The following is a 57,671-nucleotide window of genomic DNA, read 5'->3' as shown; positions in this document are numbered from 1 at the left end:
CAGCACATGCCCCACATCCAAGATCAATTGTCCGAGTATCGAGACAAGCGCCCTTAAATGTTCGGTTCCAACGGAAAAGAAGCTTCGAACGCGCTCACCGACCGGTTTCGCATGCCGGACTATCGGCCCGAAGGAGGTTGCAGACCAGTTCTGCAACCGGATGAACGTAGACTCCTGCTCGGGGCGCAAATAGACCTTGCCTGGCAACTGCCCACCCCAGGCTCTCCAAAGCAAAAATGCCCCCGCACTGTCCAAGGCGGCAACTTCGCGGATGTCCCACTCGCTTGCTTCATCGCGGGCATAGACCTGAAGCTGTTCGCGAAGACGCGCCCCCTCCGCCGACAGGCCGCGCAAATTCCAGCCCCCCTTCAGCACGAGAATATAACGGCCGGATACTGTCCTTTTTTCGATAGACGGCGTGAATGACTCACCGGGCGACTGCTTTACCATGCCGGGTATTCAATCGCCTTTAGTGCCTACGCACAAGGCCGCAGCCTAATCGACATCGCTGCGGGTTTGGTCTCGGAGACGCTCGTCAGTGTCCGGCCGGCCGTGCCGGTCTGTCGCCGAATACCCGCATCAAACTTGCGATAGTGGCGAGCGTCGCGAGATAAAACAGGATCTGCACGCCGTCCGGACGGGACACGTAACCCAACAGAGTATGCAAGACTTGACCGATCAAACTGTCTTCGGACAACCAATTGGAGGTATTCCACACCTCGTGACCCAAAGGCGGAAGCAGATCGGCCTGCACCAGATAGGCCGCTCCCTGAGAAGCCAGGCCGGCGGCCAAAAATAAAATAAGCCAACTGGTAACCTTGAATAGATAACGCGTAGGAATACGAAGCAAACCATAATACATCGCCAAGCCCACGGCTGTGCCGAGCGAAATGCCGACGACTCCGCCCGTCAGCATCGATCCCGTATGGCTTCCGTCTGCTGACGCGATCCCATATAAAAAGAGAACGACCTCCGAGCCTTCCCGTAGCACCGCGAGCCCCACCACGACTGCCAGAGCATAGAGCGGCCGGTCGCCCGACAGCACGGCTTTTCCGACCTGGCTCATCGCCTGGGCGAGCTCTCGCCCGTGACGCTGCATCCAGATATTGTGCCAACCGAGCATCGCGACCGCGGTAAACAACACGGCCGCGTTGAAAAGATCCTGCCCGACACCCGATGCCGCTTCCGCGAGGGTATCGGCAAAACCCGCAACCACGCAGGCGCCTATAAGCCCGCCTCCGACGCCGCTCCATATCCACCAACTGCGAGCGGCAACGCCGCGGCTGGCCGCCATGACGATACTGATCACCAGTGCGGCCTCGATGACCTCTCGGAATACGATGATTGCAGTGGCTAACATGTTCTGACCAATACCGCTTTATTTTGCAACGATGTGCCCTTTGGCGGATTCCTCATGAAATTCGCCAAAAAAATCATACGTACCCGGATCAAGTGGACCGATCGATACGGTGACCTGACTCTTGCCTGGAATGATCTTTTCCCTCTTCAAGGATCGACTCTCGAATTCCTCCGGCGTGGGGTCTTCGTTTTTCACGACCAGTTTGATCTTCTGGCCTGCAGGCACCTCGAGCTCTGCCGGTTCGAAACGATGTTCCTTAATGATCAGCGTATAGGTCTCAGCCGCCGAAACCGAGCCGCAAACCATCAAAAGTGCGCTTAAAACGACAAACCGGCCCGAGTATGTCCTGTTCTGCATGATGTTCGGTCCTCTCAAGTTCGAAGAAGTAAGTCAACCGCGCGATTGCTACGGTTTTTCAGAAAGCTAAATGATAATCCTTATCAATTGATTAGGCAAACCGGGTAGGCTGACTTTATGGGCCGGTTTGGATTGGAAAAATGACCGAAGCGTCGATAGCGTTTCTTTCGATCGGCCTCTTTTACTCGCGGATTTCCGTTCGGCATCCTTCAAATTTTACTTGCCCGCATGATGAGGCCGTGATAGGTAGGCAATCACGGGATGTGGCATCAGGCACGCATCCCGGAAGCCAACGATTTTTTGAAGTCACACCATGCCCCGTTATATCGCCGTCATCGATCAAGGCACCAGCAGTACTCGGTGCATTCTCTTCGATCACACCGGACGTGCGGGAGCGATGGCTCAAGCCGAGCACCGGCAGTTCTACCCTAGGCCCGGCTGGGTTGAACACGATCCGCTGGAAATCTGGCGAAACGCCCAAGCGGTGGTCGTAGAGGCCTTGCGAAAAGCGGAAGTCGAAGCCGATGAAATCGTAGCTCTCGGAGTGACTAATCAGCGCGAAACGCTTGTCGTCTGGGATAAAATCACCGGGAAACCGGTATATCCCGCCATCGTTTGGCAAGATACGCGCAGCGCCGAAATTTGCGAGCGGCTTGCCATCGAAGGCGGACAGGATAGATTTCGCGCAAGAACCGGACTGCCGATCGCCACCTATTTTTCGGGGCCCAAACTTCAATGGCTGTTGGATAACGTAGAAGAGGCCAGGATTCAGGCCGAACGCGGCGAGTTGCTGTGCGGCACGATCGACAGCTGGCTGGTTTGGAGCCTAACCGGCGGTAAGGAGGGCGGCGCACATGTCACCGACGTAAGCAACGCCTCGCGCACGCTGTTGATGAATCTTGAAACCCTGGCATGGGACGAAGAACTGCTCGCCGCCATGAATATACCCGCTTCCATCCTGCCGACGATCCGTTCTTCATCCGAAATTTACGGCGTCGCCCAAGGGGCACTCGCCGGCGTTCCGGTCGCAGGTATTTTAGGCGATCAACAAGCCGCCTTATTCGGGCAAACCTGTTTCGCCGAGGGGGAAGCAAAAAACACCTATGGAACCGGATGCTTCATGCTTCTGAACACCGGCCTTAAGCCGGTGCAATCCCGCCATGGGCTCATCACGACAGTAGCGTACCAACTCGGCGGCGCAGCTCCAATCTTCGCGCTTGAAGGCTCGATAGCGGTCACAGGAGCTCTCGTGCAGTGGCTCAGGGATAATCTGGAACTCATTCGGACCTCCGCGGAAGTCGAGTCGCTGGCCAATACCGTCGAGGACAACGGCGGCATCTATATCGTCCCGGCTTTCTCCGGCCTATTCGCGCCCTACTGGCGCAGCGACGCACGGGGAATCGTAATCGGGCTGACCCGCTACGTGAACAAGGGCCACTTTGCCCGAGCCGCACTGGAGGCCACGGCCTATCAGACCCGTGACATCGTTGACGCGATGCGGCAGGAGACGGGCCTGAATCTGGATGCTCTCAAAGCGGACGGCGGCATGGTCGTCAACGAGACCCTCATGCAATTCCAATCCGACATACTCGGCACTCCGGTTATTCGCCCCATCGTGACCGAAACGACGGCACTCGGAGCAGCGTACGCAGCCGGTCTCGCTGTTGGCTTTTGGACCGACATCAAGGAACTGCGCGACTTATGGCGAAAAGACAAGGAATGGCAACCGCGAATGACGGCCGAGACTCGGGAGCGGCTCTATGCCGGCTGGAGCAAGGCGGTCGAACGAACCTTCGGTTGGCTCGACTGAACGAAAACATCTTCATTGCGGGCTTCCGCCTCCGCAGTCCTGGTCTTTCTCGACGGAGCTGCGGTGTTCAGCCTCCGTTCAGGAAACCGGAACAATACTAATCGCGCCTTCTCAGAAAAGGAGCGAATGCCGTGAACAAGCTAAGAAATAGGTTAATGGTGCTGGCCTTTACGATTGCGCTAACGGGCTGTGCGTCTACCGGATATCACAACCATGGCGATTATGCGTATCGCAATACGGTCACCGGTGCCGCAATCGGTGCTGCCGGCGGCACATTGCTAGGACATGCCGCCGACGATGGCGGACGAGGTGCGCTCGTGGGCGGCGCGGTCGGGGCCGTCGTCGGCGGAGCAGCTGGCTATTACATGGACCAGAAGAAAAAACGCGAGTCTTACTACAACCGTCAGCCCGGTTACAGCAGTTACAACGATGGGCACCACCCCTCTCCGTATGGCGAACAGCAGCCCCGCACTTATCCGTACCCGTACTGAGCCGCAGCGATAATCACTGCCGAAGCGGCAAAAAACTACGCCCACGAAAAATTTATGATCGCTCCGCCTTCTCGGCTTGCGTGGATAGCGCCCGGTCAACCGAGACCGGGGCATCCTAAAGTGGCGACCGGCTTGGCCGACGACTGGCGCGGCCGCTCGCCGCTTAAACGGCAATCGCCGAGTCTCGGTCTTTTATCGGTCGCCTATTTCTCCTGATAAATGACTTTCGGCTCAAAGTGATAGGCTGGATATCGAGGATCCGGTTGCGGGCTCTCCTCCGGAACTTTTTTTTCCGCCTCTTCGGACGCCGGTATGATCACTTTCGGTTCGAAGTAAGCCGCTGGGTATCTCGGATCCGGCTCCGGAATTTCTGCTTTCGATGAATCACCCGTTGCCCCTTCGGGCGCCGAAATGATCACTTTGGGCTCGAAATCATAGGCCGGATACCGTGGGTCGTCGCCAGCCCAACCTACAGAAGAAACCACCAACGAAAATCCGCCGAAGATAATTGCATTTCTCACGATGCTCACCCCTGTGCCGTCAAGCTGACCCCTTATCACAACAAACTGATCTAGCATGACTCATTAAAGTATCCCAAATTCTTTAATCCTGCTGTTGCCATGTCAACGCGCTTCCCTAAACGGCGGGACCGCAACATTAGAATCGCCTCAAACCGCTGAAAAAGCCACATCTTGGTGCAATATCTTTTCGATTTGCACCTCTCGGGAAAGAAATCGAAATTTCGACCATCATTTTGATGAATTTTCGAGCGAATTAACGCCCTCGATCAATGGCATGAATTCTGCTTAAAGATGAATAAGCGTGATTTTCTACTGGCAAAGGCATTTCCAAAACGCGGAGTGACCGTGACCACTCAGAAGTTGGCTTCACCATCATCGCAGTGAGGGACACTCATGAAAACATCGCTAAGAGTTTTTCTGGAACGCTTTCTAACCGTCTTCATGCTCTGGGGATGCGGCTGGAAACGGCGAAGGCAATCCGGCAGCGAAAGTTATCGAATCGAATGGCAAGACCCGATGACCGGGCAATGGTACGGCGAACAAAACGCGATGAAGCTTCTTAAAGTGTACGCGATGGCGGAATATGGCAAGACGAGCATCAAAACTGACCACTATCGCGCCTATTTTTGACATCGAATCCCATTACCTACCTCCTCTCTAAGCTGCTTGAAAAGGCAGCTTTATTTTTTGCTCCATTCACCAAGCAATGAACAGTATGAAAAGCGCCCCCAGCTCGATAAGCGGAGCTGTACCGCATTGTCTCGGCCGATCAACCTGCGTCCGTTCTGTTTAAACAGCCCCGCAGGAATAATTTCACCACTTGTTCTGTCCAATGCTCGACCTCATCTTCGGTAGGAGCGCTCTCCAAGCCTAGTTGTTGTCGCTGGAAGCGCTCGCCGCGGAGTGCGTTGACAAACTGTCCGGCTAAAAATGCCGGATCCATGGCGATCACATGACCTACTTGCTGATGCATGCCGAAAAACTTCTCGAGCCGATCCAGCGTCCGCTGCGGTCCCTGCTCATAAAACTCCGCTGCAAGCTCCGGAAATTGATGTGCCTCGGCGATCAATTGCGCACGCAAGCGAATGATTTCCGGACGGGAAAGCCGAAAAAGAAAATGCTTTCCGAACACGATCAGTGTTTCCTCCAACGGTTTGGCCAAGGCTTGGTCTAACGGCAACGTCGCCACCAACAGATCGCTATAGTGGCGAATGACCGCTCCGAATAAATCTGCCTTACCGCCAAAGTATCGATAAATGGTACGGAGAGACACGCGAGCCTCGCGGGCGATAGTTTCCAGGCTTACATTGCCGTAGCCTCGCTCTACAAATAGCCGAAGTGCATGATCCAGAAGTTGATCACGGCGGATGGCAGATTCACCCTTCCTAGGTCGGCCTATTCGATTCATTATCGTTACTTTTCACTTTAATAGATGGACACAGTCGTCCAGTTTAGCGAGAATAATGAAACGATATCTTACCCTTTCTTTTCGTGCCGTGTCGCTACTCCCGATCGCTCCCGCTTAATACGCCAAACTTATGCTAGTTTCGTTTGCTGCCGCTAGAGCATGCCGTTCGTCATACCGAACTTCTCCCCGCACTACTTTTCGCCGCATCGCGCTGTGGCTCCTCCTTTGCGCAGCGCTGATCGTACAGCTCTTCGGCTGTAGCAACCGCTCGGAAAACCAAGCGGCCGAGAGTCAAATGCCGCCGGTGAAAGTCAAAGTCGCCCAACCGCTACAAAAGGAAGTCTTGGAATGGGACGAGTACACCGGACGCATAGAAGCGATGGAAACCGTGGAAGTCCGTGCGAGAGTCGACGGCTATCTGGACAGAGTGAACTTCAAGGCTGGCGACAAGGTAAAAAAGGGCGATTTATTGTTTGTCATCGATCCGAGACCTTATCGGGCCGAGCTGAACCGGGCGGAGGGAGAACTCGAACGGGCCAAGGCTCGGCTCGAACTTGCCAAAAACGACTTGCAGCGGGCGGAGCATCTAAGACGGGCCAAGGCCATTTCCGAAGAAGAATACGACGCCCGCAGCAAGGGTCAGCGTGAAGCCATCGCCGCCGTTCGTGCGGCCGAGGCGGCTGCTCAGACAGCCAGGTTGAACCTGGAATTCACCGAGGTGCGAGCGCCTATCGGCGGGCGAATCGCACGCGAGCTTGTCACCCCGGGCAACTTGGTCAGCGGCGGCGGCGGCGGCGGGACTTTGCTGACGATCATTGTATCCATCGATCCGGTTTACGTTTATGTCGACGCAGACGAACGGGCGGTCCTTAAATACAGGCGCTTGGCCGAAGCCGGGAAACGGACGAGCGCTCGCGAAACTCGAATTCCAGCGAAATTGGCCCTGCTCGACGAGTCCGAATTTCCTCATCAGGGTTACATCGATTACATCGAACCGCGCATGGATCCGAGCACCGGCACCTTGCGCGCCCGAGGCGTTTTCAGCAATCCCAACGAACTCCTGAGCCCCGGATTCTTCGCTCGGCTTCGCGTGCCCGGAAGCCCACCTTATCAAGGCCTTCTGGTTCCCGACAGAGCCATCGGCACCGATCAAGGCCAGAAGTTCGTCTGGATCGCGAAAGACGATGGCTCGGCCGAATACCGTCGGATCGTACCGGGCACTGCCGCCGGCCAGATGCGGGTGATATCGGAAGGTTTGCAGCCTGGCGAGTGGGTAATCATCGAAGGCATTCAAAAAATACGTCCCGGCACCAAAATTGAGGCGGAGCGAGTCACGCTTTCAGAGACCGACGGTACTTAATCGGAGACACGACGTCCGGCCATGACGAGATTTACTCACTTTTTCATCGACCGCCCTATCTTCGCGTCGGTTCTTTCGATTCTCATCGTTCTCGTCGGAGGGCTGGCGTCGCTTGCGCTGCCCATCGCCCAATACCCCGAGATCGCACCGCCCAACGTCGTCGTGCGCGCGACCTATCCGGGCGCCAATGCGAAAGTGCTGGCCGAAACGGTGGCGACTCCCATCGAACAGGAGGTCAACGGCGTCGAGGACATGCTGTACATGTCGTCCCAGTCCACCAACGACGGCGTGATGCAGTTGACCATCACGTTCAAACCGGGCACCGATCTCGACAAATCGCAGGTGCTGGTCCAGAACCGTGTGGCTTTGGCCGAGCCGAGGCTGCCTGAAGAAGTGCGCCGGCAAGGCATCACCGTGCGCAAACGCAGTCCGGACTTGAGCCTGGTGGTGAACCTGATTTCCCCCGACGGGCGCTACGACAGCGTGTATCTCAGCAATTACGCGCTGCTGCAAATCCGGGATGTGCTGGCTCGCCTGCCCGGCGTAGGCGACATCGTGCTGTTCGGCGGCCGCGAATACAGCATGCGGATCTGGCTGGACCCGGAAAAGGTAGCCGCCCGCAATCTGACATCCACCGACGTGGTACACGCTATACGCGAGCAGAACATCCAAGTGGCAGCCGGTGTCGTCGGGCAACCGCCTACGCCGGGAGGAATCGAATTTCAGCTTACCGTTACCACCATGGGCCGGCTGACGGATGAAAGCCAGTTCGGCGACATCATCATCAAGACCGGAAAAGACGGCCAGGTGACACGACTCAAGGACGTAGCACGGATCGAACTGGGAGCCAAAGATTACAGTTCGTCGCTCAACCTCGACGGGAAAGCAACGGTAGGCGTGGCTATTTTCCAACTGCCGGGATCCAACGCGATCGAGACCAAGAAAGCGGTAGTGGAAGCCATGGAGAAGCTCAAGCAGCGCTTTCCGGAGGGGCTCGATTACCTGCTCGTCTATGACACCGTGGTGTTCGTCACCCAATCCATCGCTGCCGTCGTAGAGACCCTCTTCGAAGCCATTCTGCTGGTCGTCGTCGTCGTACTGATATTCCTACAGAATTGGCGGGCCACCATCATCCCGCTCCTGGCGGTACCGGTGTCGCTCATCGGCACCTTCGCGGTCATGGCGGCCATGGGACTCTCGCTGAACACGCTTTCCTTGTTCGGACTGGTTCTCGCCATCGGTATCGTGGTAGACGACGCCATCGTCGTGGTCGAGAACGTCGAACGGAACATCGCACTCGGCCTCAGGGCACGGGAAGCGACCCGGCGCGCCATGGAAGAAGTCGTCGGCCCCATCATCGCAACCTCATTGGTGTTGGTTGCGGTGTTCGTACCGACGGCCTTCATTACCGGCGTGTCCGGGGCTTTCTACAAGCAGTTCGCCCTGACCATTTCGGTGTCCACGGTCATTTCCACATTCAACTCGCTCACCTTGAGTCCGGCTCTCTGCGCCCTGCTTCTGGACCGGGCCCACGGTGACAAAGATTGGTTCACGCGCCTGTTCGACCGGCTCTTCGGCTGGTTTTTCCGCGGCTTCAACCGGATTTTCGGCGCCTTCAGCGAGGGCTATTCACGACTGGTCGGCCGACTGATCCGCATCACAAGTGTGGTTCTGGTGCTCTATGTCGTGCTCAACGGACTCAATTTTCTGGCTTTCTCCAAGGTGCCGACCGGGTTCATCCCTCAACAGGATCAAGGCTATCTCATTCTGTACGCACAGCTCCCCGATGCCGCCTCGCTGGAACGTACCGACGCGGTGATCAAGCGCGCCACGGACATCATCCTGAAAACCGAGGGCATCTCGCATGTCAACGCATACGCTGGATATTCGGTGCTGGCCGGAGCCAGCCAGTCCAACGCCGGCACCATGTTCGCCCGTCTCGCCCCGTTCGACGACCGCGCCGGCCATCCGGAACTTTCCGCGGAAGCGATCATAAACAAGCTGCGCCAGAATCTCTCGGGGATAGAGGACGCTCATATCGCGGTGTTCTCGCCTCCGCCGGTTCGCGGCCTCAGTTCGGTGGGCGGCTTCAAGCTGCAAATCCAGGACCGCGCCAACGTCGGCCCGGACGAATTGCAACGTATCGCGAGCGAAGTCGTTGCCAAGGGCAACCAGCAACCCGGATTGGTCGGCTTATTTACGACATTCCGGTCCAGCGTGCCGCAAGTCTACGTGGACGTAAACCGGACTCAGGCCAAGTCGTATGATGTTCCTTTGGGCAGCGTCTTCGACACGCTCCAGATTTATCTCGGCTCGCTGTACGTCAACGATTTCAACCGGTTCGGCAGAACTTACCAGGTCACGGCGCAGGCCGATTCGCAGTTCAGACTGAGGCCTTCGGATATCGCCAATCTCAAGACCCGCAACCGGAACGGCGATATGGTTCCGCTGGGTACCCTGGTCGATATTCGCGAAACGGTGGGTCCGGACAAGGTGGCGCACTACAACATGTATCCGTCGGCGGAAATCAACGGCAGCACCTTGCCCGGCGTCAGTTCCGGCCAAGCCATCGCCTTGATGGAAAAGGTGGTGAATCAAGAGCTCCCGCTCACCATGGGCTACGAATGGACCGAACTCAGCCTTCAGCAGATTCTCGCGGGCAATACCGCCATGATCATATTTCCGCTGAGCGTGATCTTCGTGTTTCTTGCCCTGGCTGCGCAGTACGAGAGCTGGTCGTTGCCCTTCGCCGTCATTCTCATCGTGCCCATGTGCCTCTTGAGCTCTATGGCCGGCGTATCGCTCCGCGGCATGGACAACAATATCTTCACTCAGGTTGGCTTTATCGTTCTGGTCGGATTGGCCAGCAAGAATGCGATCCTGATCGTCGAGTTCGCCCGTAATCTTCAAGATAAGGGCAGGGACCGCTATCAAGCCGCCATCGAAGCCGCGCGCCTCCGCCTTCGGCCCATTTTGATGACCTCCTTCGCCTTCATTCTCGGCGTATTCCCGCTGGTCATTTCCAGCGGCGCCGGTGCCGAATCACGGCGGATACTCGGCACCGCCGTCTTCAGCGGCATGCTGGGAGTCACGTTCTTCGGTCTGTTGCTGACTCCAGTGTTCTATGTCGTCATGCGGAGACTGGTCGAGCGCCGTCAGCGGCCATCGCCCGAACCTACCGATACCAAGACTCACTCCACGCCGAATAACAGTCCCTAATTTCGCAAAAATATGTCTATACCTTGCTCTTCCGTCCAGTCCGAGCGATTTGAAAGGCGCGATCGCTTTTTGGGCGCGTCCGCGCGCAATGTCGTCCCGATCATGATCGCTGCGCTTCTTTCCGCCTGCGCAGTCGGTCCCGACTACACGAAACCGGACGCGGCGCCCGGAGCGCAGTTCGCCAACGCCGTGCTTCCCGAGTTCAAACGCGACGGCATCGAAGTGGCTTGGTGGAAGCAGTTCGACGATCCGGTTCTGTCGGACCTCATCGACCGAGCAGTGAGCAACAACCGTGATCTGAAGGCGGCAGAGGCGAATCTCCGCGTTGCGCGCGCCCTTTACCTGGAAGCCGGGCTGGATCTCTTGCCGACCATTACGAGCCACGCCAATTACACGACGCAAAAGCGAAGTTTCGACGCCATGAACCGCCGGACCTTCGCGCCGCGCGAGCTCGAGCTCTTCAATGTCGGTTTCGACGCTTTTTGGGAAGTGGACTTCTTCGGCAGGATACGGCGTAGCGTCGAGGCGCGTGATGCCGAGGTGGATGCCGCGGAGGCCGATCTGCGCGACCTGCTGGTCAGCGTCATTTCGGAGGTAGCGCTTAACTACTTCGAGTTGCGCGGTCTGCAGAATCAACTGGACGTCGCTCAAAAAAACGCCGACAACCAGGCCGCGACCTTGGAATTGACTCAAGCCAGACTGGAAGCCGGACGCGGCACGGAGCTGGACACCTCGCGCGCCAAGGCCCAATTGGACTCCACGCTGGCAACGATTCCGCCGATTCAAACCCGGATTCGCGAAAACATCCATCGCCTCGGCGTGCTGATCGGCCAGCTTCCTGACACGCTCTCCGCGCGCCTGTCAGAACCGGCCCCGATGCCCAAGATTCCGGAAACGATCCATATCGGGGCGCCGGCCGATCTGATGCGCCGCCGCCCCGATATTCGCGTTGCCGAACGCAATTTGGCCGCGGCTACCGCCCGGATCGGCGTCGCTACGGCCGATCTTTTTCCACGAGTGACCTTCAACGGCACGATCGCCTTGGAATCCCGAACTCTGTCGGGTCTCGGCGCGTCCGGTACGGAGGCTTTCTCGGCGGGGCCACGGATTTCGTGGGCGTTCCTGGATCTCGGGCGCGTCCGTGCCCGCATCAGGGCGGCGGACGCCAGCGCGGATGCCACCCTCGCAAATTATGAGCAAACCGTACTCACGGCGCTCGAGGAAACCGAAAATGCATTGGTGAGTTACAATCGGCAACGCGCCCGCCGCGGGCTGCTGGCTTCGGCCGCGACCTCCAGCGAGCGCGCTCATCAGCTCGCGCATCTTCGTTTCGAGGACGGCATTACGGATTTCCTCACCGTGCTGGACGCCGAACGCCGCTTGCTCTTGGATCAGGAACTGCTGGCCCAAAGCCAGACCGCCACTGCAACCAGTCTGATCGCAGTCTATAAGGCGCTCGGCGGCGGATGGGAAGTTTACGAGTCCGGCCGGAATGCCGTCGCGGCGGTTCCAGCCTCGGCGCGATAGCGTTCCATGGTCCATCTCATATCGCTGCCGCCGTGAATCCGTCGCGGCATTCACGGCAAAACCGACATGTGACTTTCTATGAACGACGAACTACTTTATGAAGTCGACGAGCACGATCGCGTTGTCGGCCCGCGTGTGCGCGGCGAAGTCCATGAGCTCGGACTGCAGCATCGGGCCGTGCACATCCTGGTTTTCAACGATCTCGAGGAAATACTTCTGCAAAAGCGTTCGCGGACCAAGGACATCAATCCCGGACTCTGGGACACGTCCGCCGCCGGGCACGTCGACTGGGGCGAAAGCTACGATGACTGCGCGATGCGGGAATTGGGCGAAGAGCTCGGAATCGCGAGCCGCTCGCCTCTTCGATTCTTGTTCAAGCTGCCCGCCTCAGCGCAAACCGGATGGGAATTCATTCAGGTTTATCGGGTCGTTCATTCCGGCGCTCTGCAACCCGATCCCAGCGAAATAGACGAGTGCCGATGGTTCGGCATGAACGAGCTGGATGCGTGGGGCAGCAGTTCCGGAATCGAATTGACTTCGTCGTTCCGGCTGATCTGGCAAACCTACCGCAATCCGGAGACCGCAGGTTAACGGTTTTCAGTGGTAGGTCGGCAATCCTTTGCCGACGAAGGTGTCGGCAAAGGATTGCCGACCTACTAGCGCTACACCAAACCGGAAAATGCTCTAATAGTTTTCAGTTCTGATCCAGCCACGCCCGAAGCTTTACGAGCGCCAGTCTGGTCGAGTTGAATGCCAATTCTTCGGGCTCGATTTCGTCAGGCGATACCAGCCGATAATCCGCTACATCGTCCGCTGCCCTGAGCGTGTCGATCTGCGGCGCATCGCAAAGGAAAAACATATCCGTTACTTTGTAAAGTACGCCGCCGTATAGGTAATCATTCGGCGCGCTGGCGAGATAGCGGTAATTGGTCGTTTGGATGTTCAACTCTTCTCCGATTTCTCGCTGTAACGCATCTTCCACGGTTTCGTTGAATTCGATGAACCCGCCGGGAAGGTCCAGCTTGCCTTTCGCCGGGTCCTTGGCACGCACACATAGAATGAGCTGATCCTGGTGAAAAACGAACGCGCCCGCAGCCGTGCACGTGTTGAAGAAGTACAAGAACCCGCAGCGGCCGCATCTTATCGCGCGCTGCTCCTGAACGCTCAAATGCTCACCGCCGCACCGGGGACAAAACCGAAAGGCGTCGTACGGTCCGGGGCCTGGGTCGAAGTCACCGAATGACAAATCCTCAGAACTCTGTAGTTTCATAATCTTATCGAAATTGAACGATACTCAGTTTGCCTTTCCGCGACAAATAGCGGACTAAATTAGAGATTTGGCACCAAGCGGGCGATTTTGCCGTCGTCGGTCGAAAAATAAAGAAACCCTTCCGGTCCCGTTCTTACATGGCGAAAGTTAACGCCAAGGTCATTCAGCAGTTCCTCCTGCTTCACGACCTTATTGTTGTCGTCTATCACCAGTCGGCGAAGGTGCTGACCGCTCAAATTGGCCACGAACAGATTGCCCTTCCATCTCGGGAAGGCGTCGCCGAAATAGAAAGCGATTCCGGACGGGGAAATGGACGGCACATAATACGCCACAGGCTGTTCCATACCGGCTTTTTCGGTGCCTTCGCCGATTTTCGGTCCCCAATACTCGCGTCCATACGTGATTACGGGCCAGCCGTAGTTCGCTCCCGGACGGATCACATTGATTTCGTCGCCGCCGCGCGGACCGAATTCGCTCTCCCATAACTCGCCGGTAATCGGATGCTTCGCCAGGCCTTGCGGATTGCGGTGACCGTAGCTCCAAATCTCCGGTTTGGCGTCGGGATTATTCGCGAACGGATTGTCCACGGGCGCGCTGCCGTCCTCGTTCAGACGCAGAATCTTGCCGTTGTGGTAGCGCAAATCTTGCGCATTGTGCCGCTCGTTGCGATCGCCAACCGAGATGAAGAGCTTGCCGGCCCCATCGAATTCGATGCGGGAGCCGAAGTGAATGTTATTTCCATTCGGCTCGAAGGCACTGAAAAGCTTCCGATAATCCTTCAGCTCCGTTCCTTCCAGCCGGCCGCGGCCTAGGGCCGTGGTCATTCCGTGGGTCGCTTTTTCCGAATAGGTCAGATAAATCCAGCCGTTCTTGTCGAACTCGGGATGAACCCTCACGTCCAGCAGTCCGCCTTGTCCGGCCTGAACCACGGCCGGCGCCCCCTGAACGGTTTGCACCGATCTGGTACTCGGATCGAGGATGCGCAGCTGTCCGTCTCGTTCCGTGAATACGATCCGTCCGTCGGGCAAAAAATCGAAACCCCAGACCACGTCTTCCTGTTGGGCGATGACTTCCACTGAAAACGGTTGCCCTTCGGACTCATACGCGCCTCCGGAAGACCGAAAAGCAACGATTCCCATGGCAATAATCGCCAAAAGGAATCCTGCGCGAATTCCGATAGTCCTAATCTTGTCGGCTTCAAGTTTCACAACTCCTCCCTTGGAATTTCCGATCCAAACCGCCTTTCCGTCTCTTTCAACGGATTATGCTTTTCCCCGCCTTATATCCGGACCGACGAAACACCCTCCTTCGGATATAGCCTCAAGCAGCCGGTCGATTCAAGTCAAATTCGCCGCCAGGTGGTACCGCCAGCCGTATCTTCCAGCACAATGCCCTGCTCCTTGAGTTCATTCCGAATGCGGTCGGCGGTGGCCCAGTCTTTGTTCTTGCGGGCGTCTAAGCGCTCTTGAATTTTTTGCTCGATGCGTTCGTCACTCCAAATAAGCATCGCATCGAGCTGAGCGCCAACGGTAACACCGAGCCTCACTGCTCCAACTCCCGATTTGAAAAACTCTTCTGGATCTGTCTGCAACAGGCCAAGAAGTCCACCGAGTTGCTTTAAGGTTCGCGCTAAAGTTTCCGCTTCCTCTACATTCGAATTCCGCCCCCGATTGATCTCACGCGCCAGATCAAACAGCACAGCAATCGCTTCCGGGGTATTGAAATCGTCGCTCATCGCCTCTTCGAAACGGGCGATGAAGTCCTTGCTCCTGCCCTCTCCCTCGGAAACCGGCAGATCGCAGCGGAGTCCGCGCAAGGCGGTATAAAGCCTCGTCAGCGCGGCATTGGCATCGTCGAGATTTTCATCGGAGTAATTGAGCGGACTGCGGTAGTGGCTATTGAGAATGAAGAACCGCACGACTTCGGGACGATACCGGGCCAGAACTTCGCGTACCGTAAAGAAATTGCCCAGGGACTTGGACATTTTCTCCTCGTTCACCCGCACGAATCCATTGTGCATCCACAGGTTCACGAACTTTTCGCCGGTTGCCCCTTCGGCTTGCGCGATTTCGTTTTCATGGTGCGGGAACTGCAAATCCATGCCGCCGCCGTGGATGTCGAAATGATGCCCGAGACAACGGGTGGACATGGCGGAGCATTCGATGTGCCAGCCGGGACGTCCCCTGCCCCAAGGCGAATCCCAGGCCGGCTCTCCCGGCTTCGCCATTTTCCACAGAACGAAATCCAAGGGATCGCGCTTGGCGTCCTCGACCTCCACCCGCTCGCCGGCGCGGAGATCTTCGATGTTCTTGCCCGACAAACGGCCGTAACCCTCGAATTTGGACACGGCGTAGAAGACATCGCCGTTGTCGCCGACATAGGCATAGCCACGGTCGATCAAGGCCTGAATCATGGCCAGCATGTCTTCTATGGATTGCGTCGCCCTCGGTTCGATATCGGGCGGAAGCACGCCCAGCGCCCGCTCGTCTTCGTGCATCGCATCGATGAACCTCGCGGTCAGCGCCGAAATGGACTCGCCGTTTTCGTTGGCCCGCTTAATGATCTTGTCGTCGATATCCGTGATATTCCGGACATAAATAACCTTAAACCCAAGATGCCGCAAATAGCGCACCGCCATGTCGAATACGACCATGACGCGCGCATGCCCCAGATGGCAGTAGTCGTATACGGTCATGCCGCACACGTAGAGCCGGACCTTGCCCGGTTCGATGGGGGTAAAGACTTCCTTGCGCCCGGTCAGGCTATTGTGGATCTTCAGCATCATTCGGACTCGTAGGTGAATTCGGCCAAGCGGCGATGCAGGCGGTGCGGGTCCAGCAGGCGATAAATCGTTCCGAGCTCCGGTCCGTCCAGACGCCCGGTCAATGCGGCGCGTAGCGGCATGAAGAGGGCCTTGCCCTTCGCTCCGGTCCTGGCTTTCAGCTCGCGCATGAATATGTCGAACTCGGCCTGAGCCGCGTTAGCCGCATCGATGGCCGAGAGATAATAGGACTCTCCGGCTTGCTTCGCGGCTTCGGCGGCTTCCGGGTCGAGCTGCAATTCATCCGTAAACAGAATGCGCGCCCACCGGTCGGCCTGCTCCGGGAAAACGCAGTTGCTGCGCACGATCTCGATGAACGCCACGAGATGCTCGTCGGGCACGATGGCGCCGGTCTCCCTGCGCAGCCATCCCCTGAGCGTATCGTCGTCAGCCGAACGCACCGCCAATTGCTGCCAGTGATCCAGATGAGCAACGTCGAACCGTGCCGGCGATTTGCCGAGGTGCGACAAATCGAAACGCGCCTTGAGCGCTTGGAAATCCATAATCTCATCGCTCTCATAGTGATGGCCCAGCCGGGCCAGCATGTTCAACAGGGCCGCCGGAAAATAGCCCTCTTCGCGCAATTGATTCAGGCTGCGGCTGCCGTTGCGCTTGGACAGCGGCGTTCCGTCGTCGCCCAAAATCAGCGAAATATGGGCATATTGGGGTATCGGCAGATCGAGCGCCGCAAGAATCAGCATTTGCCGGGGCGTATTGGCGAGATGGTCTTCGCCCCGGAGCACGTGCGTGACGCCCATCAGCGCATCGTCGATCGCGTTGCAGAAGAAAAACGCCGCACTCCCGTCGGCGCGGCGGATGATGAAGTCGCCGATATCGTCGGTCGCGAATTTCTGCGGCCCGCGAACGAGATCCTCGAATTCCACCGTTTCGTTCTTCGGTACTCGGAAGCGCAAGGTCGGCTGAAGTCCTTCCTCGAATTTGCGACTCACCTCCGCCGCGCTCAGGTGCGCACACTTGCCCGTGTAACGCGGCGGCTGCCCGGAGCTCAACTGAATCTTGCGGGAAATTTCCAGTTCCCTCGGCGAACAGAAGCAGAAATACGCTCTACCCTGTTGTTCCAGTTCCTCATAATACCGCTGATAAATGGCTCCGCGGCAGGATTGAAAGTATCGTTCATCCGGCTCGGCGGTTTCGGGACCTTCGTCCCAATTCAAACCCATCCAATGCAAATCGCTTATCAGTTCATCGACAAATTCGCTGCGGCTCCGCTCGCTATCGGTATCCTCGATGCGAAGCAGAAAACGATCTCCAAATAACGCACTGAACAGCGCCGTGCGTGCGTTACCGAGGTGCATGAGTCCGGTCGGGCTGGGAGCGAAGCGGGTTTTGGTCGATGTCATATTGAGCGCAAATTGGGGGATTATATTCGGCAAGATTCTTGCGAATAGGACAATTTAGAGCAAGGCCGAACCCGCCGCAACCCCGCAAAAGCTCCGGCTGCGGCGCCTTGCCGGTCAGTTGCGGCCTAGATGACATTTCAATCAAGCGACCATTTGCATGAATATCGCATGTTAAGCTTACCTCCTCTGAAATTTTCATTTATAGTATCGACCCAAAACAACTAACCGTTCCTGGCACGCGGCTGATCGAACCACAAGACTCGGCCCTCAGCCAGCCAAAACGAGCGTTTGATCATGTATATCCTCAGTCAGATCCTTTGGACACCGGTCGTCGGTGCATTAGCCATTTTGGCTCTGCCGGCGCAGCAAATCCGCTCCATTCGGGCTACCGCGATAACCTCGTCGGTGGTCGTACTGATGTTGACCGTTTGGCTTTTGTTTCATTTCGATACGTCTTCATCGGCGATTCAATTTCCGGAAAGCCTGCCCTGGAACGCCGAACTGGGGAGTTACTACGCTCTCGGCGTCGATGGTTTTTCCCTGCCCATGGTCGTGTTGTCGGCTCTGCTCTGTCTTGTGGCGATGCTGGCCTCGGAAAGCGTGAATACGCGAGTCAAGGGATATCATTTCTGGCTTCTCGCCCTCGAATTCGGGATGATCGGCGTCTTTCTTGCTCAGGATTGGGCTTTGTTCTACGTATTTTGGGAACTGACGCTGATACCGCTCTTTTTTCTCATCGACCAATGGGGCGGCAAGCGCAAACATACGGCGAGCCTCAATTTCGTCCTGTACACGATGGGCGGATCGGTGTTCATGCTGGTCAGCCTATTAATGATTTTCACCGCATCGTCCGAACACTCCACCACGATGGAATCCATGCTGGCTACCGCGCGGAGCTTGCCCCGGGAGCAGCAGATCTGGATTTTTCTGGGGTTCTTGATCGGCTTCGGCGTAAAAATGCCGGTTTTCCCCATCCACGGCTGGTTGCCGCTCGCCCACGTTGAAGCGCCGAGTCCGGTGAGCATTCTACTGTCGGGTGCGCTTCTCAAGATGGGCGCCTATGGCTTGCTCAAAGCGACCGGCATGCTGCCTGAGGCCGCTTCGGCGCTTCAATCCGTGCTGGCCGGCATCGCCTTGGTCAGCATCGTCTACGGCGCCTTGCTGGCGTGGCGGCAAACCGATCTCAAGGCGATGATCGCCTATTCGTCAATCAGTCACATGGGCGTCGTGCTGCTCGGCATAGCGGCGCTCAATGAAGCCGGATTGCTGGGAGCCGTCTTGCAGATGACCGCCCATGGCCTCATTGCCGGGGCGCTGTTTCTCTTGATCGGACTGTTGTACGAACGCACTCACACCCGGGAAATTTCGGACTACAGCTCACTGGTCCAAGTGACTCCACGCTTCGCCTTCTTCACCACCCTAGCGCTTCTCGCGTCCATGGGACTGCCCGGCTCGGCCGGATTCGTGGCGGAACTTCACGCCATCATCGGGGGCTTTCAGAGTTTCGGCTGGGTCATGGTGTTTGCGAGTCTAGGGGTACTCATCGGCGCATCCTACGCCATCCGAACCGCCGCCCGGTTGTTCACCGGTCCGATGCGCCCGGAAATGCAGAATGTCCGCGATCTGCACAGCCACGAACTGATAGCGGCGGGAACGTTGGCGGTCGGCATCATGGCTCTGGGGCTCGTGCCGGGCCCCATCGTGGAGCTGATGAACGCTTCCGTCAATGAACTCAGCATGATCTTCAGCCACAAGAACTTCTAAGGAGGCCAGCGTGCTATCGCCCCAATCGAAAGGTTCGAAGCCCGACGTTCGCCGGCGGCTGCAAGAAGCGGTCTGCCACCTCGATCATGTGTTGCCGGGACAAGCGCCTATTCTGAATTTCGTGCACCACAATACGCTGCACGGTTATCAGCATCTTCCGTTTCAAGAGGCCCTGGAATCCGTCGAGCGACTGACCGGCGTCCGAGGCTATCTGCCCGAGGAAGAGTTCCGGAAGTTCTATGCCCAAGGCCGCATTCTCGATGAAGATCTCGCTGCCGCCTTTGCCGAAATGCCGGAACTTGGAGGCGAAGAGGCACTGCTGCGAATCGGCGATCGAGAGATTCTGCGCCGCGACGTCTATCGCATCGCCATGGTTTATGGCGTGGACGCGGTAACGCCGAGCCAATTGAACTGGCAAATCGAAGAAATGGCGGCGCTCGACCGGTTTCAAAGCGATATTCCCCCCGAGGCGCGCCATCGCCTCATGGACTCCGTCAAGCGAATAACGGGAAATGCAGAGGCGCTCCAGGAAGCCGGCTTGATCCGCGACTTGTGGGATGCCGGACTGACGGTCCTCGGACTGGAGCAGGCAGCCCTGCACCCCGAAGATCTGACCGATCTAACCGTTCGGCAAGCGGAGAACTTATTGAATCACACCAACCGGTCGTCGAACGATGCGGCGGCAAGCACTACCCTTGCCCGCCAAAAGATGAGAACAGAGGCTCGCGCACTCACGGAATCCGCCTTCGCCGACGTCGGCCGCGGCATCTCATTGCGCGGACTGCTCGCCGCGTTGACGGGCCGGGACGTGCTCGACATCGTCCGTCCGATACTGATCCGCTTCAGCGCCTCCCATTTGGACGAAGGACTGGCCGCCTGGCATGCAGCCGATCGCCGGGAAGGACTGTACTCGGCATGGCGCCGTTCGGCGTCCTACGATCTATCGCTGGGTCTCTGCGATTTTCCGGATTGGCGGGAAACCGTGTCGGCTTTACCGGAACAGGCGGTCGACGCCGTGCATGCCGAACTGATTCGGATCGGACTCCCGGAGAATCGCTGGGAAACCTATTTGGAACGGCTCGCCCTGGAACTCCCCGGCTGGTCGGGCATCATCAATTGGCGGCAGCACCATCCCGATTACGAGGCCAACCGGGAAGCGCCCGCCTCGCTCATGGATTATCTGGCCATCCGACTGGTTCTGGACCGTTTGGCAATCGAAGGACTATGCCGCGAAATCTGGGGCATAGCCGGCACCTTGCCGTCGCTGCGCGCCTATTTCGAACGGAATCCGTCCGAATTCCTGGTGCGTCATGCTCTGTGCCAGGGCCGTCTGCCCGAGTATCTGGCGGACTGCGCGCAGCAGTTGGTAGCCGAATCCAGCCCGGGAAACTACGATCGAGAGCGCTGGTGGTCGGTAGCGGATATGATTTCTACCTGGAAGCACAGCGCGCTAGCGGAAAAAACTCAACGGCTGACCATCTACAACAGCGGCTGGCGCTTGTTCCGTCTGGCTCAGCATTTGGGCCTCTCGAGCCATGACGTTCGCGCCCTGTCTTTGCAGACCTGTGAAGTCCTCCTCGCCGCGCTGGACGATTTATCTCCGTCACAGCGCAGTTATCTTTGGCTTTCCGCCTATGAGCGGCGTTATCGAGAGGAACTGTTCAATGCCCTCGCCAATAATCGTGGCCGGGGCCGCTGGGCGAAGCGTGACGATCGCCCGGACGCCCAAGTGGTCTTCTGTATCGACGACCGCGAGGAAGGCATTCGACGCCACCTAGAGGAATTGAACCCGCGCATCGAAACCTTGGGCGCCGCCGGCTTTTTCGGTGTGCCGATCAACTGGCGCGCTCTCGACGATGACAAGGTCACGCCGCTCTGTCCCGTGGTCGTCACGCCGGCACACGAGGTGCGCGAAGTCCCCCGCCAGGGCCAGGACGATTTGTGCACCAAACATGATCGGCGCCGAGCCCTTCGTCATCGAATCGGCGCGATATTCAACCAGGAAATCCGCCGGAATCTCGTTTCTTCTCAGTTTTTGATCGGCCTGCTTTCGCCCGGCGTGTTTCTGGCGCTGATCGGCAAAGTGTTTTTCCCCGCCCGGCAAACCGCTCTTGCTCAACGAGCGGATGCCCTGCTCGTTCCCGAGGTAGCCACCGAATTATTTATTACCGCGGCAAGTGGTAGTGCTCCCGCGACCCCGGAAAATCCCCGCCTCGGCTTTACCGACTCGGAACAAGCCGATCGCGTTGCGGCATTTTTGCGCGCCACCGGTTTGACCTATGGCTTTGCTCCGCTGGTGGTCCTGATGGGACACGGATCGATCAGCCAAAACAATCCGCATCTCGCCGCTTACGACTGCGGTGCGTGCAGCGGACGCCACGGAGGACCCAATGCGCGCGCTTTTGCTGCCATGGCCAACCGACCGGAAGTGCGCGGGTTGCTCGCCGAAAAAGGTATAAGCATTCCGGCTGACACCTGGTTCGTCGGTGCGGAACACAATACCTGCAATGAAGACATCCTCTGGTTCGACCTGACGGATCTCCCTCCAGTCTCGCGCCTCGCATTCGGCAAGCTCAAGAACGATCTGGATGCCGCAAGGCGCCTCTCGGCCCATGAGCGTTGCCGGCGACTTGCCTCCGCTCCGCGCAATCCAACGCCTGACACGGCGCTCGCCCATATCGCCGAGCGTGCCACCGACTTTAGCCAAGCACGCCCTGAACTCGGGCATGCCACCAATGCCGCCGCCTTCGTCGGGAGGCGCTCTTTCAGTCAGGGAAGCTTTTTCGACCGCCGGGTATTTCTGATCTCTTACGATCCGACTCAGGACCCCCTCGGCAATGTTCTCGAAAGCGTATTGTTGGCGGTGGGCCCCGTTGGTGCCGGCATCAACCTCGAGTATTACTTTTCCACCGTGAACAACGAGCGTTTCGGCTGCGGCACAAAAGTGCCCCATAACGTCACCGGACTTTTCGGCGTTATGGAGGGTGCGGCCAGCGATCTTCGAACCGGGCTTCCCCGGCAGATGATCGAAATCCACGAGGCGATGCGGCTGCAAATCGTCGTGGAGCACAAAACGGAAGTTTTAACCGCGATTTACGAGCGTCAGCCCTCATTGCAGGAACTGATCGGGAACGGCTGGGTGCTTCTGTCCGCTATCGATCCGGATACCGGAGAAATTTCCATGTTCACGCCGGGCGCCGGTTTTGTGGTGTGGAATCGGGAGCTTCGTCCCTTGCCTATCGTCGAGCGTTCCCCCGACTGGTATGCCGGACACGCGGGACCACTGCCGCCGGCATTGATTCAACAAAAGTCTTCGGGGATTTCTTATGCTTGATTGGTTGGTAACACTGATCCCGGGATTGCCGATTTTAGCGGCCTTGACCATCGGCATTGGCATCATATCGGGATTTATCACTGGAGAAGCGGGAGAGCGCTCTACCGCAGCCATCGCAGTCGGCGCAACCCTAGTGTCTTTTGTCGTGTCGATCGCGGTCTTTTGGTGCCGTCACGTGGACCTCATCCCGGATCAGCTCGTTCTGGGCACCTGGCTGGCTAGTGGCGATTACCTCGTCAACGTCAGCTTTGCACTGACTAGTCTCGCCCTGGCATTGTCATCTCTGTTCGCATTGTTTTCGCTGATGGTTGCCAGATTTTCGGTGAATTACATGCACCGCGAAGCCGGCTTCCATCGTTTTTTTCTCGTCCTGTCTCTTTTCGCCGGCGCGATGCAGTTGCTGGTGTTGGCCGGCAACGCCGTTTTTACCTTTATCGGCTGGGAATTGGCCGGGGTGTGCTCTTATCTACTCATCGCGTACGCCTATGACCGGCCGGTCGCCTCCGCCAACGCAACCTACGCCTTCGTAACCAACCGGATCGGCGATGCCGGTTTCACCTTGGGGATTTTCTTGGCTTTCGCTTGGACCGGCGGCGTCGAATGGCCTCAGATTACCCGAGGTGCTGCGAGTCTCGATGGTCTCCAAGCCGGTCTGATGGCTATCTGCTTCCTGCTGGCGGCCGCCGCCAAGTCGGCCCAAGTGCCTCTGGCGCCCTGGGTCGCTCGCGCCATGGAAGGACCAACACCATCCAGTGCCATCTTTTACGGCGCCGTGATGATTCATGCGGGTGTTTTCTTGGTGTTGCGGCTGCAACCGGTCTTCGAAGCGGCACCCGCCGCCATGGGCATCATGGCGGCCATGGGTCTGGTGACGGCTCTTTATGGTTTCGCATGCGGATTGACGCAAACCGACGTCAAGTCCGCACTGATTTTCTCCACCACCGCACAGGTCGGCCTGATGTTTTTGGCTTGTGGCCTCGGCTGGTGGCAATTGGCGGCTTGGCATCTAGCTGCTCATACGATGTTACGCGGCTACCAGTTCCTGACCGCGCCGGCACTAATGCATCGTATTTTCGGTCAGCCGACCCGGCCCGTTCCGGAGTTCGCAGGTCGTTCTCGCTGGCTCTACACGGCCTCGTTACAGCGTTTTTGGCTTGAACATTTCGGCCATCAAGCCCTCGTCAAGCCAATAGCTCGCTTCGCCGCCGATTTGAACGTTTTCGACCGCCGTGTCGTGGAAGAAATCGTCGGACTGCCCGCGCCCGCCATGCGGGGACTGTCTGCGTTGGCCGAGCGGGAGGAACATCGGCTCGGCGCCGGTTATGGCGCCAATGAACGCCGGGTCGGCGGTGTGCTCGGAATCGTGACCGATCTTTTCGCTTCCGCATTCCACTGGTTCGAAGAGCGCCTGGTCTTACAAGGTTTGGGTATGGACCTCGTGACCCTGGGACGCCGTCTCGGCATGCGGTTCAACCGCCTGGAATCCATCCTGGCTCAACCGCGCTATCTGATTCTTTTCGTCCTTTTCACCCTGCTAGCAACTGTGTGAGAACCCTATGGTCGGTGAAATCAACTGGGCGACGCAATCCGCCTTTCCTATCCTCAGCACGATGATCTTTCTGCCGTTGATTGCAATGGGCGCCGCTTATTTCGCCCAGTCGCAGCAGCGTTCGTTTTTTATCGGGCTAGCCGGCTCCGGCCTCGAACTCGCTCTAACGGTTTATCTGTTGATAGCCTTCGATTCGAGCGCCACTCACTTGCAGTTCGCCGAAGACTTTGCGCTGCTGCCGTTCCTTCATTATCACCTTGGTGTCGATGGCCTCAGCATACTGTTCGTATTCGTCACGTCGCTGTTGAGCTTTCTGTTAATGCTGTATGGGGAAATTACGCCGGAACGTCGGTCGCCAGGGCTGTACGTCGCCAGTCTGTTCGGTTTCCAGGCCGTGCTCACGGCGCTTTTCTTCACCGTCGATCTGCTCCAGTTTTGGTTACTGAGCTGTCTCGAACTCATACCGGTTTCGTTCATCCTGCTCCGGTGGAGTACCGCTTCCGCGGAAGCTCCCAAAACGACCCGGCTTTATACCCAATTCATGTCCACCGGCTTGCTGATGCTATTTCTCGGCATTTTGATCTTAGGGTGGAATCACGCCCGAGCCGCCGGTGAATGGACTTTCGCGCTCGGAAACCTGCTCGAAACGCCGGTTTCCCCTGCGGCCCAATCTGCGGCTTTCGTACTTCTCCTTTACGGCTTGGCCGTACGGATGGCGCAATTTCCTTTTCATGCCTGGTTGCCCCAGGTTTCTCAACATGGAACCCTGGCCACCATAGGCGTATTTGTGATCGGAGCGAAAGTCGGTATCTACGGATTATTGCGCTTCGTGCTGCCGCTATTGCCTGATGCGGTCCAAACCCTGAAGCCGGCTGTTATCGTTCTGGCGTTGGCGGGCATGTTCTACGGTGCGCTGATGGCGCTGATGCAGTTGAATCTGAGGCGGCTCTTGGCCTTCGCGGCGGTCAGCCATACCGGCATGCTGGTGGTAGGCGTATTCTGCCTGAACTCGGAGGGGTTCGCGGGCAGCTTGCTGCTGTCGGTGAATTTCAGCATCGCGGCTAGCGGGCTGCTATTTGCCACCGGCTTGATGTTTCGTCGCGCCGGAAGCTCCCTGCTGCCACGTCTCGGAGGACTGTTCGATCTCATGCCGCTATTGGGTATCACGTTCCTGGTCTCCGCATTGAGCACCATGGCGATGCCAGGGACTCCCGGTTTCGACGCTGCCCATCTTCTTCTGGAGGGATCAATCGAAGCTCATGACTGGGGAGTCACGATTGCCGTAGCCACAGGCAACGTCCTGGCCGCGGCATTTCTGTTATGGGCCTTCCAGCGCGCCTTCCTGGCCCAGCGCAAAAAATCGGCGTTACATCGCCAGAAAACCAGGCTCACCGTTCCCGAGGTGACGCTTAACAGCGTCGTCTGCGCTGTTTTGTTGGGTGTCGGTTTTTACACCGAGCCTTGGGTTCAGATGGTCAACGAATCCGTAAGTGAATTGGCTCAACGCTTCGAGCGTTTGGAACAGAAGAAACAGTGACTTTGAATTATTTAACCTAACAACGGCAATTAACCGCTTCGATGCACCAGAAAAGCTCGTTGAATCTCAACTGCTATACCTCTTATCCGCTTCACCGCTTGGGTGAGGCCGCTACGCACTCGATTGCACGGCTATCGGGCCGCCTGACGGCGCCGTCGCGCCCTTTCGACGGGGCTCAGGACAGGCTTGCCGGCCGACCCGCCAACCGCACACTCGGATGCGTCCAACTGCCGTTTCCAGGTTTAATCGTCGGCTTACGCCGCCCGGAGACAAAGTGATGACCGCCGATTTTCCGATTCTGACCATTCTGATATTTCTTCCGCTGGCCGCGGCCGGTTTGTTGTTTTTTTTTCGAGATCCGGCATCCTCCCGTCGGTTCGGACTAGCGGTGTCTCTCGCGGAACTGCTCTTGTCCTTGTCCCTGCTCGGTCTTTTCGACTTCAGCTCGGCGAGAATGCAACTGATCGAGCGAGTCGTCTGGATACCGAGCCTCAACATTTCATACGTCGTCGGCCTTGACGGTCTGTCGATTCTGTTTCCGCTTCTCACGGCGCTTTTGACCTTTGCTGTGATCGCGGCGACCTGGACACAGGTCCAAACTCAGGTAAGGCTCTATCTCGCGCTCACACTCCTTCTGGAAAGCGCCACGCTGGGCGTGTTCTGCGCTCTCGATCTGGCACTGTTCTTTCTATTCTGGGAGCTTACGCTCATTCCCATCTTTTTCCTGGTGAGTTTGTGGGGAATCGGGCCGCAACGACGTTATGCCGCCAGCAAGTACACGCTTTTCATGCTGGCGGGCGGTGTTCCCCTGTTGTTCGGAATCATCCTCTTGGCGCTGAACCATGCCGAGCAAATGGGGAGCTCTGCGCCGCGCGGACTTTCCTTCGACTATCTGACGCTGCTCCACGTGCCGGTTTCCGAAGAGCTGCGCACCGCGGTGTTTCTGCTTCTATTCCTGGGCTTCGCCGTCAAAGCGCCTCTGTTTCCGTTTCACACCTGGCTGCCGACGGTTGCAATGGAAGGGCCTGCGGGCGTTTCGGCCCTGATTACCGGGCTCAAGCTCGGACTTTACGGCATGATGCGATTCGCCATTCCCTTGGTTCCCGATGCAGCCGGCGAATACATCTGGATCTTGACGGCCTTGGGCACCGTCGGGGTTTTGTACGGCGCGCTGATCGCACTGAAGCAAACCAATCTCCGCCGCTTGCTTGCCTACGCCAGCATCAGTCACGCGGGCTTCGTGGTCATCGGCCTTGCCACCTTGAACCCACAGGGGGTTCAGGGTGCCCTGTTTCAGTTGATCAACTTTGCGACCGTATCCGGCGGCATATTCCTGCTGGCCGGGTTTCTCCATCATCGCCTGGGCTCGACCGAACTTGCCAATTTGGGCGGGTTAGCCCGATCGATGCCTTTGCTCACGACCTTCTTCTTTCTTTTCGGAATCGCCGCGATGGGCGTGCCCGGCACCAATGGTTTCGCCGCGGAGCATCTGATCATTATCGGCGCATTCCAGGCTCACGTGGGTACCGGTCTCGCTGTGTTATTGGGAGTGATTCTAGGTGCGGCCTATTTCCTCGGCTTCTTTCAGCGGGCGTTCTGGGGGCCTGTTAAACTAACGGCTGTACGCACCGCTTCCGATTTGCGTCCGCGCGAATCGGGGCTGGCAATCCTGCTGATCGCCTTGATCCTCTTGGGAGGACTGGTGCCTAGCATGATTACGAGTACCAGCAGCACCGCTGTGACAGCGTGGGTTGCGCGGATCAATGCTGCAACCGGCCCTTCGGCATATGCCGACCTATCCGAAAAATTCCAAACAACAAGATCCAGTCCTTGAGTGAAATCGAAAATTCCGGTTAAGGAAATTGTTTGTGTCGATTCGATACCTGTTATAGATTAATGCTTCGTCCGGCGGCCCCTAGGCCAAAGCTCGATCGTCAAATCGGATTTTAATACAAGGACTTATATCCGATTTATCGAATAAGAACGTTAACGAGCTTTTTTGGAAAGGCATCCACATGGCTCGGCGAGCCATGCAACCTTATTAAGCGGGTATTAATTTTATGGTACGCAAACACATCAATTACTATGTCAGTCATCTGCGGAACGACATTCCGGCGGGCGTCGTCGTCTTCCTGGTCGCCCTGCCGCTGTGCCTGGGGATCGCGCTCGCCTCGGGCGCTCCACTGTTCGCCGGCATCATCACCGGCATCGTCGGCGGCGTGGTGGTCGCCTGGGCCAGCGGCTCGCAGCTGAGCGTCAGCGGCCCGGCCGCCGGCCTCACCGTGATCGTGTTCAACGCCATCGACAAGCTGGGCAGCTTCCAGACGTTGTTGCTGAGCGTCGTCCTCGCCGGCGGGCTGCAACTGCTCCTGGGCTTTCTCCAGGCCGGGGTCATCGGCGCCTACTTCCCCTCGGCCGTGATCAAGGGCATGCTGGCCGCCATCGGCCTGATCCTGATCCTCAAGCAAATCCCGCACGCGGTCGGCTACGACGCCGATTTCGAGGGCAATGAAGCCTATGTCCAGGCCGACGGCCACACGACCTTCTCCGAACTCGCCTATTCGCTCGAAGCGATTTCGCCCGGCGCGGTGATCGTGAGCACGGTCGCCATCGGCATCATGCTCTTGTGGGAGACCCGCCTCTTCAAACAGAATGCGGTTTTATCCCTGATCCCCGGTCCCCTGGTCGCGGTCCTCTGGGGGGTGGCGTTCAATCTGCTCTCGCAACACTTCCTACCGGCCTTCGCGATCGCGAAGGAGCACCTGGTGAGCCTCCCGGAGATTCAGGGCGTCGCGGGCTTCTTCCAGCAGTTCACCCTGCCCGATTTCAGCCAGTGGGCCAATCCCGAGGTGTACACGGTGGCGGTCACCATCGCCATCATCGCGAGCCTCGAGACGCTCCTGAGCCTCGAAGCGGCGGACAAGATCGACCCCTTGAAACGCATCGCCCCGACCAATCGCGAACTGAAGGCCCAAGGGCTCGGCAATCTGCTCAGCGGCTTGATCGGCGGCTTGCCGATGACGGCGGTGATCGTCCGGAGTTCCGCCAACGTGAACGCGGGCGGCCGCACCAAGATGGCCTGCTTCATCCATGGCGTTTTGCTGCTGTTGAGCGTGATGTTCATCACCCGCTACTTGAACCTGATTCCCTTGGCCTGTTTGGCGGCGATCCTGCTCCTGACCGGCTACAAGCTGGCCAAACCCAAGCTGTTCAAGGAGATGTACGCCAAGGGGGCGAGCCAGATCATTCCGTTCGTGGTCACCATCGTCGCGATCCTCGCGACCGATCTCTTGAAGGGCATCGCGGTCGGCATGGTCGTCGGTCTCTATTACGTCATTAGAACCAACTTCCAGGCGGCGATCACCCTGACCCAGCACGGCAACAATTATCTCTTGCGCTTGCACAAGGATGTGTCTTTTCTCAACAAGGCGCTCTTGCGGGAATATCTGAACCGGGTGGGCGAAAACGGGTATGTCATCATCGATGCCACGCGGGCGCAATTCATCGATCAGGACATCCTCGAAACCATCCACGACTTCGTGGCCGCCGCCTCGGATGACAACATCACCGTGGAATTGAAAAACCTCAACGGCACGCACGGCATCGCGACGCAGCGCGCCTCTACCACCGATAAACAGCAAACTGTAACCGGAGAAAATTATGAAACCGCTCGAAAGGCTGCTGCTTGAAAATAAGGCTTGGGCTCAGGAGAAAGCCGCTCACGATCCGGAATTTTTCGACAAACTACGGCAGCCACGGAATCCGGACGTGTTCTGGATCGGGTGTTCCGACAGCCGCGTGCATGCCGACCAGGTGACACAAACCGAGCCCGGTGAAATTTTCGTTCATCGGAACATAGCCAACCAAGTGGCTATCATGGATATGAATTTCCTGGCCGCGCTCGAATATGCCGTCGATTTTCTAAAGGTGAAGCACATCATCGTTTGCGGGCATTACGGCTGTGGCAGCATCAAAGCAGCGATGGGAAAACCGCATCCCGACCACTTGTTCATGAACAAGTGGCTCAAATACATCAAGGACATCCATCGTCTGCACCGAGAGAACATCGATGCTGAAAATTCGGAGGACGCGCGCCACAACCGACTGGTCGAACTCAATGTCATCGAACAGGTTCACAACCTGGCGCAGACCTCGGTCATTCAGCGAGCGTGGCGAGCCGGCGATCGTCCGGATCTCCACGGATGGGTTTACGGGTTGAATGACGGTATCATTAAGGAAATCGCCTCCCTTGAGGCTGACAGCTCGCTCGATCCAATTTATAAACAAGACCCGGAAATTAGCGCCGCGAAAGAACCCTAACCATCAACGCGATATACTATGAAGCTCGCCAAGATCGTTTTCGTTTGTCTTTTCGGCTTTGCCTTATCATCCATTGCAGCGGAGAAACCAAAAATGAATCAACCCGCCCCTCAAGTCCGGTTGGAGACCAATCTCGGGGATGTCGTTCTAACGCTGGATTCAGCTAAAGCCCCCGCCACGGCCGAGAACTTTTTGACGTATGTCAAAGAGGGGCATTATGACGGTACCATCTTCCACAGAGTCATACCGAACTTCATGGCTCAAGGCGGTGGTTACACCGAGGATTTCAAGCAGAAACCCACGCGCCCGGCAATCAAGAACGAGGCCGATAATGGACTTAAAAACAAGCGCGGAACGATAGCCATGGCCCGTACTCCGGATCCCCATTCCGCCACGTCTCAATTCTTCATCAATTTTGTCGACAATGCGTTCTTGGATTACAAGAGCGCCACACCGCAAGGATGGGGTTATTCCGTATTCGGTGAGGTCACCGAAGGCATGGACGTCGTCGACAAGATGGCAAAAATTCCGACGGGCTCCGGCGGCCCGATGGCATCGGATGTGCCGCAAACACCCATCATCATCGAGAAAGCAACCATCGTCGGTCAATAGACAGACGAAGCCATCTTCCTTGAAAAACGAAACGCTGTTCATCTCCGATCTGCATCTCAGCGTTACACGACCGGAAATTACACAGCGTTTCTTGCGGTTTCTGAAACGCCGCGCATCAGATGCCGAGCGGCTGTACGTCCTCGGAGACCTTTTCGACGCCTATCTCGGTGACGACGACAACTTCTCCCCTAACCGGGAGGTCAAGTCCGCGTTCAGGCAGCTTACGGACTCCGGCATCAAAGTGTACTTCCAGCACGGTAACCGCGATTTTCTGCTCGGCGAAAGCTTCGCTCGGGAAACCGGCATCCGCTTGCTTGCCGATTACGAGGTCATCGATCTCTTCGGGGTGTCCACGTTGATTACCCACGGAGATCTCCTGTGCACCGACGATGTTCAGTATCAGAGGGCTCGAGAACGCATCCGCACCGAGGCATGGAAACAAGCGGCGCTATCGAAGCCGCTTTGGCTGCGCCGCATGTATGCGCGCTGGTACCGCTTCAAGAGCGGGCTTGATAAGCGCGGCAAAACGGCGGAGATCATGGACGTCAACCCGGAAGCAGTGAGAGAAACCATGAGCCGTTATGGCGTGGATCGATTGATTCACGGCCACACCCACCGCCCCGCTGTTCATGAGTTCGAGATCGAGAATAAGCGATGTCGGCGCTTCGTCCTGCCCGAGTGGGGAGATGGCGAAACGGTCTTATGCTGGAGTCAGGAAGGTTTCCGTACGGAAGCAATTGAGTAGCAAGCTTCGCTTTCCGTCCCTGGAAAGGCGTGCAATCCGGTTTTGCTCTCCCATTAGTGTTTACATCCACATGCCCCTGCCCCACAACCATGTCCCGGACTGATGGCAGACTCTTTCCGAGCACCACTGCCGTGTACCGCAGGAGCCGATAATTTTTTCCGGACGTCGCCGCCGCAATCAGGGCACTTCGGTGGTGCCTCGCTGATTTTGTGCATGGCGGTGAACTCATGTTTGCAGGCTTCGCACTGATAGTCGTAAGTTGGCATGTAATTATCCTCGACAAGAATCGGCAAAATAGTTGTTTCGACAAGCGGACAGGGGAGATCAGAACGGCTTGAGCGTCGCCAGAAGCACGATCGCGAATAAGAACAAGACCGGCACTTCATTCATCCAGCGGAAAAAAATATGGCTGTGACCATTACGGTCATATTTCAGATCACGCAGCCATTTTCCGCATAAAGCGTGATAACCCACCAACAATCCGATCAGGAACAGTTTAACGCGAAGCCAGCCGCTGTCACCGTAGTCTTCCCAAGCATAATCGTGGAGCATCCATAAGCCGAACACGAGCGTCAAAATCATTCCGGGAGTCATGATCCCAAAGTAGAGCTTACGTTCCATGATCTTGAACCGCTCGACGCTGACGGCATCGGCACTCATCGTGTGGTAGACGAACAACCGGGGAAGATAAAACAAACCGGCGAACCAAGTCACCATGAAGATGAGATGAAAGGCTTTCAGCCACATCGTTTACACGTCTCCGAGCATCCGCTCGACTCGCTCACGAAGATTCCGGACATCGATTCGTCCAAGTTGGTGCATAACAATCCGGCCGTCAGGAGAAATCAAGAAGCTATTGGGAACCAATCGGACCTGATCGAATGTTTCCGCCAGATGTCCGAGTGGATCAAGGGCCACGGGATAAGGCAGCTGTTTCGCCTCGGCCAAGCTTAAAACCCGGCTTGGAACATCATAAGGCATAGCGACCGAAATCAATTTGAAACCTCGCGCGAAAAGCTGTTGGTATAACTCGGCCAGTTCGGGCATTTCCTCGATGCACGCCCGGCAGTCGCTGGCCCAGAATGTCACCAACACCGGATGACCGCGGAGCTCCCGCATCTGAATGTGCTCGCCCTTGATCGTGACGAACTCCGCATCCGGGGCGGTTCGTTGGAAACCCCATCGATACAGGCCGAGGCTTGCCACCGTTACGATGGCGAACGCCATGAGCCAAAATTTGGCTTTATTCATGAGCTGACCGGAGGGAAGACAAAGCTTTATCTTCCCCCCGCTTTAACCCAACTCTGCTCAGTCTTCCAACTGCTGAATTCCATCCAGAAACCAGGTCGGTTGACGGCTGTGTTTCGGACGTACGAAGTGCCAAACTTCGCGCACTTGCGTAGGTCTTTCCTCGGGAGACTCACGTATGATCACATCAAACAGTACGGTTGCCTCGCGGTCTGAGCCGAGGTCACGCACCTCGAGAAGTTCCACGTCGACCTTGAGCAGTTCCGTCCTGTTGCTCTCGGTTCCGCGAGCTCTCAATTGATCCTGAAGCTCGCCGAATACCTTGTCGGTGGTCAAAGCCCTTAACTGCGCCAAGTCTCCCTCGTCCCACGCTTTCTGCATCGTCTCGTAGGCCGCTCTTGCGCCGGAAAGAAAACCGGCCGAATCGAAATCCGTCGGAACCGAATTGGGTTGTCCGGCCGTGCCGGCAGTTTGCCCTGAAGACGAAGCACCTCGCCCTTTTCCGAACAGAACGTCCGTATCGAACCCCGAATTGCTCGCCTGTCCGGAATCGGCCTGACGCCGGTAAGCGTGATCGGATTCCGGATTCCGAGCCGAGTCCGTCCCCGAATAATATCCTCCTGCCGCTGCCGGTTCGCTCGATTCGGTTCGCCTCCGAGCGGCGAAAAACTTGAACAGCATGAATGCGATCAGCGCAAACACCAGAATGTCCAGGAAGTTGAGATGCTCGAAGGCCCCGCCGAACAGGAGAGCGCCCAATAAACCGCCCAAGGCCAGGCCACCCAGCATTCCCATGAGCCCGCCCCGTCGCGACATCGCTTCGCGCGCCGCCTGGTTCTTTTGGGCCGGCGATTGGTAGGCTTGTTGCTGAGCCGGAGAAGCGGATTGCGTCATATCGGTAGAGCGTTTATAGGGCGTGCTGTAGGACGGCCGGCTGCCGAACGACTTACCGCCGCCCATGCGCTTGGCGTAAGCGTCGCCCATTCCGGACAGCGCCAAGGACAGCCCGATCAATACGCTCAAAACCAATCCAGTACGTTTCTTCATCGATAACCCACGTCTGTAGTCAAGAATCGGATATGCCTGTTATATGGCAACGAATATTCAAAAATCAACCTTTGAACCCAAGGTGGGCATTAGATAATCTCAGGATAAGTAGGTTTGCAATAATTGATAACAGGCTTCCAGCGCTCCTAAATGAGCGATTTCGTATCCATGAGTGTTATCTGCGGGAAACCCGAGGCATGCGCCTTTCGGCACGTGCCCAGTTTTCATCGCCACCGACGCATCGCTGCCGAATTGGCTCAACACCGCGTATTGCACGGACACGCCCGTCTTACGCGCGGCCTCAGCAAGACGTCGATTCAACGTCTCATCATACATGCCATAGCCATCCTGAGACAAAAGTACGGGCTCTTCGTCGCTTTCGATGGGATACTCCGCCGATTTCGGGGCAATCTCGACGGCAATCAGCTCGTCGACTCGTTTCTGCCGGGTGTAATAGAGCGCTCCGATGGCTCCCACCTCCTCCTGCGCGGAAAAAACCAGATCCAAATCCGATACTGGGCTCTTCACGGTCTCGGCCAGCAGTAAAAGAATTGCAACGGCGGCCTTGTTGTCCAAGGCGTAACTGGCGACATAATCCCCCATCCGGAATGGCGCTTTCCGATGTTTGCCGATAACCATCCGCGTTCCCGGACGCACCCCCGCTTCTGTGAGTTCCGATTTGCTCAGTTTGGCATCCAGCCAAACGGTATCCCATTTCGGCGGCTTGTCTTCCTCGTATGCCTTTTGAGGCGATTCATGGCATACATGCCGGGAACCGAAACTCAGGATCGCCGGAATCGTTAAGCTGTCGCCGAGTAAATCCACAACCCCTTCCCCATAGACCCATGGGAAAGTACCGCCGAGCTTCCGGACCTCCACCTTGCCGTCTTCTCTCACACGCTTCACGATGCCGCCGATCTCGTCCTTGTGTGCGGTAATGGCGAGGACGCGAGCAGAGTTCGTTCCCCGAACGCTCGCGATGATATTGCCGGCATCATCTTGGCTCGCCTCGACGCCGATAGACTCGAGCCACGATAGGATGAACGCGTCTATTTCCTGTTCCTTGCCGCTTGGCGAATGACAAAGAACGAGATCTGAGATGAGGCGGAAAAGTCGGTCTCGAAATGGCTCCCGCATGAAAAACCCCGTCTAGCTCAAACCATTACACGCGCAAGAAAAACTACTGTACCATTTCCTGGTCCAATTGCCCGATTATGTCCTAAGCAAAGGAGATCATTATGAATCAAATCAATCCGGCCTACGCTCGCGCTTCCGCCGGCGTATTGGAAACCAACAAAGTCCTACGCAACACTTATGCTTTGCTGGCCATGACGCTGACCTTCAGCGCATTCACGGCGGGCTTGTCGATGGCTCTGGAGCTACCCCACCCCGGAGTGATTGTGACGTTAATCGGATACTTCGGCTTGCTGTTCCTGGTTTCCAAGTTTCAGAACAGCGCCCTCGGGCTTGTCTTCGTATTTGCCCTTACCGGCTTCATGGGGCTGACCCTCGGGCCGATTCTCAATATATATCTGACCCAGATCGGTAATGGCCCGCAACTGGTGATGACCGCCCTTGGGGGCACCGGAGCGATTTTCCTTGGGCTGTCGGCCTACGCCCTGACCACGAGGAAGGACTTCAGTTTCCTGGGCGGCATGCTTACCGCCGGCATCCTGGTCGCGTTCCTCGCCGCACTGGCTGCGCTCTTCTTTCATATGCCGGGACTCCAGATCGCCGTGTCGGCAATGTTCATTGTTTTGATGGCCGGTCTCATTCTTTACCAGACCAGCGAAATCGTGCACGGCGGCGAGCGTAACTACATTCTCGCCACAGTGACCCTGTATGTGTCGATCTTCAATCTGTTTACCAGTCTCCTGCACCTGCTAGGTGTTTTTAGCGGCGACGAATAAGGTCCGATTCTCGTCGAAAACGCTCGGAGCGGGCCTTTTCCCGCTCCGGCATTCGGGTCCGATTGGATCGCGATCAGTCCCCGAAACGGACCGAGTCCCCGGCTCACTCGATCCTGGTTCAACCCTCACTTCTATTCCGGTGTGAAGAAGGGTTTTCCGCAAGTCCACTCGAATCACTAATCGTTATTGAATGAGCCGAGCACCATAGCCCCCATCTCGGCAAACGGGGCTTACCTTGAAGACAGCTTCTCCCCTGTGGCATGATTACGGGCTGTTTTTGGGCGGTCTTCTGCAGTCCATAGCCGGTTTTGAACTCCAGCGCGTTTTCGCGCCGTTCCAAGGTAACCACGTTCCATAAGGTGAAATTAATGCCAGGTCGAACTCATCTTTACGTTCCCGGTCCCACCAATATTCCGGACTCTATCCTGAGCGCCATGCATGTGCCGATGGAAGATCACCGGCGCCCCGATTTTCCGGAGCTGGTTAAGCCATTATTGGAAGATCTCAAAAAAATCTTCCAAACCGAAAAAGGCCAATGCTTCATTTTTCCCGCCACCGGTACGGCCGGCTGGGAAATCGCCCTGACCAACACCTTATCTCCCGGCGATAAAGTTCTGGCTTATCGCTTCGGCCAGTTCAGCCACTTGTGGATCGATATGGCACGCCGCCTCGGCTTCGATGTAGAGCATGAGGAAATCCCCTGGGGTGAAGGCATACCTTTGGATCGCTTGGAAGCGCGGCTCAAAGCGGATACAAATCAGGACATTAAGGCCCTCCTGATTTGCCATAACGAAACCGCCACTGGCGTCACCAACGATCTGGCGGGCGTACGCAAAGCCTTGGATGCGGCCGGGCATTCGGCCATGTTTTTCGTGGACGGGGTCAGTTCGATCGCCAGCATCGACTTCCGTATGGACGAATGGGGCATAGATATCGGTCTTGCCGGTTCACAGAAAGGATTCATGCTGCCCGCTGGTCTGGCCTTGCTATGCTTCAGCCAGAAAGCCTTGGATGCGCGCCAAAGCGCCAAGAGCCGTCGCTGTTTTTTGGACATTCAGGATCAGATGACGCACAACGCCGGCGGTTATTTCCCGTATACACCGTCGATCCCATTGCTCTACGGTCTGCGCAAATCCATCGACCTGCTGCTCGAAGAAGGGCTCCAAAACGTCTTTGCCCGCCACCACCGGCTTGCCGAAGGGGTGCGTCGCGCGGTTAAAGCCTGGGGACTGGAGTTGTGTGCCCGTGATCCGAAATGGTACTCGAACACCGTTTCCGCCATCGTCGTTCCGCAAGGCTACGATGCCCGCGACGTCATGCATTATGCGTATCACCGCTACAATCTTTCCCTCGGCGCCGGCTTGAGCGAGGTCATGGGCAAAGTGTTCCGCATCGGTCACCTGGGCGATCTCAACGAACTGATGCTGTGCAGCGCAATCGCGGGCGCCGAAATGGCCATGCGCGACACCGGCATCCAAGTGACGCCGGGCAGCGGTATCGCAGCGGCCTGCGAGTACTGGCGCGAAACGGCGCCGGCCGTCAAGCCGCGCTGACCGAGCCTTCGCCTCGACCTCGCTCGCCCCGGGGGAGCCGCAACAGCTTGAGACAGGCCGGAATGATCCGGCTGACTCGCGCAACGTCTTCCAGGGCAGAGGGCACGAAATCCGAGTAAGGTGGGTATTGCCCACCTTACGTAATTTGGAGCCTGCACCATGAGCAAACCCAAAGCCTTAGTCACCCGCCGCTGGCCCGAAGCTTGCGAAACCAAGCTTCAAGAACTGTTCGACGTCACTTTCAACACCGACAACCATCCGATGACCGCGGAGGAATTGAAAGATGCCCTGCGCAATTACGATGTGGTCATGCCGACGGTGACCGACCCGATCACGGCCGATGTGTTGAGTGCCGAACCTTTGCGTTGCAAGATCCTCGGCAACTTCGGCGTGGGTTTCAACCATATCGACATTGAGGCGGCCAAGGCGCGCGGCATCACCGTCACCAACACCCCCGACGTCCTCACCGACTGCACCGCCGACATCGCCATGTTGCTGATGCTGATGGCCGCCCGGCGCGGCGGCGAGGGCGAGCGCCATGTGCGCAGCGGCGAATGGACCGGCTGGCACCCCACGCACATGATGGGCACCAAGGTCACCGGCAAGACCCTCGGCCTGATCGGTTTCGGGCGCATTGCCCGAGCGATGGCGAAGAAAGCGCATTTCGGTTTCGACATGCCGATCATCTTTTTCGATCCTTATCCGCCTGCCCCTGAAGTCGTCAAGTCTTTTGACGCCGAACAATGCAGCACCATCGAAGAGGTGCTGCGCCGGGCCGATTTCGTCGCCCTGCATTGCCCCGGAAGCAAGGAAAACCGCCACCTCATCAACGCCGAACGCCTCGCATTGATGAAGCCCGCGGCTTACCTCATTAACACCGCTCGCGGCGACGTGGTCGACAACGCAGCTTTGATCGATGCCTTGAAGAAAAAAACCATCAAGGGCGCCGGCCTGGACGTGTTCGAAGGAGAGCCGAATTTGAACAAAGGGTTCCTCGAGCTGGACAACGTCGCCTTGTTGCCGCACTTGGGCAGCGCCACGCTTGAAACCCGCGAGGCCATGGGCATGCGGGTCATCGACAACGTCACGGCCTTCTTTGCCGGACAAACGCCGCGGGACAAGGTGGCCTGAACGTCGTGTCCGCCGCCGAAACGAACTCGTTCTGGCCTGCCGGAATGCTCGCGCCAGCCGAGTACGACGAACTTTGGGAGCGCATCCGGCCGGTCTTTACCGAGCGGGTGCGCGCTCACCGTATCGACGAGAGCCTGACTGCAAGACTCGCCTCGGTTTATCTTCCGCTTGGAGCGTGGGTGCGCCGGCAAAAATCGACGGACACGCTGGTACTGGGCGTCAACGGAGCCCAGGGATCTGGAAAATCCACACTATGCGACTTTCTCCAGCTGATCTTGACCGAAACCTATGGTTTCCGCGTCGCCGGATTCTCCATAGACGACATTTATAAAACGCGGGCCGAGCGCGAGCGCTTGGCGCGCGAAGTTCATCCGCTCTTGCTGACCCGCGGCGTACCCGGCACTCATGACGTCGACCTCGGGCTCCAAACTCTTCGCGCCTTGAAAACGGCCGGAGCGGATACGCTGACTCCCCTGCCCGCTTTCGACAAGGCACGCGACGACCGCAAACCGGTGGTTGAATGGCCGGTTGTTCGAGGCCGACCCGATATCGTTATTTTCGAAGGTTGGTGTGTAGGCACGCGGCCACAATCGGACGATGCGCTCGACGTGCCGGTAAACGAGTTGGAGAAAAGCGAAGATTCCGACGGCGCGTGGCGCCGCTACGTCAACGATCAGCTCAAAGGCGCCTACGCGATTCTCTTTGGGGAATTAAACAGGCTGATCATGCTCAAAGTCCCCGGAATGGACAGCGTCTTCGAATGGCGCAGCCTGCAAGAGAAAAAACTGGCCGAAAATACCGATCCCAGCAACCGGCACCGTTTGATGGACGTCGCCGCGTTACGGCGCTTCATCATGCATTACGAGCGTCTCACGCGGCATACGCTGGATGAAATGCCGAACCGCGCCGACCTCACTCTTTATCTCGACGAGCATCATCAATTCACTCACGTACATATAAAATAAAACATCGAAAAATGAGCATCCGATCTTTCCACCCTCCCGTCCGCACCCTTATGGGCCCTGGCCCGTCCGACGTCCACCCGAGAATTTTGGAGGCCATGGCGCGACCGACGATCGGCCACCTGGACCCCCGCTTCATCGACATGATGGATGAAATGAAGGCCTTGCTGCACTACGCCTTCAAGACCAGTAGCGAATTGACTCTGCCGGTTTCCGCCCCCGGCTCGGCCGGCATGGAAACCTGCTTCGTCAACCTCGTGGAACCGGGCGATACGGTGATCGTATGCCAAAATGGCGTTTTCGGCGGTCGGATGAAGGAAAACGTGGAACGTTGCGGCGGCAAGGCCGTCCTAGTCGAGGACGAATGGGGCATGCCCATCGACCCGAACAAAGTAGCCGATGCCCTCAAGGCCCACCCGGAAGCCAAGATCGTAGCCTTCGTTCAGGCCGAAACGTCCACCGGCGCGTGCTCGGACGTGGAGACGCTTGCCCGGCTCGCCCATGAGCATGGCTGCCTGGTCATCGTGGATGCCGTGACCTCGCTCGGCGGTTCTCCGCTAAAAGTGGACGAATGGAACGTCGACGCCATCTACTCCGGCTCGCAGAAGTGCCTATCCTGCACGCCTGGTCTTTCGCCGGTCAGTTTCAATCAACGGGCGATCGAGGTCATCAAGAATCGCAAGACCAAAGTGCAAAGCTGGTTCCTGGATCTCAGCCTGGTGATGAATTACTGGGGCGGCGGCACGAAGCGCGCCTATCACCACACCGCGCCGATCAATGCGCTGTACGGCCTGCATGAAGCTCTGGTGCTTCTGCAGGAGGAAGGGTTGGAGAATGCCTGGCAACGGCACCAGGACATGCATACCGCGCTGAAGGCCGGTCTCGAGGCGATGGGACTGCGCTTCATCGTGCCGACAGCGGCTCGCTTGCCCCAGCTCAACGCGGTCACGATTCCGGAAGGTGCCGATGATGTTTATGTCCGCTCGACCCTGCTCAACCGTTACGGCCTCGAAATCGGAGCGGGACTTGGAGCACTGGCGGGCAAGATTTGGCGCATCGGACTCATGGGGTTCAGCGCATCGCCGAAGAATGTTTTGGTTTGCCTGAGTGCGCTCGAAGCCGTGCTTGCCGAAACCAAAGCCCCGATTACCGCCGGAGTGGCCGTAACCGCTGCTCAAAAGGTTTTTGCCGAGCGGGGTTATTGATTCCTTCGCCCCAAGCACCAATTGATCCCACTATGTCTACCTCGGAAAAACTCTTCGCGCTCGGCCAGCATGTGCTGCCCCAGCACATGCTGTCGCGGCTGATGGGTTCGATAACCCGGTGCCGGAACAGCGCCTTCAAAGATGCAATGATTCGCTCATTCATCAAGCTGTACGGCGTCGATATGGCGCAAGCTGCCGAGCCGGATCCGACTGCTTACGGCTGCTTCAACGAGTTCTTCACCCGCGCGCTCAAACCGGAGACCCGCCCCATCGCGCCCGAACCCGACGCCGTAGTCTGTCCGGCGGACGGCACCGTCAGCCAAATCGGAGCGATTACCGAGGGACGCATCATCCAGGCCAAGGAAAAAGATTTCAGTGTGGCCGAGTTGCTCGGCGGACACGCGGAACAAGCAGAGTTGTTCGCCAACGGCCGGTTTGCGACAATCTACCTCTCGCCGCGGGACTATCATCGCCTGCACATGCCCCTCGACGGGACGCTCAAGGAGATGACCCATGTTCCCGGAAAACTGTTCAGCGTCAACGCGGCCACCACGGCCAATGTCCCGAATCTGTTCGCGCGCAACGAACGCGTTATCGCGCTGTTCGACACCGAGGTCGGGCCTATGGCATTGGTCCTCGTAGGAGCCATCTTTGTCGCCAGCATCGAAACGGTTTGGCATGGCGTCGTTACCCCGCCGACTAGCACGACCGTACGAACCTGGCATTATCCGGAGAACCCGCCGGTCCTTTCCCGCGGCCAGGAAATGGGGCGCTTCAATATGGGATCTACGATAATCGTTCTATTCGGCGATAACGTGGTCGAGTGGGAAGAATCGCTCGTGCCCGACAGTATCGTCCGCATGGGACAATCCTTGGCTAGGCTCACACATCAAACGGCGCAAAGTTCCGACCACCGGCAACTGACCGCGTGAAGACAGATACCTGATCGGACAAATGAAGCCGGCCGGATTATGCCCCTTCTTGAACGGGCAAGGCGGTCAGCAACGACCGGCGCAGGGGATCCGTTTCTTCGAGAGAATCGGCCAGTGCACGGACGACCGCCGCGCCGCGGTTCCAGTACACGCTAGCCTCGGCCGTCCGCTCTTGCCCTTCATTTAGCTCCGCCGCCGTGAAATAGACCCGCCAGGCCGCCAACGGAACCACGGCGCCTTCGATGACGGCTAGGGCTTGCGATAGCTGGCATTCCGCCTCGTTCCGATCCTGCTCCGCGATCGCGATCCGAGCCAAGAGCCGGTGCCCCAGAGCCAAAAAGTGGCGATCGCCGGGGGTGGCGGCAAGTTCGAGCAATCGCTCCGCCTCGGTGTAGGCCTGCGCGGGCTTCCCCATGGCCAGCCAGTATTCGCCCAGGCTCTCACGGAGCATCATCCGATTGCGCAAACTGAGCAACTCGCCAGCTTCGGTCATTTGGGCAAGGTACTCAAGACAACAAATCGCTTCGTGATACCGGCCCAGGGCGAGATGCGCACGGCTCCTCAAAAGCACAAAGAGCGGCACGGCATAAGCGTCCGAAGGGCGCGGGGTGGCACTTCGGCACAACGTCAGAGCGCTGCGATAGTCCAGCGCCTCCAGAGACAAGGCCGCTGCAACCAGGTGGAATAGCGACCGCGGCATTGGACTGTCGTTTTGCTCCGCCGCCGTCAGCCCTGCCGCCTGGATGCGCCTCACTTCGCCCCATCTTCCGAGATGGAGCAACGCCCAGGCGGAATAGTACTGGCCGGACATGTAATTGAAGCCGTCGCCCATTGCGCTGCCCAGGCGCAGGACCTCTTGCGCGGACCTCAGGGCACCGGGGTAATCGGCCTGATCGAGATCCATGACGGTTTGCAGCGTGCAATATAAAGCTAAGGGCATGGCATCCTGCGCCGAGCGGGCGACTTCCGCGCCATGGACGACCGCCACCCTGTCTTCCTCTCGGCATAAGCCAAACGCGAGGCGAAAAAGCGCCTGGTTGGCTACCGCGTAGGTTCTTAGCCGGTCGGCGGCAAGATCGCGACTCCGCTCGACCGCCAGATCAGCCGTGGCGATACAGCGCAAGGGATCGGAATGAAACAGCGCCAAGGTCAATGCTATCAAGCCCCCGACCTCCTGCTCCCGCCGACCTTCGGCGCCGGCCAGCGCCACCAGCCCCTCCAGGTCTTCCACCATGCAAGGCCAATCGGAGAGCACGCGATGGACCAGGGCGCGCTGCTCCATGAGTGACAGACGGCTGTCGATCCGGGCTTCGGCCGGTTGCCGGTCCACTAGCGCCAATGCACGGCCGAGGTAATTCAAGGCTTCGCGGTTGGCGAAACGCCGCGAGGACTGTTCGGCGGCGAGGCGAAGATAACCCAGAGCCTTCGAAAAATCCCTCCCCTCCTCGAAGTGCCTGGCCAACTCGGCCGCGATTTCTCCCGACCGTTCCCCGAAGGCAAGTTCCAGTCGTTTCCCCAGGCACCGATGCAATGCAATCCGGTAAGCCGGAGTCAGCCGCTGGTACAGCACTTCCGCAAACAAAGCATGGCGAAACGCGTAGTTTCCCGCCACAGTTCCATCCGGCCACTCGGCTATTCCGCTCGCCGCCCACATCGGACTACGCCGCACCAACGCTTCGCAGCAGGCCTCGACAGCCAGCGGATCTTCTTCCAATGCCGCCGCAAGAAGGGCCGCCGAGCATTCCATTCCGGCCGCACTCGCTACACCGAGCGCCTGCTGCTCTCGGGTGGACAGTCGTTCCAGCTGATGCTCGATTAGCTCTCGGATGTCATCCGGTACGCCGCGCTCTAGGTCCTCAACACCGCCTTCGATGCTCCATTCTCCCTCGGCTTGCCGAAGACGTCCGTCGGCGAGCAGGTAATCGATAAGATTCACCACGAACAAAGGGTGGCCGCCGGTACGTCGATGAATGATTCGGGCGATTTCTTCGAGAAACGGGGCTTGCGAAAACCGCCGGACGAGATAAGCGCGCAGTTCTTTCCGGGAGAAGGCGTCGATCGGCAGTTCGGCACACAGCCGACGCGCCTGTAACTCCTGCCGCACCCGTTGCAAGGGATGGTCGCGAAGCGCCGCATCGCTTGCCCTGTAGCTGACGATCACCAACAGCGCCGCCCGCTCCCGGCGTCGTCCCAGCGCGGCGAGCAGATCCAGGGTGGCATAATCGCTCCAGTGCATGTCTTCCAGAACCAGCACGAGCGGCGCTTCCGCCGACAGGGCCTCCAGCAGTTCGCAACCCTCCCGCAGCATACGCTCCCGCGTCGCCCCCAGCACTTGCCGCTGCACCTCCTCTCGTTCCTCCGCAGCGAGCAGCCTCGGCAACTGCGACAGCCAGGTGGGGGCGCAGGCACTCAACGCGGCTTTTAAGCGACTTGCATCGCCCTCACGGCCCAAGGCCTCCAGCAGCGGCAGAAATGCCTCTCCCGCCCCATAGTGCTCAATGCACTGCCCCCACATTAGCCTGTGCTCATCCCGCGCCAGCGTCTCAAGAAACATTTCAATGAAAGTCGTTTTGCCCGAGCCTGCCTCCCCGGTCAGGAAAACGATCTGCCGCCGGCCGCCTTGGGCCGTCAGCCATAACTCCTGCAAACGCCTCAGTTGCGCCTCCCGCCCCACCCATAGTTGCCCGTCCGAGGTTGCGCGAAAGGCGGGCTCACGCTGATCCCCTCCCGAGGAGACCGCTGAAGCACTGGTGACCGGGGCGATGAACCGATAGCCTCGCCGGCTGGCCGTCTCGATGAAGCGCGGCGCCTGAGCCTCATCCCCGAGCACGGCGCGGAGCTCGCGAATATACCCCCGCAACAGTCCTTCACTCACATAGGATCGACGCCACACGGCTTCGAGCAACTCTTCCTTGGTGACCAAGCTTTGCGCGTGTTCCGCCAGATAACGCAGCACGGCGAGCGCCTTCGGTCGCAAGGGTATGTGTTGCGCGCCGCAAAACAGTTTCTCATTGACCAAATCCAGCTGAAACGGAGGAAAGAAAAGGTGATGTTGGCGCGTCATTGCGGTCCGTTACCCAAAACAAAATCTGTGGAGTGTTGCGCGATGTTTACGGAAATTGCACGAGAATTCCACGGTGCCTAAACGGCACCCGGATTTAGCCGCTGATATGCTTTCGACGTGCAAGATGCAATCGCCAGAACCGTCGAAAGCTCTCGCCGCTTACCCTAGAGGGACCCGTCGAAGAGCAGTGTATGAGGCTGAAAGCTATTGTGTTTGCCGCCTTGTCCCGGCCCGGCAACGATGCTCCAGACTGCGCGGAACCAGAAAGTGCCGTAGGCGATGCTATCACGCCGCGCGGCGGTATTCGCGGCAATAGTTCACAGAACGATCGGATTGATCTCTTTTGCTTTGAGGACTCGCCGTTCAAGCCTGAGATCCGGACGGTGCATGGATGACACCGGTTTCGGCCGCGATAAGCCGGTGCAAGGATAAGAAACCTGAAAACGGCGGTTTTCGATTCTGAAAACTGCCATAGAAACGATCACTCTATAACCCGCGCCCGAAGCGCGACAGGGGAATGCCATGAAAATCGGAAATACTGCACGGAATCAGACCGCGCGTCGTATCTTGCCCATCGCCTGTGCCTCTGCTCTGGCCGGTCCGGTTTCGCTACCGGCATCAGCCTACGCCGATTTTGTCACGCCGCCATCCGTGCCTGCCGACATTCAGGTGCCGGAAGGCAACGAGCCTTTCCTCAACGCGCACGCCTCCGGCACCCAGAACTACATCTGCCTCCCTTCGGATTCCGGCTTCGCCTGGACTTTCTTCGGGCCGCAGGCCACCCTGTTCAACCGCTATAACCAGCAGGTCATCACCCACTTCCTCAGCCCCAACCCGTTCGAGAAAGAGACCTCTCGCGTCACTTGGCAACACTCGCGGGACACGAGCACCGTCTGGGGCCAGGGAATCGCCTCCTCTTCCGACCCTGCCTTCGTCGCGCCCGACGCAATTCCCTGGCTTCTGGTCCAGGTGGTCGGCGCCCAGGACGGCCCCACCGGAGGCCACGCGCTCACGCCGACAACTTTCATCCAGCGGCTGAACACCGTTGGAGGCGTGGCACCCTCGACCGGGTGTGCCGAACCGACGGACGTGGGGCAGAAGGCGCTGGTGCCCTACAAGGCGGAGTACTTCTTCTACAAACCCGATGAGTACCGGTACTGAGACGGTCGCCGGGATAAGCGAACAAGGCTATCGAAATGATGCACCACGACAAGGTTTTCGAATCATCGGACAGTGCTCACGATGGATTTGCACGCTTTTTGCGCAAGGTGTCGTTCGCGGACGGGATGCTTGTGGCTTGGGCAAACATTCGCCATGTCGTTTCCACTGCTCGAAATTCAGAGCGTTCTGAATACGTGCGCGCTGTAGTCAGCACCACACCTTGCTTTATCGACAGTTCAACGGGATCACGGGAAATCGGATCATGACTTGGCAGTATCTGAACTCGAAAACGTTGTCGGAAAAACCAAACGTCCTTGCGGGGCCAATCCTGCGAAAGGTCACGCCGGACTCCGTTACGGTCTGGTTCTCGCTTCAGAAGAAGGCGACGGTGACCCTCATGGTACTGGACAGTACCGGCAAACGTGTCTTCGACGGAAAGCGAGAAACGATCGCCGTTGGTCCAAACCTGCACATCGTCGCCGTCACCGCTCGGCGTAAGGCTGGGGAAAGCGAGCTGGTGGAGAATGCCGTCTACATGTATGACGCGGTATTCGAGTATCCCACAGACACCAATACCCCATCGCTAATCGATGACTCGATCGCTGCCGCGACCACTTTCACGACCGCTACCGGGACGCACAAGGCACTGCTGACCTACCCGAACACCCCGTACGACAGGCCGTCGTTCTGCCTGCCGCCGGCCAATATCTACTCGCTGCGCATCCTCCACGGCTCATGCCGAAAACCGTCCGGCGACGGGCTGGATGCCTTGGCGATCGCGGATACGCTGATCGAGGAGAAGGTGAATTCACCTTTACAGCGCCCGCAACAACTCCTGATGACCGGCGATCAAATCTACGCCGACGACGTTGCGGCCAGCCTGCTGATGATGCTGACCGACGCCGCCAAGTTCCTGATGTGGGATGAACTGCTGCCGCTGGTGCCGATACAGACGCCGATGCTGGCGTCCGGACTCCCCCCTTTCTCGAGGCGCGGCATACTTGAGATGGAAGACGGAAAGGCGAAGTTCTCATCGGAAGACCTCAGCTGCCACCTGATGTCGCTGGGCGAATATCTATGCATGTACCTGTTTGCGTGGTCCGATGTGCTCTGGCCCCCTCAGGACGTGATGCCCACCAAAGACGACGTGGTCAAGATCAGCTCCGCCTTTGTAACTTTGGACAATAAAAACGATTACCGTGGGTTTAAGCGTGGTATCGAAAACGACATTCAACAATTGATCAAGTTCCGGGCCACCTTGCCCAATGTCCGTCGCGTCCTCGCGAATATCCCCAGCTACATGATCTTCGACGATCATGAAGTAACCGACGATTGGAACATGACCGAGTACACGGCGTACCATCTATACGCCACGGACATAGGTAGACGCATCGTTCAGAACGCGCTTGTGGCGTACTCTCTGTGCCAGCATTGGGGAAATGTGCCGGAGCAATTCCTGGAAACCGACGCAAGCCTTCCGGGCACCAGGCTCTTGGCCCTGCTGAACTCGCCCACGACGCCAGCAGACTACGTAAGCAAAGAAAAATCGGATGCTATCTGTTCCCTGGTCAACGTGCCGACCGGCACAGAAGTCGAAAAGAATCACCGAGTCGATCATCATCCCGGTTCGCTGAGCTACAACTACACCATCGAGGGTACTGCTCATCAGATCATCGTCACGGACACGCGAACCTTCAGAACCTATCCCTGGGGAGGCGGCGAAGCCCCCGATCTCCTGGCGCCCGCGCAATTCGCAGCGCAGATTGTAAAAACGCCAGCTCTGGATGGACGCATGCTGATCGTCGTTCTAACGACCAATGCGCCGCCAGTCCAGCCCATCCGCGCAGCGACTGATTTACATGAGGTTTCCAACAATATTAAGCACTTCCCCGATATCCATGAGGCGTGGGACCTCCCGTCGGTCGCGTTCGATCGACTGGCCAAGGCCTTGTCCGACAAGGTCGGATTCAGTCAGGGGGCCAGCGCAAAAGTCGTTCTGCTATCGGGCGACGTGCACACCGCCTTCGCCTCCCGCCTGCACTACAAGGCAACCAAGCGATTCGAAGACACGGGCACACAACACGCGAATGTCGTAATTGCCCAGTTGGTTGCCAGCTCATTCAAGAAGCAAACTGGAGACACCATCGGGCAGCAGCGTGGAGGATACCAGTACGCCCCGTACCACCTGGGGCCCGTGATGGTTCCTCCGCACGTCACGGAGTATTACATAGGCTGGAACGTACCGGCTTCCGGCCAGAAAATGGGAGAGTGGTATGGCCGCCGACTCTATCTTGATAGAGCAAGCTCGGTGAGACTCATACCTGCGAATCCCGCATGGCCGAATCCAAGCGGTCCCCCTCAAGAGGATTGGTTCATACAATCGCCGGACTTCAGCTATCAGTTCGACTATCTCACCATGACCAACGGCGGAGTGCCGAAGACCCTTCAACCGCTCCCGCCGCCACCGCCGTGGCAAAAACCGGGGGCACCGACGAAGGACGAGCTCAAGGAAACGGCACATGTCTTCCGTCTCGCACGAGACAATTACCGCCAACACAACCTCGATCCGGCCGTCATCCGGCATATCATCGGCGTGAACAACATGGGGGATCTGAGCTTTCCCATCCCGCCCGCCCCGCAAACCGGGCCATTCATCGTGAATCATCGGGTGCGATTCCGTAGCCCCGGGGGAGAACAGTTGTTCGTCGACTACGCGGTCAACATGGAAACTATCGATAGCGCTCATCCTGCCGACCCCAACTATTTACAGGTGACTCCATGAGTGCCGACCTGTTTCGACTCCTCGCCGAGGAAACCGGCAACATCCTGAGCCCGCTGCAACGCGCCGTAGAAGTTCCGGGCGCACTCAACGAGTTGTTCGCCATACTCGGTGTTCCGCCTGGCGACGATAACACCGCGGTGAGCGCGGCCGTTAGCGCCATCGTTGATGTCAAGAAACAGATCGAGGCACTCGCGTCCCAAGAGGCGCCTTCTCTGGACGACATCCTCGGCGTACTCCAGTCTTCCGGACGCGCTTTTCAAGCGCTGCGGCAGCTCGATGCGACAGGCGGACCGCTGTCCCAGCTCCCCGGAGTCAGCGGCGATCTGATCGAGTGGCTTGTATCGACATGGTTGAAGACGCGCTATCCGGTCATTCACGAAATCGCCGCGCTGCTCACATTGATCGAGCTCGAGGTTGACCAAGCTTTTAGCGCCGCTCAAATGGAAGGTACGGAAGTGATTCGGAATCCGTATCGAATCGAACGCTTGCATCCGAGCCGGATCGCTTCGTTGCTTCGCGACCCCGTTGGGGTATTGCGCGCGGAGTATGGGACTCCCTTGTTGACGGGGGCGGACGCGGACGCGATGGCCGATGCGCTGTTTCCAAAAGTCGTCGGTCTGTTGAGCCAATTGGGAGTTTCATGCCGATACGGCGTCAATCCCGGCGACGAGACGCTGTTGGCGGATTCAGCGCCATATATCAGTCATGCACTCATCGCATACCTGAACGACCCATTGTTGAAAGGCCTCGAGTCGGAAACCGGCGTCGTCCTCTCGATCTCGTCGGCCGATCGCGGTGATCTGGGGTTCGTCGTCAGTCCTTTCGGCACTCTGACGGCAACGAGATCCGTCGGCCCGTTCATCGTCGAGCTGGATATCACGGCCGGCATCGACGTTTTCGCCGTTGGCCGCCACGGCTTCACGCTGCTCGCGGACGCGTCGACGACTGAAGTTGTTGGCAGTGTGAGCGCCGTCTTGGAAACGGCGGAGGCTCCCGGATTCGTCTTCGGGTCACCCACGGGCTCGCGGCTCGAAGTCGGAGGCGCGCGGCTCGCCGTCGAAACCTCGCTGTCGGAGGCGCGTCGGACTCTGGCACTGTCGGCAGATGTAACCAAATCTGCCTTGGTGATTTCACCCGGCGACGGCGACGGTTTCCTCGCAGAGCTTCTGCCGTCCGACGGCCTGCGCGCCGAATTCGACCTCGGCCTGGCCTGGTCCAGCGACAAGGGCCTCACCCTGCGCGGCAGCGCCGGGCTGGAGGCCGCCATCCCGGTGGGGCTGTCGGTGGCCGGCGTGACGCTGACCACCGTCAACCTCGGCCTCCGGGCGAACGACGATGGCGTGAGCGCCGAGGTCTCGGCCAGCATCGCGGCTTCGATCGGCCCGGTGAAAGCGGTGCTGGACCGCGTCGGCATCGGGAGCGCCCTGCGCTTCCCGGAGGCCGGCGGCAATCTCGGCGTGGCGGATCTCGAGCTGGGCTTCAAGCCGCCCTCGGGCGTAGGCCTCTCGATCGACGCCCAAGGCGTCCTCACCGGCGGCGGCTTCCTGTTCCACGACCCCGCGCGGCAACTCTACGCCGGCGCCATGCAGCTCTCGCTGCACGATGAAATCACGCTGAACGCCTTCGGGCTCATCGCGACCCGGCTGCCCGACGGCCGCCCCGGCTACTCGATGCTCATCTTCATCACCGCCGACGGCTTCAAGCCGGTTCCCCTGGGCTTCGGCTTCGTGCTGCAAAGCATCGGCGGCATGGTGGGCATCAACCGCACCTTCGATCACGAGGTGCTCAGGGCCGGGCTGAAAACCGATATGCTGCGCACGCTGCTGTTCCCGCGCGATCCCGTGGCCAATGCGCCGGCGCTGATCCAGGCCCTGTCGGCCGCGTTCCCGGCCAAACCGGGCAGTTACCTGCTCGGCCTGATGGCGCGCATCACCTGGTTCACGCCCGCCCTGGTACAGATGGACCTGGCGCTGATCCGGGAGCTCGGCGCGCGCGAGCGGCTGCTGGTGCTCGGGCGCGCCAGCGCATTGCTGCCGTCGGCCGACAACGACCTGATCCGTCTGAACATGGACGCGCTGGGCGTGCTGGACTTCGACGCCGGCACGCTGGAAGCCGACGCGGTGCTGGTCGATTCCAGGCTGGTGCACAAGTTCCCGATCACCGGCTCGGCCGCGCTGCGGGCGCGCTGGCCGGCGGGCGGCGGCGGGCTGGCGGGGTCCCATTTCGTGCTGGCGGTGGGTGGGCTGAATCCCCGGTTTGCCGCGCCGGCCGGCTTCCCGACGCTAGACCGGGTCGCCATCGCCTTGTCCTCGGGGGAGAATCCCCGGCTGATCTGCGATGCTTATTTCGCGATCACCCCCAATACCGTGCAATTCGGCGCGCGCGCCTCGCTTTATGCCAAAGGTGCCGGTTTCACCGTCACAGGGGACCTCGGCTTCGACGCCCTGGTGACGATCGTCCCGCCGCACTTCATCGTGGATTTCCATGCCCTGGTGCAGTTGAAGTACAAGTCGCGCAATCTGTTCAAGGTCGCGCTCGACGGCACCCTGGAAGGCCCGCTGCCGTTGCGGATTGCCGCCAAGGCGAAGTTCAAGATCCTGTGGTTCAGCTTTACGGTGCGCTTCGCGTTCACCCTCGCCGACGGCTCGGCCTCGCGGTCGATAGCGGCAATATCTCTGGAGACCGAACTGGAGAAGGCGCTCACCGACTCGGCGAACTGGAGCACGCGGCGGGCACCCGGCGTCGTCCACGGCGTGGCCCTGCGCAGCCTGCCGGCGAATGCGGGCCTGGTGCTCGACCCCTTGGGCCAACTGGTCGTACAGCAGCAGGTCGTGCCGCTGAACACCCATCGGGACATCGATACCTACGGCGGCGCGCCGATCGCCGGGCGCCGCCGGTTCACGGCCGCCGCCTCGCTGAACGGAAAGGCCGGCACACCGGTGACCGGGGCGTTCGCGCCGGCGCGCTATTTCACGATGAGCGACGACGAGAAGCTGGCCGCACCTTCGTTCGAGGAGATGGACGCGGGATTCGTGGTAGGCGACACCGATGCGACGTTCGATGAGAACGCCGTCGCGGCATCGGGACTGAATTACGAACCGATCACCGTGAATCCATCGTCGGCAGCGGAAACCGCCGGCATTGCGGCTTCCTTTGCCGCACTCCCGGCCACGCAGCTCTATACGATGCCGCTGGCCGCATTCCAGGCCCAGCGCTCGAGCGGGGCCGCAGCGCGGGCGCCGGTGCGGCATGTCGGCCGCGCGCGGTTCCGCAATACCGCCGTGACGCCCGCGGCCACTCTCTCCGCTCCCCGCTGGCGGATCATCCGGGCGAGCGACGGCGCGCCGGCGCCCTTGGATCCCGGGGTGAATTCCTGGAGCGACTGCCGCGCCGCGCTCGCCGACCTGAACCGCGGCGGCGTCCGCTGGCTGATGGTCCCCGCCCACGAACTCGAAGCCTTGTAAAGGAGCCAAGTCACCGTGTCCAACGCAAACCTGTATTTCCTGCCCTGGGTGCGGCAGGGCGCCGCCTCCGCCATCGACGCCGAACAGAAAACCGGGATCGCCAGTGTCAATGTGATGCTCACGCTGGATGCCAAGACGGTTCCGGTTTCGGTAAAGTTGCGCGGCCCGGCGGACGTGATCGGGATCGACGCCAACCAGGTCGTTCGCACCGACCCCCGGCCGGGTTCGAACGACTTCGAGCCGAACTGCTTTCCCTCGATCGAGTTCGACCGCCCGGACTTTCCATGGCTGTTCACGCCGGCAAAAGCCCTCGCCGACAACCGGCTGCGGCCATGGCTGTGCCTCGTGGTGGTACGGAAACAAGCCGGCGTGAGTTTGAACAGTGCGGCCGACGCGCCGCTGCCCGTTTTGACGATCGCCGCACCGGCGCGGCCATGGGTCGAACTCCCGGACCTGAACGAATCCTGGGCCTGGGCGCATGCCCAGGTGGCCGCGGACGACGGCAGCAAAGATGCCATTCGGGGGGCCTTGCAAGGTTCGCCGGAGCTGTCGCTTTCGAGGCTGCTGTGTCCGCGCATCCTGGCGCCCGACAACGACTACATCGCCTGCGTGGTTCCCGCTTTCGAACTGGGCCGGAAAGCCGGGCTAGGCATACCCATCGAGAAAACGGAATACGAGACGCCGGCGCCGGCCTGGTCGATACCGCCCGAACCGCCGACCGAGTACGGACCGACCCGGCTGCCCGTTTATTACCATTGGGAATTCCGTTCGGGCCAGCCGGGCGATTTCGAGTCGATCGCCAGGAATCTGAAGGCCGATGTGCCGGACGGTCTCGGCAAGCGCAGGATCGACATCAGCCAGCCCTTTCCCGAGTCGGGCGCGACGGAGGTGGAACTCGAAGGCGCGCTGCTGCCGATCTCGCCGCCCGGCGGCTCGCCGGCCCCGGCCCCCGTTCCGCAGCCGTTCAGGGACAATCTCGCCAAGACCGTCAACGGCAGCATCACCGGACCGGACTCCGACCCCGTGCTCGCCCCCCCCATCTACGGCCGCTGGTACACCAAGGACGCAACGGTCGATCCAGCGGGCGCAACCTGGCTCGATCAGCTCAATGTCGATCCGCGCTGGCGTATCGCCGCCGCCTTCGGAACCCGCGTCGTTCAGGAGCACCAGGAAGCGCTGATGGCCTCGGCGTGGGAACAGGCCGCCGAATCGGCGGTCGCCAACCAGCGTTTGCGCCAGATCCAGCTGAGCCTCGCCGTGGGCGAGAGCCTGCACGCTCGCCATCTCTCCAAGTTCACCGAGGAAAGAATGCTGCGCATCACGGCGCCCGCCTTCGCCCGCTTGCGAGTCTCCCGGCAACAGGATGTTTCGGGGCTGGCCGCAAGCGCGGCCGCGACGGCGGAACCGTCGCTGCTCGCCGAACAGGCCCGTTCCGCATTGCCGGTAGCGGCAAACCGCCCGGCGATGCGCCGCATCGGACGCCAGCGCGGCCCGCTGACCCGCCGCGTCGCTGCCCAGAATTACCAGCGCAATGCCAAAGACACCTGGGTGGCCCGCCTCAACAATATGCCGGGGGACACCCCTCCGATCCAGCCGCCGCAGCCGCCGCAGCAGGACTTTTGCCCGATACCGGGGAGCCTGCCGGTCGAGTATCTCGGGCTCGAGTGGACCCAACCCCAGAAGAACGGATCGTACTTCGGCGCATTCTTCGTCTCGCCCGAAAACACCCCCGTGCTGTCGCCGGGCACGCCGCTGCTGAAGCAGGACCGGACCGAGGTTCCCGGCTTTTTCCGCAAGGCGGCGCAGGAACATCTGAATCGCTTCCCCGCCCCACGCACCGCCTCTGCCGAACTACGGCTCCCGATGCAGGCCATCACTATCCCGGTGCTCGCACAGACCATCCCGCGGGAAACGCTGCCGGCCCTGGTCAAGGCGATCATGTCGACCGGAGACAACGTGCTCGCGCCGGCGGAGACCGACGGGGTGGATACAGTCATGATGGCGCCGCACTTCCCGCAGCCCATGTACGAAACGCTGCGCGACCTGTCGCAGGAACTGCTGCTGCCGGGAATCGACAAGGTCAGGCCGGAAACGGTTGTCGGCCTGGAGACGAATCGGCGGTTCATCGAGGCCTACCTGGTCGGGCTCAATCATGAAATGGCCCGCGAGCTGCTGTGGCGGGGTTATCCGACCGATCAGCGCGGCACCTATTTCGACCGGTTCTGGAGCATCGGGCACCCGGATATTACCGCCCTGCACACCTGGAGCGTCATCGATTCGGCGACCGGGAAAATGAGGCCGCTGGGCGATCTCGCCTTCGGCGCGCCTCCGGACGCCAATCCGTTCGTCATGCTGCTGCGCAGCAGCCTGCTGCAGCGCTATCCCAACGCGTCGGTCTTCATGGTTCGCGCGATGCATCCGGGGTCGCCCCCCGACCCCCTGGCGTTCCAGCCCGACCCGGCGGCACCCGAGCTGCTGCCCATCTTCAGCGGCTTCATGCAGCCGGATGTGTTCATTTTAGGTTTTGATGTCTCTCCGGACGAGGCCGGCGGCGATCCAGGCTACTACGTGGTCATTCAGGAGCATCCCACCGAGCCGCGCTTCGGCATCGATGCGGATCGAACCCGAGACAGCAGCCATCTCAGCCTCGGCGATCTCGGCCTCGATGCCGCTCCGCCCGCGCACGCCGCGCAAACCGCCGTCGCCACGCGCCGGCTTCCGGTACGCATCGCCATTCACGCCAAACGGCTCATCATGCCGGCCTGACCCACGGACTCACACCGATGAATAAACCGCTATTCGATACCAGTTTCGCGCTTCCCTCGGTAAACCCCGAGATTACGCCCCAAAGGCTCTGTCCCGGCAATGTTCCCCTGGTGCTGCTGCCGGTGCGGCTGGAGACGCGTTTCTCCGAACTGCCCGACGGCGCAGCCAAACTGCGGGTGCGCGTCTATCCCGACAAGATTCACATCGACACCCACCAGCCGGACCTCACGGCGGAAGAACAGGCCTTGGGAATGCAGTATTGGCAGCAGGATTGGGCGGCGGGAGACGAAACCGCCCGCGCCGACGCCTGGCATACCCTGGCCAGCCGCGTCGATGCGGAGCGCGCCGCGTGGATAGCCCGGGTACTGCAGCCCACCAACCTCGCCCAGCGCCCCGAGGAGCCGCCGGTATTCCCGCCCCTGCCCCCGGTACGTGGCGAGCATGCGCCGGTAGCCCGGCTGCTGCCGGACCGCTGGACCGCCGTTCTGCACTCGGGCGGAACGGTCGCGTTGACGGCCACCGGAAACGACATTCAGCGAGAGCTCGCGGTCGGCCTTAACCCGAATGTGTCCGACGATAAAACCGACATGTCGGCCGGTGCCGGCGACACGCTCGCCCTGGATGAGGACATGATGTGGCTGGTGGACTTCGACAAGGCCCAGTCGGCCGGAATGGCGCTCACCATGACCGTGCCGGCGGCCGTTCTGGAAACCGGCATCGACAGTCTCATGGTATTCGGCGTCGCCGACTCGCCGGACACAGCCGATACGGCCAACCGGCTGGCCGATCTTCTCGATGCGCACCATTACACCGACGGGCTCGAGTTCCTGCGCTTCGGAACCCCCACGAACAACACCGACGATAGGCGCGCCGGCTACAGCACGGATGATCCCGGCCACCGCCGAAGCTTCGCCAACGAGGTCGTCGCGAATCCCGAAAACACGCCGAACGCGCGGCTCGTCGGGACGGTACTCGGGCTGCCGTCGGAACGGATCGCAACCACCCTGGGACGCGTGGGCCAGGCCGGCCAGGACCACGAACGCGACCTGCGCAGCATGAATGCCGCGCTATGGCAGGTCGGCTGGGGCTATTTCCTCAGCAACATGATGGGCGCGGAAACCGGCTTCACGGCCGAAGCGCTCGATTGGGCGCGCAACCACTTCCTGAACTACGTGCGCAGCGGCGGTCCCTTCCCGTCCCTGCGCTGCGGAACCCAGCCCTATGGCATCCTGCCGGTGACGTCGCTGGACTTATGGACGCCGGAGGCGGGCGAAGCTTCCACCGCACGGGAATCCCGGCTCAAAGAGCTGCTGCTCGCCATGCGCAACGAAGTATGGCGCCCCGTCGTGCACCTGGTCGCACGCATCGGACTCCGGCAGGAAACGCCCGGGAAGGCCGATCCTGACAGCGACCTCGCCGACGTCATGCGAACCGATGGCGTTTCGCACGGACATCTCACCCGCAGAGTGCTCGGCCGGCATTATCTCGAGCACCTGTACGCGCTGGCCGGGCGGGACTTCAGCCCGCTCGCGGTAGCGCAAGGCGAGATTTCGGCCAAGCTGATCGATCGCTTGAAGCTGACGGTGCAGAAGCTTCCCCGCCTCGCGCGCTGTTTCCTGGACACGGCACCCGTGCCGGTGACCGCTCCCCTGGTGCACGCGGGAGAAATTTCGCCGTGGCAGCGCCTGGAGTCCAATTACATCAGCGCGCTGCTCGAAACCACGAGCATCGAGGCATTGATCACGCTCGATCCGCCGCCGAGTCCGAGTCTTTTGTATGCGCTGCTGCGTCACGCACTGCTCCGCGAAATCGCGGAAGCCGCCGCGCGCATGGCGGCAACCGTGCCGGACAAACAATACGCGACGCTCGACCTGCTGCGCGATTCCGAACTGGTCGATCTGGTCGACGGGTCCATCATCGGCTACACGGTGCAGAAGCCGGCGGACACGCTGCACTGGAAGCGCCAGCTCGAAATCCATGGCGTTCCGGGCCTTCCCGCCGACCAGACGATCGGCCGGTATCTCGAAGACTGGCTGCAGGCGCGCGCCGGCGGCAACCATCCGGCCGTCGCGGCGCTCGGCGAATTCCGCGCCGGCCTGGCCCATCTGCAGATGCTGGACACCGAGTCGCTACACTATCTGATGCAGTCCACGCTCGATCTCTCCTCGCATCGGCTCGACGCCTGGATCACCTCGTTCGCCACCAAGCGCCTGAAAGCGATGACCCCCGGCGGATCGCCGGGTGTTTACGTGGGCGCCTACGGCTGGGTGGAAAATCTCCGGCCGGCGCATCGGGCGGAGCCGATTCCCGCCGAGCTGTTGCCGCCGGGGGAGCAGGCACCGGAGGAGCAGGCGCCGCTGTATCCGCTGGCCAATGACAGCGGCTTCATTCATGCCCCCTCGCTAACCCACGCGTCCGCGGCGGCCTTGCTGCGCAATGCGCATCTCGGCCCCGACGGAGTCCCGCAGCCGGATGGATCGTTTGCCATCGATCTGTCGTCGCGGCGGGTGCGCGATGCCTCGCGGCTGCTCGAAGGCGTGCGCCAGGGACAGCCGCTGGGCGCGCTCCTGGGCTATCGGCTCGAACGTCGCCTGCATGAAGCCGGGCTCGATCATTTCATCGCGCCGCTGCGAAAAATCTCACCGTTGGCAGTCCGCAAGCGGGAAACCGACGCCTGGCCGAACGAGATCTTCAAAGCCAACGCGGCCAACAACGTGGTGGACGGACTAGAGCTGTTCCGAGCATGGAAGGCATACCGGAATAGCATCGCCTTTGAGATCAGGAACGTGGGGAGCGACGACGAAAGGTTCCGGGTCGAACGTGAGATCGAAGCGCTCGGCGATGCGATCGACGGTCTTGGCGATGCACTCGTCGCCGAGGCGGCGTACCAGATCGCTCGCGGCAACACCCCGCGCCTGGCCAGCACGCTGTCGGCCATCGCCCTGGGGGATGCGCCGGTACCGGAACTGGAAGTGGCCCGCATCCCTCGCACCGGCACCTCGCTGACCCATCGCGTGCTGGTGCTGTTCAGCGGCGTGTCGAATGCCGGCGGCGGCTGGACCAACTCGACCACACGCACT

43 protein-coding genes (2 of these 43 cut by a window edge) are annotated in these 57,671 nt (G+C 59.2%); 28 read left to right on the top strand and 15 right to left on the bottom strand.

Annotated elements, in window-relative coordinates:
- The 3 genes from ACR2TX_RS17230 to ACR2TX_RS17220 form a co-directional block, all read right to left on the bottom strand.
- A protein-coding gene (locus ACR2TX_RS17230; RefSeq protein WP_077729615.1) for an MlaE family ABC transporter permease crosses the window boundary here: on the bottom strand, window positions 1–450 show its 5' portion. The gene continues 687 nt to the left of window position 1, outside the view; only the first 450 of its 1,137 coding nucleotides appear in the window; the start codon lies at window positions 448–450; its stop codon lies beyond the left edge, outside the window.
- A gap of 85 nt (window positions 451–535) precedes the next feature.
- Window positions 536–1,360, bottom strand: coding sequence for an FTR1 family iron permease (locus ACR2TX_RS17225; protein ID WP_086133135.1), 825 nt, complete (start codon window positions 1,358–1,360; stop codon window positions 536–538).
- A gap of 18 nt (window positions 1,361–1,378) precedes the next feature.
- Window positions 1,379–1,717 (bottom strand): cupredoxin domain-containing protein, encoded by a 339-nt coding sequence (locus ACR2TX_RS17220; RefSeq protein ID WP_077729617.1) that lies wholly within the window; start codon window positions 1,715–1,717, stop codon window positions 1,379–1,381.
- A 313-nt stretch (window positions 1,718–2,030) separates the two neighbouring features.
- Here ACR2TX_RS17220 and glpK point away from each other — a divergent pair, with 313 nt between their 5' ends.
- Both glpK and ACR2TX_RS17210 read left to right on the top strand, forming a co-directional pair.
- Complete coding sequence (glpK, locus tag ACR2TX_RS17215; RefSeq protein ID WP_077729618.1) at window positions 2,031–3,527, top strand: glycerol kinase GlpK; 1,497 nt, start codon at window positions 2,031–2,033, stop codon at window positions 3,525–3,527.
- Window positions 3,528–3,658: 131 nt separating this feature from the next.
- Window positions 3,659–4,018 (top strand): YMGG-like glycine zipper-containing protein, encoded by a 360-nt coding sequence (locus tag ACR2TX_RS17210; protein ID WP_434130313.1) that lies wholly within the window; start codon window positions 3,659–3,661, stop codon window positions 4,016–4,018.
- Between the two features lie 203 nt (window positions 4,019–4,221).
- On the opposite strand, the gene ACR2TX_RS17205 is transcribed toward ACR2TX_RS17210, so the two are convergent.
- Window positions 4,222–4,596, bottom strand: a complete 375-nt coding sequence (locus ACR2TX_RS17205; RefSeq protein WP_205780714.1) for a hypothetical protein — start codon at window positions 4,594–4,596, stop codon at window positions 4,222–4,224.
- A gap of 336 nt (window positions 4,597–4,932) precedes the next feature.
- Between ACR2TX_RS17205 and ACR2TX_RS17200 the strand changes: the two genes are divergently transcribed.
- Window positions 4,933–5,169 (top strand): hypothetical protein, encoded by a 237-nt coding sequence (locus tag ACR2TX_RS17200; protein ID WP_434130311.1) that lies wholly within the window; start codon window positions 4,933–4,935, stop codon window positions 5,167–5,169.
- A 139-nt stretch (window positions 5,170–5,308) separates the two neighbouring features.
- Here the strand turns inward: ACR2TX_RS17200 and ACR2TX_RS17195 are convergent, their stop codons facing one another.
- Window positions 5,309–5,947, bottom strand: coding sequence for a TetR/AcrR family transcriptional regulator (locus ACR2TX_RS17195; protein WP_077729621.1), 639 nt, complete (start codon window positions 5,945–5,947; stop codon window positions 5,309–5,311).
- Window positions 5,948–6,242: 295 nt separating this feature from the next.
- Here ACR2TX_RS17195 and ACR2TX_RS17190 point away from each other — a divergent pair, with 295 nt between their 5' ends.
- The 4 genes from ACR2TX_RS17190 to ACR2TX_RS17175 all read left to right on the top strand — a co-directional run bounded on the left by ACR2TX_RS17190 (window position 6,243) and on the right by ACR2TX_RS17175 (window position 12,644).
- Window positions 6,243–7,307 carry an efflux RND transporter periplasmic adaptor subunit gene (locus ACR2TX_RS17190; RefSeq protein WP_346425838.1) on the top strand — a complete coding sequence of 355 codons (1,065 nt, stop codon included), beginning with the start codon at window positions 6,243–6,245 and terminating at the stop codon, window positions 7,305–7,307.
- Between the two features lie 21 nt (window positions 7,308–7,328).
- Window positions 7,329–10,526, top strand: coding sequence for an efflux RND transporter permease subunit (locus ACR2TX_RS17185; RefSeq protein WP_077729623.1), 3,198 nt, complete (start codon window positions 7,329–7,331; stop codon window positions 10,524–10,526).
- A gap of 102 nt (window positions 10,527–10,628) precedes the next feature.
- Complete coding sequence (locus ACR2TX_RS17180; protein WP_086133155.1) at window positions 10,629–12,053, top strand: efflux transporter outer membrane subunit; 1,425 nt, start codon at window positions 10,629–10,631, stop codon at window positions 12,051–12,053.
- Between the two features lie 78 nt (window positions 12,054–12,131).
- A complete protein-coding gene (locus ACR2TX_RS17175) occupies window positions 12,132–12,644 on the top strand; it encodes an NUDIX hydrolase (protein ID WP_434130309.1) in 513 nt (170 codons plus the stop codon).
- Between the two features lie 103 nt (window positions 12,645–12,747).
- On the opposite strand, the gene ACR2TX_RS17170 is transcribed toward ACR2TX_RS17175, so the two are convergent.
- From ACR2TX_RS17170 to gltX, 4 genes are all read right to left on the bottom strand, one after another.
- Window positions 12,748–13,323, bottom strand: coding sequence for an NUDIX domain-containing protein (locus ACR2TX_RS17170; protein WP_077729626.1), 576 nt, complete (start codon window positions 13,321–13,323; stop codon window positions 12,748–12,750).
- Window positions 13,324–13,382: 59 nt separating this feature from the next.
- Entirely contained in the window at window positions 13,383–14,531 is a 1,149-nt protein-coding gene (locus ACR2TX_RS17165; RefSeq protein ID WP_434130306.1) for a PQQ-dependent sugar dehydrogenase, read from the bottom strand.
- A 134-nt stretch (window positions 14,532–14,665) separates the two neighbouring features.
- Window positions 14,666–16,105: a cysteine--tRNA ligase gene (cysS, locus tag ACR2TX_RS17160; protein WP_077729628.1), complete on the bottom strand. Its 1,440-nt coding sequence runs from the start codon at window positions 16,103–16,105 to the stop codon at window positions 14,666–14,668.
- A complete protein-coding gene (gltX, locus tag ACR2TX_RS17155; RefSeq protein ID WP_434130305.1) occupies window positions 16,105–17,505 on the bottom strand; it encodes a glutamate--tRNA ligase in 1,401 nt (466 codons plus the stop codon). Before gltX ends, cysS begins: the two co-directional genes overlap by 1 nt.
- Before the next feature lie 294 nt (window positions 17,506–17,799).
- Here gltX and ACR2TX_RS17150 point away from each other — a divergent pair, with 294 nt between their 5' ends.
- The 9 genes from ACR2TX_RS17150 (at window position 17,800) to lpxH (ending at window position 31,366) form a co-directional block, all read left to right on the top strand.
- Window positions 17,800–19,269, top strand: coding sequence for a complex I subunit 4 family protein (locus ACR2TX_RS17150; RefSeq protein ID WP_077729630.1), 1,470 nt, complete (start codon window positions 17,800–17,802; stop codon window positions 19,267–19,269).
- Window positions 19,270–19,279: 10 nt separating this feature from the next.
- Window positions 19,280–22,603, top strand: a complete 3,324-nt coding sequence (locus ACR2TX_RS17145) for a DUF2309 domain-containing protein (RefSeq protein WP_434130303.1) — start codon at window positions 19,280–19,282, stop codon at window positions 22,601–22,603.
- Window positions 22,596–24,152 (top strand): NADH-quinone oxidoreductase subunit 5 family protein, encoded by a 1,557-nt coding sequence (locus ACR2TX_RS17140; RefSeq protein ID WP_434112540.1) that lies wholly within the window; start codon window positions 22,596–22,598, stop codon window positions 24,150–24,152. The genes ACR2TX_RS17145 and ACR2TX_RS17140 overlap by 8 nt, the downstream gene beginning before the upstream one ends.
- A 7-nt stretch (window positions 24,153–24,159) precedes the next feature.
- The gene (locus ACR2TX_RS17135; RefSeq protein WP_434130301.1) at window positions 24,160–25,689 is read left to right on the top strand and encodes a complex I subunit 4 family protein; all 1,530 of its coding nucleotides are present in this window, start codon (window positions 24,160–24,162) and stop codon (window positions 25,687–25,689) included.
- 277 nt (window positions 25,690–25,966) lie between these two features.
- A complete protein-coding gene (locus tag ACR2TX_RS17130; protein WP_077729634.1) occupies window positions 25,967–27,523 on the top strand; it encodes a complex I subunit 4 family protein in 1,557 nt (518 codons plus the stop codon).
- Window positions 27,524–27,749: 226 nt separating this feature from the next.
- The gene (locus ACR2TX_RS17125; protein WP_434130299.1) at window positions 27,750–29,378 is read left to right on the top strand and encodes a SulP family inorganic anion transporter; all 1,629 of its coding nucleotides are present in this window, start codon (window positions 27,750–27,752) and stop codon (window positions 29,376–29,378) included.
- Window positions 29,350–30,009 (top strand): carbonic anhydrase, encoded by a 660-nt coding sequence (locus ACR2TX_RS17120; protein ID WP_077731560.1) that lies wholly within the window; start codon window positions 29,350–29,352, stop codon window positions 30,007–30,009. Before ACR2TX_RS17125 ends, ACR2TX_RS17120 begins: the two co-directional genes overlap by 29 nt.
- A gap of 93 nt (window positions 30,010–30,102) precedes the next feature.
- Window positions 30,103–30,621: a peptidylprolyl isomerase gene (locus ACR2TX_RS17115; protein WP_434130297.1), complete on the top strand. Its 519-nt coding sequence runs from the start codon at window positions 30,103–30,105 to the stop codon at window positions 30,619–30,621.
- Between the two features lie 19 nt (window positions 30,622–30,640).
- On the top strand, window positions 30,641–31,366 hold the full coding sequence (gene lpxH, locus ACR2TX_RS17110; RefSeq protein WP_434130295.1) for a UDP-2,3-diacylglucosamine diphosphatase: 726 nt from the start codon (window positions 30,641–30,643) through the stop codon (window positions 31,364–31,366).
- Between the two features lie 53 nt (window positions 31,367–31,419).
- Here the strand turns inward: lpxH and ACR2TX_RS17105 are convergent, their stop codons facing one another.
- From ACR2TX_RS17105 to ACR2TX_RS17085, 5 genes are all read right to left on the bottom strand, one after another.
- Window positions 31,420–31,632: an FmdB family zinc ribbon protein gene (locus ACR2TX_RS17105; protein WP_077731563.1), complete on the bottom strand. Its 213-nt coding sequence runs from the start codon at window positions 31,630–31,632 to the stop codon at window positions 31,420–31,422.
- Between the two features lie 58 nt (window positions 31,633–31,690).
- Complete coding sequence (gene hemJ / locus ACR2TX_RS17100) at window positions 31,691–32,113, bottom strand: protoporphyrinogen oxidase HemJ (RefSeq protein WP_077731564.1); 423 nt, start codon at window positions 32,111–32,113, stop codon at window positions 31,691–31,693.
- 3 nt (window positions 32,114–32,116) lie between these two features.
- On the bottom strand, window positions 32,117–32,617 hold the full coding sequence (locus tag ACR2TX_RS17095; protein WP_347257450.1) for a TlpA family protein disulfide reductase: 501 nt from the start codon (window positions 32,615–32,617) through the stop codon (window positions 32,117–32,119).
- 57 nt (window positions 32,618–32,674) lie between these two features.
- Window positions 32,675–33,661, bottom strand: a complete 987-nt coding sequence (locus ACR2TX_RS17090; protein ID WP_086135522.1) for a Tim44 domain-containing protein — start codon at window positions 33,659–33,661, stop codon at window positions 32,675–32,677.
- A gap of 99 nt (window positions 33,662–33,760) precedes the next feature.
- Entirely contained in the window at window positions 33,761–34,798 is a 1,038-nt protein-coding gene (locus ACR2TX_RS17085; protein WP_133718514.1) for a M20/M25/M40 family metallo-hydrolase, read from the bottom strand.
- Between the two features lie 101 nt (window positions 34,799–34,899).
- Between ACR2TX_RS17085 and ACR2TX_RS17080 the strand changes: the two genes are divergently transcribed.
- From ACR2TX_RS17080 to asd, 6 genes are all read left to right on the top strand, one after another.
- Window positions 34,900–35,571, top strand: a complete 672-nt coding sequence (locus ACR2TX_RS17080; protein WP_077731568.1) for a Bax inhibitor-1/YccA family protein — start codon at window positions 34,900–34,902, stop codon at window positions 35,569–35,571.
- Between the two features lie 368 nt (window positions 35,572–35,939).
- A complete protein-coding gene (locus ACR2TX_RS17075) occupies window positions 35,940–37,124 on the top strand; it encodes an aminotransferase class V-fold PLP-dependent enzyme (protein ID WP_077731569.1) in 1,185 nt (394 codons plus the stop codon).
- Between the two features lie 159 nt (window positions 37,125–37,283).
- Window positions 37,284–38,255: a 2-hydroxyacid dehydrogenase gene (locus tag ACR2TX_RS17070; RefSeq protein ID WP_077731570.1), complete on the top strand. Its 972-nt coding sequence runs from the start codon at window positions 37,284–37,286 to the stop codon at window positions 38,253–38,255.
- Window positions 38,256–38,260: 5 nt separating this feature from the next.
- Window positions 38,261–39,220 (top strand): hypothetical protein, encoded by a 960-nt coding sequence (locus ACR2TX_RS17065; RefSeq protein WP_434130292.1) that lies wholly within the window; start codon window positions 38,261–38,263, stop codon window positions 39,218–39,220.
- An 11-nt stretch (window positions 39,221–39,231) separates the two neighbouring features.
- Window positions 39,232–40,422 carry a pyridoxal-phosphate-dependent aminotransferase family protein gene (locus ACR2TX_RS17060; RefSeq protein ID WP_434130290.1) on the top strand — a complete coding sequence of 397 codons (1,191 nt, stop codon included), beginning with the start codon at window positions 39,232–39,234 and terminating at the stop codon, window positions 40,420–40,422.
- A 32-nt stretch (window positions 40,423–40,454) separates the two neighbouring features.
- Complete coding sequence (gene asd, locus ACR2TX_RS17055) at window positions 40,455–41,354, top strand: archaetidylserine decarboxylase (protein ID WP_077731572.1); 900 nt, start codon at window positions 40,455–40,457, stop codon at window positions 41,352–41,354.
- 37 nt (window positions 41,355–41,391) lie between these two features.
- Here the strand turns inward: asd and ACR2TX_RS17050 are convergent, their stop codons facing one another.
- Complete coding sequence (locus ACR2TX_RS17050; protein ID WP_077731573.1) at window positions 41,392–44,418, bottom strand: AAA family ATPase; 3,027 nt, start codon at window positions 44,416–44,418, stop codon at window positions 41,392–41,394.
- Window positions 44,419–44,609: 191 nt separating this feature from the next.
- On the opposite strand from ACR2TX_RS17050, the gene ACR2TX_RS17045 reads away from it, so the two are divergent.
- From ACR2TX_RS17045 to ACR2TX_RS17020, 6 genes are all read left to right on the top strand, one after another.
- Window positions 44,610–44,813: a hypothetical protein gene (locus ACR2TX_RS17045; RefSeq protein ID WP_434130287.1), complete on the top strand. Its 204-nt coding sequence runs from the start codon at window positions 44,610–44,612 to the stop codon at window positions 44,811–44,813.
- Between the two features lie 127 nt (window positions 44,814–44,940).
- Complete coding sequence (locus ACR2TX_RS17040) at window positions 44,941–45,579, top strand: DUF3455 domain-containing protein (protein ID WP_434130285.1); 639 nt, start codon at window positions 44,941–44,943, stop codon at window positions 45,577–45,579.
- Between the two features lie 262 nt (window positions 45,580–45,841).
- Window positions 45,842–48,361, top strand: a complete 2,520-nt coding sequence (locus tag ACR2TX_RS17035) for a hypothetical protein (protein ID WP_086135526.1) — start codon at window positions 45,842–45,844, stop codon at window positions 48,359–48,361.
- Entirely contained in the window at window positions 48,358–51,825 is a 3,468-nt protein-coding gene (locus ACR2TX_RS17030) for a DUF6603 domain-containing protein (protein ID WP_156881444.1), read from the top strand. The genes ACR2TX_RS17035 and ACR2TX_RS17030 overlap by 4 nt, the downstream gene beginning before the upstream one ends.
- Before the next feature lie 15 nt (window positions 51,826–51,840).
- Window positions 51,841–54,591, top strand: a complete 2,751-nt coding sequence (locus ACR2TX_RS17025) for a hypothetical protein (protein ID WP_434130282.1) — start codon at window positions 51,841–51,843, stop codon at window positions 54,589–54,591.
- 17 nt (window positions 54,592–54,608) lie between these two features.
- Window positions 54,609–57,671 carry the 5' portion of a hypothetical protein gene (locus ACR2TX_RS17020; RefSeq protein ID WP_434130280.1) on the top strand. The gene runs 1,446 nt beyond the window's last position, so only the first 3,063 of its 4,509 coding nucleotides appear in the window; its start codon is at window positions 54,609–54,611; its stop codon lies off the right edge, out of view.

It is taken from the genome of Methylocaldum sp. GT1BB (assembly GCF_051027545.1).
In the GTDB taxonomy this organism is placed as follows: domain Bacteria; phylum Pseudomonadota; class Gammaproteobacteria; order Methylococcales; family Methylococcaceae; genus Methylocaldum.
This window is presented reverse-complemented; position numbering and strand designations above follow the sequence as displayed.

Coding starts and splice junctions, on each gene's coding strand:
- ACR2TX_RS17225 (WP_086133135.1), bottom strand. CDS start 1,360: ATGTTAGCCACTGCAATCATCGTATTCCGAGAGGTCATCGAGGCCGCA.
- ACR2TX_RS17220 (WP_077729617.1), bottom strand. CDS start 1,717: ATGCAGAACAGGACATACTCGGGCCGGTTTGTCGTTTTAAGCGCACTT.
- glpK (WP_077729618.1), top strand. CDS start 2,031: ATGCCCCGTTATATCGCCGTCATCGATCAAGGCACCAGCAGTACTCGG.
- ACR2TX_RS17205 (WP_205780714.1), bottom strand. CDS start 4,596: ATGCTAGATCAGTTTGTTGTGATAAGGGGTCAGCTTGACGGCACAGGG.
- ACR2TX_RS17200 (WP_434130311.1), top strand. CDS start 4,933: ATGAAAACATCGCTAAGAGTTTTTCTGGAACGCTTTCTAACCGTCTTC.
- ACR2TX_RS17195 (WP_077729621.1), bottom strand. CDS start 5,947: ATGAATCGAATAGGCCGACCTAGGAAGGGTGAATCTGCCATCCGCCGT.
- ACR2TX_RS17190 (WP_346425838.1), top strand. CDS start 6,243: ATGCCGCCGGTGAAAGTCAAAGTCGCCCAACCGCTACAAAAGGAAGTC.
- ACR2TX_RS17185 (WP_077729623.1), top strand. CDS start 7,329: ATGACGAGATTTACTCACTTTTTCATCGACCGCCCTATCTTCGCGTCG.
- ACR2TX_RS17180 (WP_086133155.1), top strand. CDS start 10,629: ATGATCGCTGCGCTTCTTTCCGCCTGCGCAGTCGGTCCCGACTACACG.
- ACR2TX_RS17175 (WP_434130309.1), top strand. CDS start 12,132: ATGAACGACGAACTACTTTATGAAGTCGACGAGCACGATCGCGTTGTC.
- ACR2TX_RS17170 (WP_077729626.1), bottom strand. CDS start 13,323: ATGAAACTACAGAGTTCTGAGGATTTGTCATTCGGTGACTTCGACCCA.
- cysS (WP_077729628.1), bottom strand. CDS start 16,105: ATGCTGAAGATCCACAATAGCCTGACCGGGCGCAAGGAAGTCTTTACC.
- gltX (WP_434130305.1), bottom strand. CDS start 17,505: ATGACATCGACCAAAACCCGCTTCGCTCCCAGCCCGACCGGACTCATG.
- ACR2TX_RS17150 (WP_077729630.1), top strand. CDS start 17,800: ATGTATATCCTCAGTCAGATCCTTTGGACACCGGTCGTCGGTGCATTA.
- ACR2TX_RS17140 (WP_434112540.1), top strand. CDS start 22,596: ATGCTTGATTGGTTGGTAACACTGATCCCGGGATTGCCGATTTTAGCG.
- ACR2TX_RS17135 (WP_434130301.1), top strand. CDS start 24,160: ATGGTCGGTGAAATCAACTGGGCGACGCAATCCGCCTTTCCTATCCTC.
- ACR2TX_RS17130 (WP_077729634.1), top strand. CDS start 25,967: ATGACCGCCGATTTTCCGATTCTGACCATTCTGATATTTCTTCCGCTG.
- ACR2TX_RS17125 (WP_434130299.1), top strand. CDS start 27,750: ATGGTACGCAAACACATCAATTACTATGTCAGTCATCTGCGGAACGAC.
- ACR2TX_RS17120 (WP_077731560.1), top strand. CDS start 29,350: ATGAAACCGCTCGAAAGGCTGCTGCTTGAAAATAAGGCTTGGGCTCAG.
- ACR2TX_RS17115 (WP_434130297.1), top strand. CDS start 30,103: ATGAATCAACCCGCCCCTCAAGTCCGGTTGGAGACCAATCTCGGGGAT.
- ACR2TX_RS17105 (WP_077731563.1), bottom strand. CDS start 31,632: ATGCCAACTTACGACTATCAGTGCGAAGCCTGCAAACATGAGTTCACC.
- hemJ (WP_077731564.1), bottom strand. CDS start 32,113: ATGTGGCTGAAAGCCTTTCATCTCATCTTCATGGTGACTTGGTTCGCC.
- ACR2TX_RS17095 (WP_347257450.1), bottom strand. CDS start 32,617: ATGAATAAAGCCAAATTTTGGCTCATGGCGTTCGCCATCGTAACGGTG.
- ACR2TX_RS17090 (WP_086135522.1), bottom strand. CDS start 33,661: ATGAAGAAACGTACTGGATTGGTTTTGAGCGTATTGATCGGGCTGTCC.
- ACR2TX_RS17085 (WP_133718514.1), bottom strand. CDS start 34,798: ATGCGGGAGCCATTTCGAGACCGACTTTTCCGCCTCATCTCAGATCTC.
- ACR2TX_RS17080 (WP_077731568.1), top strand. CDS start 34,900: ATGAATCAAATCAATCCGGCCTACGCTCGCGCTTCCGCCGGCGTATTG.
- ACR2TX_RS17075 (WP_077731569.1), top strand. CDS start 35,940: ATGCCAGGTCGAACTCATCTTTACGTTCCCGGTCCCACCAATATTCCG.
- ACR2TX_RS17070 (WP_077731570.1), top strand. CDS start 37,284: ATGAGCAAACCCAAAGCCTTAGTCACCCGCCGCTGGCCCGAAGCTTGC.
- ACR2TX_RS17060 (WP_434130290.1), top strand. CDS start 39,232: ATGAGCATCCGATCTTTCCACCCTCCCGTCCGCACCCTTATGGGCCCT.
- asd (WP_077731572.1), top strand. CDS start 40,455: ATGTCTACCTCGGAAAAACTCTTCGCGCTCGGCCAGCATGTGCTGCCC.
- ACR2TX_RS17050 (WP_077731573.1), bottom strand. CDS start 44,418: ATGACGCGCCAACATCACCTTTTCTTTCCTCCGTTTCAGCTGGATTTG.
- ACR2TX_RS17045 (WP_434130287.1), top strand. CDS start 44,610: ATGAGGCTGAAAGCTATTGTGTTTGCCGCCTTGTCCCGGCCCGGCAAC.
- ACR2TX_RS17040 (WP_434130285.1), top strand. CDS start 44,941: ATGAAAATCGGAAATACTGCACGGAATCAGACCGCGCGTCGTATCTTG.
- ACR2TX_RS17035 (WP_086135526.1), top strand. CDS start 45,842: ATGACTTGGCAGTATCTGAACTCGAAAACGTTGTCGGAAAAACCAAAC.
- ACR2TX_RS17030 (WP_156881444.1), top strand. CDS start 48,358: ATGAGTGCCGACCTGTTTCGACTCCTCGCCGAGGAAACCGGCAACATC.